The 54,363-nt window shown below is 63.0% G+C and carries 58 protein-coding genes and 2 tRNA genes (2 of these 60 only partly in view); 19 read left to right on the forward strand and 41 right to left on the reverse strand.

Features of this window, described 5'->3' with window-relative positions:
- Positions 1–11 carry the beginning of a peptide deformylase gene (def, locus tag FW760_RS11285; RefSeq protein ID WP_043864175.1) on the reverse strand. The gene continues 529 nt to the left of window position 1, outside the view, so only the first 11 of its 540 coding nucleotides appear in the window; its start codon is at positions 9–11; its stop codon lies off the left edge, out of view.
- The gene (locus FW760_RS11290; RefSeq protein WP_043864176.1) at positions 1–984 is read right to left on the reverse strand and encodes a YihY/virulence factor BrkB family protein; all 984 of its coding nucleotides are present in this window, start codon (positions 982–984) and stop codon (positions 1–3) included. Before FW760_RS11290 ends, def begins: the two co-directional genes overlap by 11 nt.
- Before the next feature lie 167 nt (positions 985–1,151).
- The gene (locus FW760_RS11295) at positions 1,152–1,343 is read right to left on the reverse strand and encodes a CsbD family protein (protein ID WP_043864177.1); all 192 of its coding nucleotides are present in this window, start codon (positions 1,341–1,343) and stop codon (positions 1,152–1,154) included.
- A 242-nt stretch (positions 1,344–1,585) separates the two neighbouring features.
- On the opposite strand from FW760_RS11295, the gene FW760_RS11300 reads away from it, so the two are divergent.
- Together FW760_RS11300 and FW760_RS11305 are read left to right on the forward strand one after the other, a co-directional pair.
- Positions 1,586–3,070, forward strand: a complete 1,485-nt coding sequence (locus FW760_RS11300; RefSeq protein ID WP_058541527.1) for a right-handed parallel beta-helix repeat-containing protein — start codon at positions 1,586–1,588, stop codon at positions 3,068–3,070.
- A gap of 132 nt (positions 3,071–3,202) precedes the next feature.
- Positions 3,203–3,586 (forward strand): hypothetical protein, encoded by a 384-nt coding sequence (locus FW760_RS11305; protein WP_043864179.1) that lies wholly within the window; start codon positions 3,203–3,205, stop codon positions 3,584–3,586.
- Here FW760_RS11305 and FW760_RS11310 read toward each other — a convergent pair whose 3' ends face one another.
- Positions 3,587–4,423: a CvfB family protein gene (locus FW760_RS11310; protein ID WP_043864180.1), complete on the reverse strand. Its 837-nt coding sequence runs from the start codon at positions 4,421–4,423 to the stop codon at positions 3,587–3,589.
- Positions 4,424–4,528: 105 nt separating this feature from the next.
- Between FW760_RS11310 and FW760_RS11315 the strand changes: the two genes are divergently transcribed.
- Positions 4,529–5,398 carry a DUF6279 family lipoprotein gene (locus tag FW760_RS11315; RefSeq protein ID WP_054914955.1) on the forward strand — a complete coding sequence of 290 codons (870 nt, stop codon included), beginning with the start codon at positions 4,529–4,531 and terminating at the stop codon, positions 5,396–5,398.
- 76 nt (positions 5,399–5,474) lie between these two features.
- On the opposite strand, the gene aceK is transcribed toward FW760_RS11315, so the two are convergent.
- Positions 5,475–7,196 (reverse strand): bifunctional isocitrate dehydrogenase kinase/phosphatase, encoded by a 1,722-nt coding sequence (aceK, locus tag FW760_RS11320; RefSeq protein ID WP_116053143.1) that lies wholly within the window; start codon positions 7,194–7,196, stop codon positions 5,475–5,477.
- A 245-nt stretch (positions 7,197–7,441) separates the two neighbouring features.
- On the opposite strand from aceK, the gene FW760_RS11325 reads away from it, so the two are divergent.
- Complete coding sequence (locus FW760_RS11325; RefSeq protein WP_054914956.1) at positions 7,442–8,347, forward strand: DMT family transporter; 906 nt, start codon at positions 7,442–7,444, stop codon at positions 8,345–8,347.
- Here FW760_RS11325 and FW760_RS11330 read toward each other — a convergent pair.
- From FW760_RS11330 to cysK, 3 genes are all read right to left on the reverse strand, one after another.
- Positions 8,329–9,228: a DMT family transporter gene (locus FW760_RS11330; RefSeq protein WP_054914957.1), complete on the reverse strand. Its 900-nt coding sequence runs from the start codon at positions 9,226–9,228 to the stop codon at positions 8,329–8,331. The two genes, FW760_RS11325 and FW760_RS11330, sit on opposite strands and share 19 nt — an antisense overlap.
- Before the next feature lie 372 nt (positions 9,229–9,600).
- Positions 9,601–10,536, reverse strand: a complete 936-nt coding sequence (locus FW760_RS11335) for an aspartyl/asparaginyl beta-hydroxylase domain-containing protein (RefSeq protein ID WP_043864185.1) — start codon at positions 10,534–10,536, stop codon at positions 9,601–9,603.
- Positions 10,537–10,707: 171 nt separating this feature from the next.
- Positions 10,708–11,682 carry a cysteine synthase A gene (cysK, locus tag FW760_RS11340; protein ID WP_043864186.1) on the reverse strand — a complete coding sequence of 325 codons (975 nt, stop codon included), beginning with the start codon at positions 11,680–11,682 and terminating at the stop codon, positions 10,708–10,710.
- Between the two features lie 130 nt (positions 11,683–11,812).
- Here cysK and FW760_RS11345 point away from each other — a divergent pair, with 130 nt between their 5' ends.
- From FW760_RS11345 to FW760_RS11355, 3 genes are all read left to right on the forward strand, one after another.
- Positions 11,813–12,886 carry a DUF748 domain-containing protein gene (locus FW760_RS11345; RefSeq protein ID WP_054914958.1) on the forward strand — a complete coding sequence of 358 codons (1,074 nt, stop codon included), beginning with the start codon at positions 11,813–11,815 and terminating at the stop codon, positions 12,884–12,886.
- A 178-nt stretch (positions 12,887–13,064) separates the two neighbouring features.
- Entirely contained in the window at positions 13,065–13,910 is an 846-nt protein-coding gene (locus FW760_RS11350; protein ID WP_043864188.1) for an AAA family ATPase, read from the forward strand.
- Positions 13,911–13,928: 18 nt separating this feature from the next.
- Positions 13,929–15,107 (forward strand): vWA domain-containing protein, encoded by a 1,179-nt coding sequence (locus tag FW760_RS11355; protein ID WP_043864189.1) that lies wholly within the window; start codon positions 13,929–13,931, stop codon positions 15,105–15,107.
- A gap of 40 nt (positions 15,108–15,147) precedes the next feature.
- On the opposite strand, the gene FW760_RS11360 is transcribed toward FW760_RS11355, so the two are convergent.
- The 6 genes from FW760_RS11360 to FW760_RS11385 are packed head-to-tail and all read right to left on the reverse strand — an operon-like array spanning position 15,148 to position 19,380.
- Positions 15,148–16,068: a 5-oxoprolinase subunit C family protein gene (locus tag FW760_RS11360; RefSeq protein WP_043864190.1), complete on the reverse strand. Its 921-nt coding sequence runs from the start codon at positions 16,066–16,068 to the stop codon at positions 15,148–15,150.
- Complete coding sequence (locus FW760_RS11365; RefSeq protein ID WP_116053140.1) at positions 16,065–16,760, reverse strand: 5-oxoprolinase subunit B family protein; 696 nt, start codon at positions 16,758–16,760, stop codon at positions 16,065–16,067. The genes FW760_RS11360 and FW760_RS11365 overlap by 4 nt, the downstream gene beginning before the upstream one ends.
- Positions 16,757–17,509 (reverse strand): 5-oxoprolinase subunit PxpA, encoded by a 753-nt coding sequence (locus FW760_RS11370; RefSeq protein WP_058541522.1) that lies wholly within the window; start codon positions 17,507–17,509, stop codon positions 16,757–16,759. Before FW760_RS11370 ends, FW760_RS11365 begins: the two co-directional genes overlap by 4 nt.
- Positions 17,510–17,553: 44 nt before the next feature.
- A complete protein-coding gene (locus FW760_RS11375; protein WP_054914961.1) occupies positions 17,554–18,075 on the reverse strand; it encodes a DUF2937 family protein in 522 nt (173 codons plus the stop codon).
- Positions 18,076–18,087: 12 nt separating this feature from the next.
- On the reverse strand, positions 18,088–18,864 hold the full coding sequence (locus tag FW760_RS11380) for a class II glutamine amidotransferase (RefSeq protein WP_043864194.1): 777 nt from the start codon (positions 18,862–18,864) through the stop codon (positions 18,088–18,090).
- Positions 18,865–18,888: 24 nt separating this feature from the next.
- Complete coding sequence (locus FW760_RS11385) at positions 18,889–19,380, reverse strand: MFS transporter (RefSeq protein ID WP_100634621.1); 492 nt, start codon at positions 19,378–19,380, stop codon at positions 18,889–18,891.
- Positions 19,381–19,464: 84 nt separating this feature from the next.
- Here FW760_RS11385 and FW760_RS11390 point away from each other — a divergent pair, with 84 nt between their 5' ends.
- Positions 19,465–21,516 (forward strand): S9 family peptidase, encoded by a 2,052-nt coding sequence (locus FW760_RS11390; RefSeq protein WP_116053134.1) that lies wholly within the window; start codon positions 19,465–19,467, stop codon positions 21,514–21,516.
- 136 nt (positions 21,517–21,652) lie between these two features.
- Positions 21,653–22,126 carry a cyclic nucleotide-binding domain-containing protein gene (locus FW760_RS11395; RefSeq protein ID WP_088514493.1) on the forward strand — a complete coding sequence of 158 codons (474 nt, stop codon included), beginning with the start codon at positions 21,653–21,655 and terminating at the stop codon, positions 22,124–22,126.
- Here FW760_RS11395 and FW760_RS11400 read toward each other — a convergent pair.
- A complete protein-coding gene (locus tag FW760_RS11400; RefSeq protein WP_043864198.1) occupies positions 22,123–22,401 on the reverse strand; it encodes a hypothetical protein in 279 nt (92 codons plus the stop codon). The genes FW760_RS11395 and FW760_RS11400 overlap by 4 nt on opposite strands.
- Before the next feature lie 126 nt (positions 22,402–22,527).
- On the opposite strand from FW760_RS11400, the gene FW760_RS11405 reads away from it, so the two are divergent.
- The 3 genes from FW760_RS11405 (at position 22,528) to FW760_RS11415 (ending at position 23,870) form a co-directional block, all read left to right on the forward strand.
- Entirely contained in the window at positions 22,528–22,902 is a 375-nt protein-coding gene (locus FW760_RS11405) for a YajD family HNH nuclease (RefSeq protein ID WP_043864199.1), read from the forward strand.
- 65 nt (positions 22,903–22,967) lie between these two features.
- Positions 22,968–23,438: an RNA methyltransferase gene (locus FW760_RS11410; protein ID WP_043864200.1), complete on the forward strand. Its 471-nt coding sequence runs from the start codon at positions 22,968–22,970 to the stop codon at positions 23,436–23,438.
- Between the two features lie 66 nt (positions 23,439–23,504).
- Complete coding sequence (locus FW760_RS11415) at positions 23,505–23,870, forward strand: YgaP family membrane protein (RefSeq protein ID WP_043864201.1); 366 nt, start codon at positions 23,505–23,507, stop codon at positions 23,868–23,870.
- Here FW760_RS11415 and FW760_RS11420 read toward each other — a convergent pair.
- Positions 23,867–25,087 (reverse strand): hypothetical protein, encoded by a 1,221-nt coding sequence (locus FW760_RS11420; protein WP_116053131.1) that lies wholly within the window; start codon positions 25,085–25,087, stop codon positions 23,867–23,869. The two genes, FW760_RS11415 and FW760_RS11420, sit on opposite strands and share 4 nt — an antisense overlap.
- A gap of 23 nt (positions 25,088–25,110) precedes the next feature.
- On the reverse strand, positions 25,111–25,557 hold the full coding sequence (locus tag FW760_RS11425) for a YcgN family cysteine cluster protein (protein WP_043864203.1): 447 nt from the start codon (positions 25,555–25,557) through the stop codon (positions 25,111–25,113).
- Positions 25,558–25,709: 152 nt separating this feature from the next.
- On the opposite strand from FW760_RS11425, the gene FW760_RS11430 reads away from it, so the two are divergent.
- Positions 25,710–26,303 (forward strand): nitroreductase family protein, encoded by a 594-nt coding sequence (locus FW760_RS11430; protein ID WP_043864204.1) that lies wholly within the window; start codon positions 25,710–25,712, stop codon positions 26,301–26,303.
- A 100-nt stretch (positions 26,304–26,403) separates the two neighbouring features.
- On the opposite strand, the gene FW760_RS11435 is transcribed toward FW760_RS11430, so the two are convergent.
- The 5 genes from FW760_RS11435 to FW760_RS11455 form a co-directional block, all read right to left on the reverse strand.
- The gene (locus tag FW760_RS11435) at positions 26,404–27,336 is read right to left on the reverse strand and encodes a D-2-hydroxyacid dehydrogenase (protein ID WP_043864205.1); all 933 of its coding nucleotides are present in this window, start codon (positions 27,334–27,336) and stop codon (positions 26,404–26,406) included.
- 78 nt (positions 27,337–27,414) lie between these two features.
- Positions 27,415–27,708 (reverse strand): YcgL domain-containing protein, encoded by a 294-nt coding sequence (locus tag FW760_RS11440; protein ID WP_043864206.1) that lies wholly within the window; start codon positions 27,706–27,708, stop codon positions 27,415–27,417.
- A complete protein-coding gene (rnd, locus tag FW760_RS11445) occupies positions 27,705–28,838 on the reverse strand; it encodes a ribonuclease D (RefSeq protein WP_043864207.1) in 1,134 nt (377 codons plus the stop codon). The genes FW760_RS11440 and rnd overlap by 4 nt, the downstream gene beginning before the upstream one ends.
- A gap of 97 nt (positions 28,839–28,935) precedes the next feature.
- The gene (locus FW760_RS11450) at positions 28,936–30,570 is read right to left on the reverse strand and encodes a phosphoethanolamine transferase (RefSeq protein ID WP_088514491.1); all 1,635 of its coding nucleotides are present in this window, start codon (positions 30,568–30,570) and stop codon (positions 28,936–28,938) included.
- Between the two features lie 200 nt (positions 30,571–30,770).
- Positions 30,771–31,136 (reverse strand): 5-carboxymethyl-2-hydroxymuconate Delta-isomerase, encoded by a 366-nt coding sequence (locus tag FW760_RS11455; protein WP_058541519.1) that lies wholly within the window; start codon positions 31,134–31,136, stop codon positions 30,771–30,773.
- 114 nt (positions 31,137–31,250) lie between these two features.
- Between FW760_RS11455 and FW760_RS11460 the strand changes: the two genes are divergently transcribed.
- Positions 31,251–31,478 carry a YdcH family protein gene (locus tag FW760_RS11460; RefSeq protein ID WP_043864210.1) on the forward strand — a complete coding sequence of 76 codons (228 nt, stop codon included), beginning with the start codon at positions 31,251–31,253 and terminating at the stop codon, positions 31,476–31,478.
- Between the two features lie 163 nt (positions 31,479–31,641).
- On the opposite strand, the gene FW760_RS11465 is transcribed toward FW760_RS11460, so the two are convergent.
- The 9 genes from FW760_RS11465 to dapA form a co-directional block, all read right to left on the reverse strand.
- A complete protein-coding gene (locus tag FW760_RS11465) occupies positions 31,642–31,833 on the reverse strand; it encodes a YhfL family protein (protein WP_043864211.1) in 192 nt (63 codons plus the stop codon).
- Positions 31,834–32,021: 188 nt separating this feature from the next.
- Positions 32,022–33,287, reverse strand: a complete 1,266-nt coding sequence (locus FW760_RS11470) for an aminotransferase class I/II-fold pyridoxal phosphate-dependent enzyme (RefSeq protein WP_116053128.1) — start codon at positions 33,285–33,287, stop codon at positions 32,022–32,024.
- Positions 33,288–33,367: 80 nt separating this feature from the next.
- Positions 33,368–34,585 (reverse strand): YcaO-like family protein, encoded by a 1,218-nt coding sequence (locus FW760_RS11475; RefSeq protein WP_054914966.1) that lies wholly within the window; start codon positions 34,583–34,585, stop codon positions 33,368–33,370.
- 64 nt (positions 34,586–34,649) lie between these two features.
- Entirely contained in the window at positions 34,650–34,775 is a 126-nt protein-coding gene (locus tag FW760_RS11480) for a hypothetical protein (RefSeq protein WP_254996984.1), read from the reverse strand.
- A gap of 249 nt (positions 34,776–35,024) precedes the next feature.
- Positions 35,025–35,114, reverse strand: a tRNA-Ser gene (locus tag FW760_RS11485).
- A gap of 92 nt (positions 35,115–35,206) precedes the next feature.
- Complete coding sequence (gene purC / locus FW760_RS11490) at positions 35,207–35,917, reverse strand: phosphoribosylaminoimidazolesuccinocarboxamide synthase (protein ID WP_010223163.1); 711 nt, start codon at positions 35,915–35,917, stop codon at positions 35,207–35,209.
- Between the two features lie 30 nt (positions 35,918–35,947).
- A complete protein-coding gene (locus FW760_RS11495; protein ID WP_043864220.1) occupies positions 35,948–36,706 on the reverse strand; it encodes an MBL fold metallo-hydrolase in 759 nt (252 codons plus the stop codon).
- Positions 36,707–37,822, reverse strand: a complete 1,116-nt coding sequence (bamC, locus tag FW760_RS11500; RefSeq protein WP_043864221.1) for an outer membrane protein assembly factor BamC — start codon at positions 37,820–37,822, stop codon at positions 36,707–36,709.
- A 17-nt stretch (positions 37,823–37,839) separates the two neighbouring features.
- Complete coding sequence (dapA, locus tag FW760_RS11505; RefSeq protein ID WP_043864222.1) at positions 37,840–38,718, reverse strand: 4-hydroxy-tetrahydrodipicolinate synthase; 879 nt, start codon at positions 38,716–38,718, stop codon at positions 37,840–37,842.
- 260 nt (positions 38,719–38,978) lie between these two features.
- On the opposite strand from dapA, the gene FW760_RS11510 reads away from it, so the two are divergent.
- Complete coding sequence (locus FW760_RS11510; RefSeq protein WP_043864223.1) at positions 38,979–39,539, forward strand: glycine cleavage system protein R; 561 nt, start codon at positions 38,979–38,981, stop codon at positions 39,537–39,539.
- A gap of 11 nt (positions 39,540–39,550) precedes the next feature.
- Positions 39,551–40,024 (forward strand): peroxiredoxin, encoded by a 474-nt coding sequence (locus tag FW760_RS11515; RefSeq protein WP_116053105.1) that lies wholly within the window; start codon positions 39,551–39,553, stop codon positions 40,022–40,024.
- Positions 40,025–40,054: 30 nt separating this feature from the next.
- Here the strand turns inward: FW760_RS11515 and FW760_RS11520 are convergent, their stop codons facing one another.
- The gene (locus FW760_RS11520) at positions 40,055–41,125 is read right to left on the reverse strand and encodes an AI-2E family transporter (protein WP_043864225.1); all 1,071 of its coding nucleotides are present in this window, start codon (positions 41,123–41,125) and stop codon (positions 40,055–40,057) included.
- A 23-nt stretch (positions 41,126–41,148) separates the two neighbouring features.
- Positions 41,149–41,388 carry a sulfurtransferase TusA family protein gene (locus tag FW760_RS11525; protein WP_043864226.1) on the reverse strand — a complete coding sequence of 80 codons (240 nt, stop codon included), beginning with the start codon at positions 41,386–41,388 and terminating at the stop codon, positions 41,149–41,151.
- Positions 41,389–41,516: 128 nt separating this feature from the next.
- Between FW760_RS11525 and FW760_RS11530 the strand changes: the two genes are divergently transcribed.
- Positions 41,517–42,950 carry a M48 family metalloprotease gene (locus tag FW760_RS11530; protein WP_043864227.1) on the forward strand — a complete coding sequence of 478 codons (1,434 nt, stop codon included), beginning with the start codon at positions 41,517–41,519 and terminating at the stop codon, positions 42,948–42,950.
- Between the two features lie 82 nt (positions 42,951–43,032).
- Here FW760_RS11530 and nadA read toward each other — a convergent pair whose 3' ends face one another.
- From nadA to FW760_RS11560, 6 genes are all read right to left on the reverse strand, one after another.
- Positions 43,033–44,091 carry a quinolinate synthase NadA gene (gene nadA / locus FW760_RS11535; RefSeq protein ID WP_043864228.1) on the reverse strand — a complete coding sequence of 353 codons (1,059 nt, stop codon included), beginning with the start codon at positions 44,089–44,091 and terminating at the stop codon, positions 43,033–43,035.
- A 209-nt stretch (positions 44,092–44,300) separates the two neighbouring features.
- Entirely contained in the window at positions 44,301–45,791 is a 1,491-nt protein-coding gene (locus FW760_RS11540) for a YdgA family protein (RefSeq protein ID WP_058541515.1), read from the reverse strand.
- 40 nt (positions 45,792–45,831) lie between these two features.
- Positions 45,832–46,701, reverse strand: coding sequence for an isocitrate lyase/PEP mutase family protein (locus FW760_RS11545; protein ID WP_043864299.1), 870 nt, complete (start codon positions 46,699–46,701; stop codon positions 45,832–45,834).
- Positions 46,702–46,919: 218 nt separating this feature from the next.
- Positions 46,920–47,738 (reverse strand): methyltransferase domain-containing protein, encoded by an 819-nt coding sequence (locus FW760_RS11550; RefSeq protein WP_043864230.1) that lies wholly within the window; start codon positions 47,736–47,738, stop codon positions 46,920–46,922.
- A 26-nt stretch (positions 47,739–47,764) separates the two neighbouring features.
- Complete coding sequence (locus tag FW760_RS11555) at positions 47,765–48,127, reverse strand: DUF1641 domain-containing protein (protein WP_058541513.1); 363 nt, start codon at positions 48,125–48,127, stop codon at positions 47,765–47,767.
- 26 nt (positions 48,128–48,153) lie between these two features.
- Complete coding sequence (locus FW760_RS11560; RefSeq protein WP_100634526.1) at positions 48,154–49,344, reverse strand: NAD(P)/FAD-dependent oxidoreductase; 1,191 nt, start codon at positions 49,342–49,344, stop codon at positions 48,154–48,156.
- Positions 49,345–50,399: 1,055 nt separating this feature from the next.
- On the opposite strand from FW760_RS11560, the gene mgtA reads away from it, so the two are divergent.
- On the forward strand, positions 50,400–53,111 hold the full coding sequence (gene mgtA / locus FW760_RS11565; protein WP_058541511.1) for a magnesium-translocating P-type ATPase: 2,712 nt from the start codon (positions 50,400–50,402) through the stop codon (positions 53,109–53,111).
- Positions 53,112–53,136: 25 nt separating this feature from the next.
- Positions 53,137–53,487 carry a DUF2493 domain-containing protein gene (locus tag FW760_RS11570; protein WP_043864234.1) on the forward strand — a complete coding sequence of 117 codons (351 nt, stop codon included), beginning with the start codon at positions 53,137–53,139 and terminating at the stop codon, positions 53,485–53,487.
- A gap of 158 nt (positions 53,488–53,645) precedes the next feature.
- On the opposite strand, the gene FW760_RS11575 is transcribed toward FW760_RS11570, so the two are convergent.
- Positions 53,646–53,721 (reverse strand) — tRNA-Lys (locus FW760_RS11575).
- A gap of 61 nt (positions 53,722–53,782) precedes the next feature.
- Positions 53,783–54,363, reverse strand: partial view of a 7-cyano-7-deazaguanine synthase QueC gene (gene queC, locus FW760_RS11580; protein ID WP_058541509.1) — the 3' portion only. The gene runs 94 nt beyond the window's last position; only the last 581 of its 675 coding nucleotides appear in the window; its start codon lies beyond the right edge, outside the window; it ends in the stop codon at positions 53,783–53,785.

A 54,363-nucleotide genomic window follows, 5' to 3' on the forward strand; every position in this document is an offset into this window, starting at 1 on the left:
TCACGAATCATGCGGGGCTCGGCTCACGGGTTCAGGCGCGGAATCGGACGGGATGGAGTGATCGCGCCCCAGCCCGGAAACATGCTTTTTATCATGTTCCGGCGCATCGTCGTCGGGCATTTCCTTCTCGCCAGGGTCCTTGCCTTCGGCCGACATGTGCTCGATCACCGCGTTCATCTCCGCCCCCAGCAGCAATACTGCGGCAGAAATATAGAAGTACAGCAACAGCACGATGATCGCACCGATGCTGCCGTACATCGCGTTGTAGTCGGCAAACGTCTTGACGTAGTAGCCAAACCCCAGCGACGCGATGATCCACACCACCACCGCCAGTACCGAGCCGGGGGTGATGAAGCGAAACTCCTGCTCCACATCGGGCATCACGTAATAGATCAATGCCACCGCCACCATCATCAGGATGATGATGGCCGGCCAGCGCAGAATGGTCCACAGCGTGACGATGAACTCCTGCATGCCTACCTGCGAGGCGATCCATTCCATCACCTGCGGGCCGAGCACCATCAAGGCGGCGGCGGCCAGCAGCATGCCGGCGATTCCGACGGTATACAGCACCGAGAGCGGGATGCGCTTCCACACCGGGCGCCCTTCCACCACGTCATAGGCGGCGTTCATCGCGCTCATCATCAGGCGCACGCCCGCCGACGCGGTCCACAGGGCGATCACGATACCTACCGAGAGCAGCCCGCCCTTGGATTGCTGCAACTGGTCGATCACCGGGTTGACCTGCTCCAGCGCCTGGGGCGGCAACACCAGTTCCGACTGCAGGCGCAGCCAGGTGAAGAAGTCGGGCAGATGCAGAAACCCGATCAGGGCGATCAGGAACAGCAGGAAGGGGAACAGCGAAAACAGCATCTGGTAGGCCAGGGCCGACGCATAGGTGGACATCTCGTCATCGAGAAACTCGCTTACCGTGCGCACCAGAACACGATGCAACGGCAGGCCGTGCAAGTTGGGGAAAATCATAGCGTCTCCTTTCGCCGCTCCACTGTCATAGGCAGTAATCCAAGCGTTGGGGGGGTGTTTTACCTGACGGTAGTCTAGTAGACCACGTCTGTGAGGTTACGATTGATTGCCACAGACAGCAGAACGGCCACCCGAAGATGGCCGTTATCGGCTACACGCGCAGCCGGTCAGGGCTTTTTCACAGCATCCTTGACCGCATCCTTGGCCTTGCCCACTGCCTGCTGGGTTTCGCCCTTGACTTCCTGGGCCTTGCCCTCGGCGCGCAGTTTATCGTTATCGGTCACCTTGCCCACGCCTTGCTTGATGTTGCCTACCGCTTCGTTGGCCAAGCCTTTTGCTTTGTCCGAAGTGCTGCTCATGGCATTTCTCCTGAAGGGGAACAGATAGCTGTCAGTGTCGACAGTCAGTGGACCCGCCCGCTTCTGCGAGAGTTTCAAATATTTTTGGGCGGTGTGTATTCCCACAATGGATAAACAGCGGGCGAATATCGCACCCAATCGTGCCTGGCCTGCGCCAGGGGCTGTCGGCTTTGCCTAGAATCGGGCACCAGCGCCCTGCAGCCCGGGCGCGATAAAAACAACAGACACAGCGATCACTACCCATGCGTATCTCCCCCTTGCTGACAGCCCTGCTGCTGGCCGTACCTGCCCATGCCCTGCACGCAGCACCTGCCGTACAGCCCGCCGCCCTGACCACCCTGGTGGTCGATCGCTATGCCGACGACGAACAGCCCGGCAGCCTGCGCTGGGCCATCGAGCGCAACAACCAGGCGCCCGGCACCTACCGGATCGAGATCCGCCCGGTCGGCCAGCCGCCCTACGTGATCAAGCCCGCTTCGGCCCTGCCGCCGATTCTCGGCCCGGTCAGCCTCGAAGGTGCGGCCTGGAAGCGCAGCGGCGAGTACATCGCCATCGACGGTTCGGCCTATATCGTCGGCAACGGCACGCGCGCATGCCCTGGCGCCGTGCCCGGACAGTTCGGCACCAATGTGCGCACCACCACCGGCCCGGGGCTGGTGATACGCGATACCCAGGGCGTGGAGATTTCCGGCCTGGATGTGCGTAATTTCTGCATCGGCATCCTGGTCAACCGCGCCAGCCACAACGTCATCCAGGACAACCGTATCACCGCCAACAAAGGTGGCGCCGGCATCATGCTGACCGGCGACGACGGCCAGGGCAATTCGACCGCCACCACCACGGTGAACAACAAGGTGCTGCGCAACCAGCTGGTGGACAACGGCGACGGCCTGGAGCTGACCCGCGGCGCGGCGTTCAACCTGGTGGCCGACAACCTGTTTCGCTCCACCCCGGCCAACGCGGAGCCCTCCCAGGGCATCGAGATCCTGTGGGGCAATGACAACACGGTGGTGCGCAACCGCTTCGAGGACTATTCCGACGGCCTGCAGATCAACTGGGGCCAGCGCAATTACCTGGGGGCCAACACCTTTACCGGCAACTCCATCGGCGTGAGCGTCAGCGGTGCGGGCAACATCCTCGATGGCAACCTGATCCACGGCAACCGCATCGGCGTGGCGCTGCGCCCGGAGCCGACCTCCACCAGCAACCGCCTGACCGCCAACCGCATCTGGAACAACAGCCAGGATATCCGGCGCTGCGAAGCGGGCGGTTCGTGCGTGCCCGATCAGCGCACCGGTGCCATCGTGTTTTCGGTGCCGGCGCTGGAGCATGCGATCTATGTGGGTTCGCGCGGCATCGGTGTCGACCCGTCGGGCACCAACCGGGCGATCATCTGCACCGACAAGGCCGCACCGCAGGGTTGCCAGCCGGTACCCAATCACGATCAGGCGGCCCCGCTGCTCAAGGCAGTCAAAGGTGATCGCTTGCTGGGCCAGGTGAGTGGCGAGCCCGACAGCCTGTTGCGGGTGGAGGTGTTCGGCAATGCTGACTCAAAGGCCGGTGAAGCGGAGCAGTATCTGGGCGAAGTGATGGTGGCGACGGATGCCAAGGGTCAGGCGCAGTTCGAGTATGTATTGCCGCAAGCAGATGGGCTGCAGGCGTTCACCGCGACGGTCACCCGGTCCGACGGGGCCACCTCGGAGTTGAGCAAGGCGCTGGCGCGCTGAGGACCGCGGGGCGGCCATTCGTCGGCAGGGATTGTCTGCAAATGGTCGGCCCTGTCAGCAGGCCCCGCTTTAGTTTTCAGCGCAATCCCAGCACAATGGCCGACCTTTCAAGCGTCACCCGTAGGAACCTGCATGAAACTCGACAAACCCACCGCCATCGCCCGTCGCAACCAGGCGCTGGAACGCCCTGTGCTCAACAGCGACAACACCCTGTTTGCCGTGCTCGATACCAAGCGCAGCCTGTGGTGGTTCGATGTGCCGGTGAAGCTGGTGCTGCCCAAGAGCGTGGCCGACTGGGTCAACCTGCTGCTCTACACCCCGGAGACCGACCAGTTGCAGCACCTCAAGGTGCCGGTCAACTTCCTGCGTGCGCACCTGGAGAAGATGGAAGTACGCAAGCCGGGCAAGCGTCGCTCGACCATCAGCCTGGCGCTGAGCGCCGACCGCGACTCGCTGCTGCAGGACTTGCGTCCGGGCGGCGAAAACCTGAGTTTTGCCGCCTTCGTGCAGGTCTGATCAGACCAGTTCGATGCGGTCGGCGTGAATCACGATGCGCCCGTCCTTGTACAGGGCGCCGATCGCTTTCTTGAAGTTGCCCTTGCTCACCCCGAACAGGTCGCTGATCACCTGCGGGTCGCTCTTGTCGCTGACCGGCAGCACGCCGTTGGCGGCCTTGAGCTTGTCGAGGATCTTGTCGTTCAGCGTGCTGGCCAGGGCCTGGCCGACCGGCTGCAGGCTCAGGGCGATCTTGCCGTCGCTGCGCAGCTCCTTGATGTAGCCCTTCTCCTGCTTGCCCGAACGCAAGAACTTGAACACTTCGTTCTTGTGGATCAGGCCCCAGTGCTTGTTGTTGATGATGGCCTTGAACCCCATCGGGGTTTCCTCGACCACCAGCAGGTCGACTTCCTGGCCCACGCTGTAGTTGGCCGGCAGCTTGTCGAGGTAGCGGTCCAGGCGCGCGGTGGCGGTGATGCGCCGGGTGCGCTTGTCGAGGTAAGCATGCACCACGCAGTACTCGCCCGCCTTCATCTGGCGTTTTTCTTCGGAGTACGGCATCAACAGGTCCTTGGGCAGGCCCCAGTCGAGGAAGATGCCGATGCTGTTGATTTCCACCACCTTGAGGCTGGCGAACTCGCCCACCTGCAGTTTGGTCTTCTCGGTAGTGGCGATCAGCTTGTCTTCGCTGTCGAGGTAGACGAAGACGTTGAGCCAGTCCTCGACCTCGGTGGGCGTGTCCTTGGGGATGTAACGGTTGGGCAGCAGGATCTCGCCGTCCGCCCCGCCGTCCAGGTACAGACCGAAATCCGTGTGCTTGACCACTTGCAAAGTGTTGTAACGCCCAACTAAAGCCATTTGCTGAAATCCTCGTTGCGAGGCTGGCATTCTACACGCTACGGGAACCGCCAGGCGCGCCGTTGTTCTATAAACACAAGCACGCCCCTGCAAGGATATGCACCCATGGATGCCTGCCTGTCCACGTTGTTTCGCTGCCTTTCGCTGCTGGTGCTGTCGACGCTGCTGCTGGTCGGCTGCAACCGCATGGACCTCGCCTACCGCAACCTCGATGTACTGGTGCCCTGGTCGCTGAGCGACTACCTGAGCATGAATCGCCAGCAGAAAGGCTGGCTGGACGAACGACTCAAGGCGCACCTGGCATGGCATTGTCGTACACAGCTGCCGGGCTATCTGACATGGCTGGGCGATATTCGACAGATGGTCGCGCACAACGAGGTCACCGACGCGCAGCTAAGGCTGCGCACCGAGCAGGCCAAGCAGGCCATCGCCGAGGTGGCCGACCAGATCATGCCGTCGGCCACGCAGCTGCTGCGCGGCATGGACGACGAACAGGTCAGCGACATGCGCGAGGCGTTTGCCGAAGACATTCGCGAGCGCGAGGCCAAGTACGTGAAGACGCCGCTGGCCAGGCAGATCGAGCAGCGCCAGCAACGCATGGAAAAACGCCTGACGCCATGGCTGGGCGAACTGAACCCGCAGCAGCGCCTGCGCGTGGCGCAGTGGTCACAGGCGTTGGGCGAACAGAACCGTCAGTGGATCGCCAACCGCGCACACTGGCAGGCGCAGTTCACTGCGGCGATGGAGCAACGGCGCAGCGAGGCATTCGAACCAAGGCTGGAACAACTGCTCAAGCAGCGCGAAAGCCTGTGGACGCCGGAGTACCGCATGGCCTACCAGCGTACCGAACAGGAGGCGCGCAGCCTGCTGGTGGACCTGATGGCGCAGAGCAGCGAGCAGCAACGTCAGCACCTGCAGGGCAGGCTGGCCAAGGTGCAGCAGGACTTCAGCAAGCTCAAGTGCCTGCAATCCTGAACCGATTCGCCGGCAAGGCCGGCTCCTACAGGCGCGACGCGCTTCCCCTTGGCGCCGGCAAGGCCGGCGAAGCTGCTCAGTTCTCCCGGCACTTGCGCCGGTACGGGAACACATCGATCACCTTCCCCTCCCGTATCGCCGCCTGCAGCCCCTTCCAGTAATCGGCGTCATACAACTCGCCATGCAGCTGGCTGAACAGGCGCCGCTGGCCGATGTCGGCAAACAGAAACGGCGGGAACTCCTCGGGGAACACGTCCAGCGGCCCTATCGAGTACCACGGCTCGCTGGCCATCTCGTCCTCGGGGAAACGCGGCGGCGGGATATAGCGGAAGTTGGCTTCGGTCAGAAAGCAGATCTCGTCGTAGTCATAGAACACCACCCGCCCATGCCGGGTAACGCCAAAGTTCTTCAGCAGCATGTCGCCGGGGAAGATGTTCGCCGCCGCCAATTGCTTGATCGCCAGCCCGTAGTCCTCCAGCGCCTCGCGCACCTGGGCCTCGTTGGCGTTTTCCAGGTACAGGTTCAGCGGGGTCATGCGCCGCTCGGTCCAGCAGTGGCGGATAAGCACCGTGTCGCCCTCCACCACCACGGTCGACGGCGCCACTTCCAGCAACTCGGCCAGGCACTCGGGCTCGAACTTGCCCAGCGGGAAGCGAAAGTCGGCGAACTCCTGGGTATCGGCCATGCGCCCCACGCGGTCGACGCTCTTTACCAGGCGGTACTTCTCGATGACCGTGGCGCGGTCGACACTCTTGGACGGCGAGAAGCGGTCCTTGATGATCTTGAACACGGTGTTGAAGCCCGGCAGGGTGAACACGCTCATGACCATGCCGCGCACGCCGGGGGCCATGATGAAGCGGTCATCGGTACTGGCCAGATGATTGATCAGCGCCCGGTAGAACTCGGACTTGCCGTGCTTGTAGAAACCGATGGAGGTGTACAGCTCGGCGATGTGCTTGCCCGGCAGGATGCGCTTGAGAAAGCCCACGAACTCGGCCGGCACCGGCACATCGACCATGAAGTACGAGCGAGTGAACGAGAAGATGATCGACACATCGGCTTCATCGGTGATCAGCGCATCGATTTCGATGCCGTGGCCTTCGTGGTGCAGCAGTGGAATCACCAGCGGCCACTGTTCATCGTGGGTGAACAGCCGGCCCACCAGGTAGGCCCCCTTGTTGCGGTAGAGCACCGAGGAAAACAGCTCCACCTGCAGTTGCGGGTCCTTGCACACCCAATCGGGCAGGTTCTCGCGCAACTGCGCCTCCAGGCGCGCCAGGTCGCCGGGCAGGTCGGCGAAGGGCACCGCGAAGGCGTAGTCGGCGAAGACCTGCGCGAGCATCTCGCCCAGCCCGCCCTGGGGGCGGTAGGTGCGGGTCTGCGCGGCGCGCTCATGGGCGCGCAGTGCCGGGCGCGTGGTATGGATGAACATGCAGCCGTCGCTGATCAGGTCATGGCTGAACAGGCTGCAGAAAATCGAGTTGTACCAGGTTTCGGAAAGCTCATCGTCCAGGCGCGGGTCGATCAGGTTGATGTAGGCGCTCTTGACCAGCGGCCAGAACGTCGCATCCAGCAGAACCTCGGGCTCGAAAGCGCCGGCCAGCCAGCCGCTGACCTCGCTGACCTTTTCCTCGTAGAGATTGATACGTGCCGCCGAGGCCGTCTGGATCTGCTGCCATTGCGCGAGCTCGAAGCGTTGGCGTGCCCCGTCGGTGATCTGGCGAAAGTGCTCACGGTAGCTGTCGAAGCCATCGAGAATCATCCGGGCGATGGCGGCGGCCGGCCATTGTTGGGGCATGGGTAAGACCTCTGCGGGAATTTCAAAGACCTGAGCTTAGCCAGTCACGCAAGGCTGCGATAGCCTACTTAGGAACCGTTTCGCGCCCTTCGCCGGCAAGGCCGGCTCCTACAGATACCGCCCCCACAGCAGGAGCCAGCGGTGCTGGCGAAAGCGCCCGAATTGACACCGCAAGAAAGCGAGAGAGCCCACCCGGGCTTTTACCGTAAACTCCCGCCCCTGCCCCTGTTACCCGGAGAACCCCCGTGAGCCCCATCGCCATCACCCGACTGTTGATTCTCGCTGCCGTGTGGGGGGCCAGTTTTCTGTTCATGCGCATCATTGCGCCGGTGCTGGGCACCCTGCCCACCGCCTTCTTTCGCGTCTCCATCGCCTGCGCCGGGTTGCTGGTGATTCTCGCCCTGCTGCGCGTGCGCTGGGACTTCCAGGGCAAACTCAAGGCCTGCCTGTTTCTGGGCATGATCAACTCGGGAATACCCGCAACGCTCTACTCGGTGGCCGCCCAGGTGCTGCCCGCCGGCTACTCGGCGATCTTCAACGCCACCACGCCGCTGATGGGCGTGCTGATCGGCGCGCTGTTCTTTCGCGAGGCCATGACCCTGCCCAAGCTGGGCGGCATCTTCCTGGGCCTGTTCGGGGTCGGCATTCTCAGTGGTGCGGGGCCGGTGGCCTTCGACGCCAGGCTCATGCAGGGCGCCCTCTCGTGTCTGGCGGCCACCACCTGCTATGGCTTCTCGGGGTATCTGGCGCGGCGCTGGCTCGACCAGCAGGGCGGCCTGGACAGTCGCCTGTCGGCGCTGGGCAGCATGATGGGTGCCACCTTGCTGTTGCTGCCGCTGTTCGGCTTCAGCGTGATCACCCAGCCACCTGCCAGCTGGGGCGGCTGGCAGGTGTGGTTGTCGCTGCTGGGGCTGGGCCTGTTGTGCACCGCCTTCGCCTACATCCTGTACTTTCGCCTGATCAGCGAAATCGGCCCGGTAAAATCCACCACCGTGACCTTCATGATCCCGGCCTTCGGCGTGCTGTGGGGCGCGTGGCTGCTGGACGAGCCCCTGTCGATGGCGCACCTGTATGGCGGGCTGCTGATTGCCGTGGCCTTGTGGCTGGTGCTCAAGCCGGCCCGCCAGGCCCGTCAGCTGGCCAGCGACTGATCCACCGTGTCAGGCTTGGTCGCGGGCTTGCGGAACACGAACAGCAGGCCCACCACGATCAAGCCCATGCCCAGCAGGCTCAAGGCCGCCAGGCGATTGCCGAAGATCAGGTAGTCCATCACCGCCGTCACCGCCGGCACCAGGTAGAACAGGCTGGTGACATTGACCAGGTTGCCCTTGGCGATCAGCCGGTACAGCAGCAAGGTCGCCAGCAACGACACCACCAGGCCCATCCACAGCACCGAGAACACAAAGCTGGCATTGGGGTTGACCGCCAGCGGCTGGAACGGTGCAAACAGCGCGCACATCAGCAGCCCCGCCAGGTACTGCAAGGGCAGCGTGCCCACCGGGTTGCTGGTGATGCGCTTCTGCATGATCGAGCCGAACGTCATGCTGGCCAGCGCCAGCAGCGCGAACAGCATGCCCGCCAGCGAGATGCCGCCCAGGCCGATGCCCTGGTACACCACCATCACCAGCCCGATCAGCCCCAGGCTCAGGCCGAACAGGCGGCTGAACGAACGCTTGCGCTCCATCAGCACCACCGTGAGGATCGGCTGCACGCCCATCACGGTGGCCATGATGCCGGGCGTCACCTTCAGGTCCAGCGCCAGCAGGTAGAAGATCTGGTAGGCACCGAGCAGCACGCAGCCGGTGGCGATGGCTTGCAGCAACGGGCCGCGACCGCGTGGCCAGTGCAGGCGCAGCAACGGGCCGAGCAGCAGCAGGCCGACAAAGGCAATCGCAAAGCGGATCAGCAGAAAGGCAAAGGGCGAGGCCTGCGCCAGGCCGAGCTTGGAGACGATGGCGCCGCTGCTCCAGAGCAGGACGAACAGGCTGGTGGTGGCCGCCGAGGCCACGGATTGTTTCGAGATAACTGACATGAAATGCCACCTGTATTCGGGCAAGTAAGCCGAACGGTCGAGCTGCGCGGTGCAGCCGGCCGTATTCAGTAGGGTTCAGGTGTGGTGGGGGCGCAGCCAGTGGCCGCTCAGCCCAGCACTACAACCACGCCGGGTGGTGCGACAACGCACGCCACGGGGCTACTGACAGGTGGTGGGTAGTGACTGATCATGACCGGCTGCTGGGACCCACGCACGACCACGACCGCGTCGGGCGCGGTAGCGAATACGGTGGTGGGGCGGGAAGCTGGCATGTGCAGGTCTTCGGTGAGGTGAACTGTGGGTGAATATAGCCACACTCGCGACACGGTGCAAGGCCCGCCCCGGCAGGGGCCAACCTTGCACCGTGTGTGGTCAGAACAGCCAGCGGTACAGCAGGTAAGCAACCAGCACCGCCAGCACCGGGCGCAGCACGCGGTAGGCCTTGGGGTTGGCGCGCTTGAAGGTCTTGACCCGGCTGCTGATCACGGTACTGAAGCGTTTGCTCCAGGCATACGCCTGGTTGATCCCGCCCACGCGCTCGTCGTCGGTGTTCTGCGGCGCGGTGGCCCGGCCCAGGAAGGCACTGACCTTGCGGTTGATGCGGGTCATCAGCGGGCTGGTCAGCGGTCGCTCGATATCGCAGAACAGGATCACCCGGGTGGTCTCGGTTTCGTTCTTCACCCAGTGCACGTAGGTTTCATCGAACATCACGTCTTCGCCATCGCGCCAGGCGTACACCTGGCCGTCGACATAGATGCGGCAGTCGTCCGAGTTCGGCGTGGACAGCCCCAGGTGATAGCGCAGCGAACCGCCGAACGGGTCGCGGTGCGGGTTCAGGTGGCTGCCGCCCGGCAGCAGGGCGAACATCGCGCCCTTGACGTTGGGGATGCTGTTGACCAGCTCGACGGTGCGGGGGCACAGCGCCTCGGCCGATGGCAGCGCCTTGTCGTACCACTTCAGGTAGAAGCGCTTCCAACCCTTCTTGAAGAACGAACCGAAGCCGGCATCGTTGTCTTTTTCGGCGGCTCGGATGTAGCCCTCGTCGAACAGGTGCATGGCCTCCTCGCGGATCACCTGCCAGTTGTCCTTGAGCACGTCCAGCTCGGGGAAGCGGCTACGGTCCAGATAGGGCTTGGAAGGCACCCCCGAAAACAGGTACATCAGGGCGTTATAGGGGGCGAACAGCGCCGAATGGTTGACGAACTGGCGCAACACGGGCAAACGCGCCTTGCCGCGCAGGTGCACGTACAGGGTGCTGCCGAAGAACAGCAGCAGTACACCTGCCTTGGCGACAAAGGAAAAGGTCATGCAACACTCCTTGAATTTCGATCAGGCCATCGCTGCCGGATAATCGGACATGATAAACCGATCCGGCCCCGGTAAAAACAACCGGGGCCGGACATTCAGTGTTGGCAATTGTGCAACAACGCAGTGCGCCGAACATTGAGGCGGATCAGCCTCGGTGGAGCCTGGCGGTGGTTACTGCTGGTTTTCCTGCTCGGTGAACAGGTCGCTGAAGAGCATGCTGGACAGGTAGCGCTCGCCCGAATCGGGCAGGATCACCACGATGGTCTTGCCCTGCATTTCCGGCTTTTCGGCCAGGCGTACCGCCACGGCCATCGCCGCGCCACAGGAGATACCGCACAGGATGCCTTCCTCCTGCATCAGGCGCAGGGCCATGGCCTTGGACTCCTCGTCGCTGGCCAGCTCGACCTGGTCGACCATCGACAGGTCCAGGTTGTTGGGTACGAAACCTGCGCCGATGCCCTGGATCTTGTGCGGGTTGGGCTTGATTTCCTGGCCGGCCAGGGCCTGGGTGATCACCGGAGACACCAGCGGCTCGACCGCCACCGACAGAATCGGCTTGCCCTGGGTGTTCTTGATGTAGCGCGACACACCGGTGATGGTGCCGCCGGTGCCCACGCCGGCAACCAGCACATCGACCCCGCCGTCGGTGTCGTTCCAGATTTCCGGACCGGTGGTCTTCTCGTGAATGGCCGGGTTGGCCGGGTTGTCGAACTGCGCCGGCATGAAGTAGGTGGCCGGGTCGCTGGCTACGATTTCGGCGGCCTTCTCGATCGCGCCCTTCATGCCCTTGGCAGGCTCGGTCAGCACCAGCTCGGCGCCCAGCGCCTTGAGTACCTTGCGCCGCTCGATGCTCATCGAGGCCGGCATGGTCAGCATCAGCTTGTAGCCGCGCGCAGCGGCCACGAAGGCCAGGCCTATACCGGTGTTGCCCGAGGTCGGCTCGACGATGGTCATGCCCGGTTTGAGCCGGCCGCTGCTTTCGGCGTCCCAGATCATGTTCGCGCCGATCCGGCACTTGACCGAATAGCCGGGGTTGCGCCCCTCGATCTTGGCCAGGATGGTCACGCCCCGCGGGGCGATGCGGTTGATCTGCACCAGCGGCGTGTTGCCGATGGAGTGCGCGTTGTCAGCGAAGATACGGCTCATGGCTTGGGTCCTTTTGGCACCGTGCGAAAACTTCAAGGGTATGCCTGCCCCTGCGGTGCGTCCACCCCGAACGAACCGATGCGCCCGTGCGGCGGTCAACCGATCATCCTCAATCACGGAACCCACGCCGATGAAACGCCGCTACCGCTGGCCCCTGTGGGGGCTGCTGGGCATTGCACTGTTGCTGCTGGCCCTGCACCTGACGCTGCCGATCCTGGTACGCAACTACTTGAACGAAAAGCTCGCCGACATGGGCGACTACCGCGGCCAGGTCACCGATGTCGACCTGGCCCTGTGGCGGGGTGCCTACAAGATCAACGGCCTGACCATCGTCAAGACCACGGGCAAGGTGCCGGTGCCGTTTCTGGAGGCGCCGCTGATCGACCTGTCGGTGAGCTGGCATTCACTGTGGTACGACCATGCCGTGGTGGCCGAAGTGACCTTCCTGCGCCCGAAACTGAACTTCGTCGATGGCGGCAACACACAGGCGTCGCAGACCGGTAAGGGCACCGACTGGCGCGCGCAGCTGAGCAAGCTGCTGCCGATCACCCTCAACGAGCTGCGCATAGACGACGGCACCCTGACCTTTCGCAACTTCAATTCCAAACCGCCGGTCAGCCTTGAAGCGACCCAGCTCAACGCCAGCGTCTACAACCTGACCAACGTGGTGGACGTCGAAGGCAAGCGCGACGCCCGCTTCGAGGGCAAGGCCCGGCTGCTGGGCGACGCGCGGGTGGAAAGCACGGCCACCTTCGACCCGCTGAGCAACTTCGAGGACTTCCAGTTCCGCCTGCGCGCCACCGGCATCCAGCTGCGCCAGATGAACGACTTTGCCAGCGCCTACGGCAAGTTCGACTTCAATGCCGGGCACGGCGACGTGGTGATCGAGGCCGAGGCGAACAAGGGCCAGCTCAAGGGCTACATCAAGCCGTTGTTGCGCGATGTCGAAGTGTTCAACTGGCAGCAGGACGTGGAGAACAAGGACAAGGGGTTTCTGCGCTCGATCTGGGAAGCCCTGGTGGGCGGTACCGAAACGGTGCTCAAGAACCAGCGCAAGAACCAGTTCGCCACGCGCGTGGAGCTTAGCGGCAGCGTGCATCACAGCGATATCAGCGCGTTCGAGGCGTTTTTGCAGATTCTGCGCAACGGCTTCGTGCAGGCATTCAATGCGCGGTATGAACAGGGGCCGCCGAAAGCTGACTGATCCATCGCGGTACTGGCCCTTTCGCTGGCAAGCCAGCGACTAGGCCAGGCCTGCCACCCCGGTTCCATGACCAATCATCCACAGACTGAATACCCCGTCCGCGTTCACAGCCACGCAAGCCCCGCGTTATAGTCGTCGCATGATAGTCACCGCATGACCATTTTTTGAGGATCGGTACATGAAGTTCGAAGGCACCAGCGCATACGTCGCCACAGATGACCTGAAACTGGCCGTCAACGCGGCGATCACCCTGGAGCGCCCGCTGCTGGTCAAGGGCGAACCCGGCACCGGCAAGACCATGCTCGCCGAGCAACTGGCCGAAGCCTTCGGTGCCAAGCTGATCACCTGGCACATCAAGTCCACCACCAAGGCCCACCAGGGCCTCTACGAGTACGATGCGGTCAGCCGCCTGCGCGACTCGCAGCTGGGCGTGGACAAGGTGCACGACGTGCGCAACTACCTGAAAAAGGGCAAGTTGTGGGAGGCCTTCGAAGCCGAGGAGCGGGTCATCCTGCTGATCGACGAAATCGACAAGGCCGACATCGAGTTCCCCAACGACCTGCTGCAGGAACTCGACAAGATGGAGTTCTACGTCTACGAGATCGACGAGACCATCAAGGCCAAACAGCGCCCGATCATCATCATTACCTCCAACAACGAGAAGGAACTGCCCGACGCCTTCCTGCGTCGCTGCTTCTTCCACTACATCGCCTTCCCCGATCGCGCCACGCTGCAGCAGATCGTCGACGTGCACTACCCCAACATCAAGCAGGACCTGGTCAGCGAAGCGCTGGACGTGTTCTTCGACGTGCGCAAGGTGCCGGGCCTGAAGAAAAAACCCTCCACCTCCGAGCTGGTCGACTGGCTCAAGCTGCTGATGGCCGACAACATCGGCGAAGCGGTATTGCGCGAGCGCGACCCGACCAAGGCCATCCCGCCGCTGGCCGGTGCGCTGGTCAAGAACGAGCAGGACGTGCAGTTGCTGGAGCGCCTGGCGTTCATGAGCCGGCGCGGCAACCGCTGAGCCAACGGGGTCATTGCCATGCTGCTGAACCTGTTCAATGAAATGCGCGCGGCCAAGGTGCCGGTGTCGGTACGCGAGTTGCTCGACCTGCTCAATGCCTTGAAGCAGCGGGTGATCTTCGCCGACATGGACGAGTTCTACTATTTGGCGCGCGCCATCCTGGTCAAGGACGAGCGCCACTTCGACAAGTTCGACCGGGCCTTCTCGGCCTACTTCAAGGGCCTTGAAAACCTCGACCACCACCTGGAGGCGCTGATCCCCGAAGACTGGCTGCGCAAGGAATTCGAGCGTTCCCTGACGGATGAAGAGCGTGCGCAAATCCAGTCCCTGGGCGGTCTGGACAAGCTGATCGAAGCGTTCAAGAAACGCCTGGAAGAACAGAAGGAACGCCATGCCGGCGGCAACAAGTGGATCGGTACCGGCGGTACCAGCCCGTTCGGCTCGGGCGGCTTCAACCCCGAGGGCATTCGCGTGGGCGATGCCGGCAAGCGCCAGGGCAAGGCGGTCAAGGTATGGGACCAGCGCGAGTACAAGAACCTTGACGACGGGGTGGAACTGGGTACGCGCAACATCAAGCTGGCCTTGCGCCGGCTGCGCAAGTTCGCCCGTCAGGGCGCGGCCGAAGAGCTGGATATCGACGGCACCATCGACCACACCGCGCGCGATGCCGGGCTGCTCAACATCCAGATGCGTCCGGAGCGGCGCAACAGCGTGAAGTTGCTGCTGCTGTTCGACATCGGCGGTTCGATGGACGCCCACGTGAAGATCTGCGAAGAGCTGTTTTCGGCCTGCAAGACCGAGTTCAAGCACCTGGAGTACTACTACTTCCACAACTTCGTGTACGAGTCGGTGTGGAAGAACAACCTGCGCCGCACCTCCGAGCGCACCTCGACCATGGACCTGCTGCACAAGTACGGCGCCGACTACAAGGTGGTGTTCGTTGGCGATGCGGCCATGGCGCCCTACGAGATCACCCAGCCCGGTGGCAGCGTGGAGCACTGGAACGAGGAAGCCGGGTATGTGTGGATGCGCCGCTTCATGGAGAAGTACAAGAAGCTGATCTGGATAAACCCCTACCCCAAGGACACCTGGGGCTATACCGCTTCGACCAACATCGTGCGCGAGCTGGTCGAGGACCGGATGTTCCCGCTGACCTTGCGCGGGCTGGAGGAAGGGATGCGGTTTCTCTCCAAGTAGCGGTGAACCCTTCGCCGGCCTTGCCGGCGAAGAGGCCCTGTCAATCGGCAAACCTCTGCAGATAAACCTGCTGCTCTCGCCATGCCATCTCCTGCACCACGGCCCGCAACCGCACCACACGCCCCGGCAGCAACTGCGCCAGGCCGGCCAGCGCCAGCGGGGTCAGCGCCCCCAGTCGCGGATAGCCGCCAATCGTCTGCCGATCATTGAGCAACACGATCGGCTGCCCATCCGGCGGTACCTGCACCGCGCCCAGCGGTATCCCCTCCGAGATCATCGGCTGCCCCTGATACTGCAACGCCGGGCCCAGCAGGCGCATGCCCATGCGGTCGGCGCGGGTGTCCAGGGTCCAGTCGCGGTTGAAGGCATCGAACAGGCTCTGCCCGGCAAACTCGCCGATCTGCGCCCCCATCACCAGGTCCAGCACGGTGCAGGTACCAGGCACGGGTCGAAGCCCTTCGGGCACCTCACGCACACCCGGCGCGTTGCCGGCGTAGCCCAGGCACTCGCCTCGGGCCAATGCTCTGCCCAGTCCCGTCAGCCCGCCCAGCTCCTCGCGCACCACCGTAGCGCAACTGCCCAGCACCTGCGGCGCAGCGAATCCCCCTGGCGCCGCCAGGTAGGCCCGCACACCCTGCAGCGGCTGGGTGAACTGCAGGCGCTGCCCCTTGGCCATCACGAAACTGCGCCACGGCGCCAGCGGCTGGTCGTCGAGCCGTGCGCCCAGGTCAGCACCGGCCAGTGCCAGGCAGCACGCCTGCTCGGCCACCAGCGTCAGCCCGCCCAGGGTGATCTCCACCACCGCCGCCTGCGGTGCATTGCCCAGCAGCCAGTTGGCCCAGCGCATCGATACCCAGTCCAGACCACCGCCCTGGGTCACGCCCAGGTGGCGCACGCCAAAGCGCCCGGCATCCTGCAACAGGCACAGCGGCGTGCTGGCCTCGATCAGCAAGCGGCTCACGGCGACACCTGCAGGGGCGTGTCGTCGCCGCCGAGTGCAAGGAATTCGGCACGGTCCACCGCCACGAAGCGCACCCGGTCGCCCGGCTGCAGCATGCTGTAGCCCTCGCGCTGGCGATCGAACAGGCGGCTGGGGGTACGCCCGATCAGGTTCCAGCCCCCGGGCGACACCGCCGGGTAGGCCGCCGTCTGGCGCTCGGCGATGCCCACACTGCCGGCTGCCACGCGCTTGCGCGGGGTGGCCAGGCGCGGCGCGGCCAGCGCCTCCTCGACCAGCCCCATGAACGCGAAACCCGGGGCGAAGCCCAGGGCGAACACCTGGTACTCGCGCGCGCTGTGGCGGCGGATCACCCCCGACACGGAATCGCCGCTGCGCTGCGCCAGCAAGGCCAGCTCGGGCCCGACGCTGGGGTCGTACCACACCGCAATGTCGTGGCGCTGCCCTGCCCCGCCCTCGTCGGGGCGAAGACCTTCGAGCGCCTGCGCGATACGCTCGCGGGCCTGGGTGGGCGACAGGTCGAAATGCACCATCACGGTGGTGTACGACGGCACCAGATCGATCAGCTGCGCCGCAAAGGCTGCGCGCAGACGCTGGGTGGCAGCGAGCATCCAGGGCATGTTGGACTCATCGATCGCATCGAACAGGCGCACCATCAGGCAATCGACAGCAACCACCTCGACGCGCCACTTCATGGCGCCGCCTGCGCATCGAGAGCCTGACGAATCTGCCGCACCGCAGCCACCGAGCTGGCATTGTCGCCATGCACACACAGCGTATGGGCCTGCAGGCGCAGTGCGCTGCCATCACTGGCAACCAGCGGCTCGCCCCGTGCCAGGCGCAGGGCCTGCTCGACGATCAGGGCCGGGTCGTGGTGCACGGCACCGGGCAGGCGCCGCGACAGCAGGCGTCCGGCGGGGTCGTAGGCACGGTCGGCAAAGGCCTCGAACCACAACGTGACGCCATATTCGTCACCCAGTGCCTGGGCCGCGCGATTGTCGGCCGTGGCCATCAGCATCAGCGGCAGGCTGCGGTCGTAGGCGGCCACCGCCTCGATCACCGCACGCAGCTTGCCCGGCTCGGCCATCATGTCGTTGTACAGCGCGCCGTGGGGTTTGACGTAGGCCACCTGGGTCTTCTGGGTACGGCAGATACCGTCCAGCGCGCCGATCTGGTAATGCAGCAGGTCGCGAATCTCTTCATTGCTGCAGGCCATCGAGCGGCGCCCGAAACCGGCCAGGTCCTGGTACGCCGGGTGCGCCCCCACCAGCACGCCCCCGGCCACGGCCAGCGCCACGGTGGCGCGCATGATGCCCGGGTCGCCAGCATGAAAACCGCAGGCGATGTTGGCGCAATCGATAAAGGGCATCACTTCGGCATCCAGCCCCATGCTCCAGCTGCCGAAACTTTCACCCATGTCGCAATTGAGTAGCAGGCGGCTCACGCGCGTTGCTCCTGTGTCGGGTGGGGGGGCGGCCCGGAGGCCGTCTAGCGCCAGCTCGGCTCCACCGGCTTGCGCCGACCGCCGAGGATCGCCCAGCCGATCAGCATCAGCAGGCTCTCGATCACCAGTGCCAGCAGCATGGCGCTGGCCAGGCCCCAGGCCATCGCCTCGGGCGCCAGCAGGATCTGGTAGCTGTAGCCCTTGAGGGTTTCCTCGCGCAAGGCCGGGTCGGCCGCCACCAGTACGTGCCAGGTGCGCACCAGCCACGGGCGCTGCAGGGTCTGCCACTCTTCTTCGAGCAGGCGATTGCGCGCCACCAGGCTGTCGATGCTGTCGGCATCGCTGTTGAACACCGGGTCGTCGCTGGCACGGTAGTGACGTACCAGCGCCTGCAGGTCGCCATTGAAAAAGCGCTGCGCGGTCTGGTTGAAGCCCTTGAGGCCCTCGCGCGATTCGAGCAGGTGCGCCTCGACCCGCTGGGTGTAATCGTTGATCAGCCCGGGGATCTGCACACCGACCAGCAGGCCGAAGGTAAACAACAGCAAACGCAGGTAACTTCTGAACATGAAGGCTGATCCTTAGCTGGCCTGACCCTGGGCAATGCATTCACCGCGCCGCCACAGGCCCCACTGGCCAGGCTCGTAGCGGTGCCAGATCTCGTCCTCGGTCAAGGCCTCGGTGGCAATGACGGTGACCACGTCGTTGGGCGTGGTCTCGGCCTGGAAGTCGACAATCATGTCCACGTCCTTGAGCCGCGCCGGGCCGAACGGTGCGCGCCGGGTGATGTGTACCAGCTTGGTCGAACAGAAGCAGAACAGCCAGTCGCCATCGCTGAGCAGGCAGTTGAACACGCCCTTGCCACGGAACTCGGCGCAGGCCTGCACCAGCACCGGGATCAGCTCTTCGACCTCGACCGGTTCGGGGAATGCCTCGCGGATGCGGTTGAGCAGGTCGCAGAAGGCGGCCTCGCTGTCGGTATCGCCCACCGGGCGGTAGAAGGTGCGTTGCCCCTGGAAGTCGCCCAGCTGGCCGTTGTGTGCGAAGCACCAGTTGCGCCCCCACAGTTCGCGCACGAACGGGTGGGTGTTGGACAGGCACACCTTGCCAACGTTGGCCTGGCGAATGTGGCCGATGACCACCTCGCTCTTGATCGGATAACGCTGCACCAGGTTGGCGACTTCCGACTCGCAGCTGGCCGCCGGGTCCTGGAACAGGCGCAGGCCACGGCCTTCATAGAAGCCGATGCCCCAGCCGTCACGGTGCGGCCCGGTACGTCCGCCACGCTGCATCAGCCCGGTGAAGCTGAACACGATATCGGTAGGGACATTGGCGCTCATGCCCAGTAATTCACACATGCAGGGGTCGCTCCAGGGCGGATCTTACAAACGCGGTTCGAGGCGCTCGCGGCTGCCGCCGGCGGGTGCTTCAGGGGGTTCGCTGCGGTAGCGGTCACGGCTGTCGGCGGCGAACGGCTGGTCGTCCAGCGGCTCGTCGGCATCGCGCCTGGCGGCGGCTTCGGCAGCGGCGCGGCGGGCCTTGGCACGGCGCTCCAGCGGCCAGCGCAGCAGCACGAACACGGCATACAGGATGAACGCGATCATGCCGTACATGGCCAGGTCGGACGCGGCGCGCAGCACGTTGTTGCCGACCTTGAAGGCCAGGTCCAGGGCAGTGATGGCAATGGCCGGGGCGAACTTCTCCTTCACCGGGTCGATGATGGTCGGGGTCAGCAGCAGCACTGCCATGATCACCCGCAGCGGCTCGCGCAACCAGCGCCACATCCACGCGGTCAGGCGAAAGCCCACCAGCAGGCAACCCAGGGCGGCCAGGGCATAGAGTCCCCAGGCGAGCAGATAATCGTTCTCGGTCATGGCGTCCGTGGCAAGCTAGGCAAATAGATGCTTATGATAACGACTTTTCAGCGCGCAGGCGCGCCCCAGCAAAGAGAACCCCGCATGTCCGCAGCTGCCAACGCCCCCCAAGCCCCGATCGCCCGCCAGGATGCCGGCACCGATCCCTATGCCTGGTTGCAGGCCCGGGACACCCCCGAGGTGCTGGCCTACCTGAACGCGGAAAACGCCTATCAGGAGGCGCAACTGGCCGACCAGGCCGGGTTGCGCGAGCAGCTGTTCGAAGAGATCCGTGGCCGCATTCTCGAAACAGACCTGTCGCTGGCCTCGCCCTGGGGCCCCTACCTTTACTACACCCGCACCACCGCCGGCGACGAGTACCCGCGTCATTACCGCTGCCCACGCCCGGCCGACGACTCGCCGACGGTCGATGAAAGCCGCGAAGAGCTGCTGCTGGACCCCAACCTGCTGGCCGCCGGTGGCTTCCTCAGCCTGGGCGCCTTCAACATCAGCCCCGACCACCAGCGCCTGGCCTACAGCCTGGATACCAGCGGCGACGAGGTCTACACCCTGTACGTCAAGGACCTGGCCAGCGGCGCGGTCGAACAGCTGCCGTTCGAAGACTGCGACGGCAGCATGACCTGGGCCAACGACAGCCAGACGCTGTTCTTCGCCGAACTGGACGACACCCACCGCCCGCACCGGCTGATGCGTCATCGCCTGGGCACCCAGGGGGCGGTGCAGGTGTTCGAGGAGGCCGACGGTCGCTTCTTCCTGCACTGCTACCGCGCCAGCTCCGAGCGCCAGCTGATCCTGCTGCTCAACAGCAAGACCACCAGCGAGGCCTGGGTACTGGATGCGCACACCCCGGAACAGGCGTTCACCTGCCTGGCACCACGGGTCGAAGGCCATGAGTACTACCCTGACCATGGCCAGTTGAACGGCCACTGGCACTGGTTCATCCGCAGCAACCAGCAAGGCATCAATTTCGCCCTGTTCCACGGCCCGGCCGACACCCTGCCAACCCACGAGCAGTGGCAGGTACTGGTGCCGCACCGCGACACCGTGATGCTCGAGGGGCTGACCCTGAACGCCAGCGCCCTGACCCTGAGCCTGCGCGAGGGCGGCCTGCCGATCATCGAGGTGCGCCCCCACGGCCTGCCCGCCTACCGCGTCGAGCTGCCGGATGCAGCCTACAGCCTGTACGTGCAGGACAGCCTGGAGTTCGACAGCCCACGCATCCGCCTGCGCTACGAGGCACTGAACCGCCCTGCGCAGGTACGCCAGCTGACGCTTGCCGATGGTCAGCAGCAGGTGCTCAAGCAGACCCCGGTGCTCGGCCCGTTCGACCCCGACGCCTACGTCAGCCAGCGCCTGTGGGCCACCGCCGGCGACGGCACGCAGGTACCGATCAGCCTGGTTCAGCGCCGTGAGGACCTCGGCAAGCCGGTGCCGCTGTACCTGTACGGCTACGGTGCCTACGGCGAAAGCCTGGACCCGTGGTTTTCCCATGCGCGCCTGAGCCTGCTGGAGCGCGGCGTGGCCTTCGCCATTGCCCACGTGCGCGGCGGCGGCGAACTGGGCGAGGCCTGGTACCGGGCCGGCAAGCAGGAGCACAAGCCCAACACCTTCAGCGACTTCATCGCCTGCGCCGAACACCTGATCGCCACCGGCGTGACCGATGCCGAGCACCTGGCGATCAGTGGCGGCAGTGCCGGCGGGCTGCTGATCGGCGCGGTGCTCAACCTGCGTCCCGAGCTGTTCAAGGCGGCGATTGCCGAGGTGCCGTTCGTCGACGTGCTCAACACCATGCTCGACCCCGATCTGCCGCTGACCGTCACCGAGTATGACGAGTGGGGCAACCCGCAGGAGCCCGAGGTGTATGCGCGCATCAAGGCGTATGCGCCCTACGAGAACGTGAAGGCCCAGGCCTACCCTGCCCTGCTGGTGGTGGCCGGTTACAATGACAGCCGCGTGCAGTACTGGGAGGCGGCCAAGTGGGTGGCCAAGCTGCGCGTGCACAAGACCGATGACAACCTGCTGCTGCTCAAGACCGAGCTGGGCGCCGGGCATGGCGGCATGAGCGGGCGCTACCAGGGGCTCAAGGACGTGGCACTGGAGTACGCGTTCGTATTTAAAGTGCTGGGCCTGGTGTAATTCAGGATTTCTGTTGTCTGAATCAGCAATTCGCCGGTAACGCCGGCTCCTGCAAGCTATGCACTGGCCATTGCAGGAGCCGGCCTTGACGGCGAAAACCAGACACCACAAACCTCCAAGAAAAAGACCAACCGCGATGCCCGACCCGACCTCCCTGAACAACGAAATTCGCGACATGCTCATGGACTGCGGCCTGTTCGACCAACTGCTGCCGCCTGACTTTCAGACCGCTGCCGGCTACTTCAGCATCAGCACCATCGCCCAGGGCGAGGAAATCTTCCACGAAGGCGATGCCGGCACCTTCATGTGCATCATCCACTCGGGCCAGGTATCGGTACGCAAGACCGACCCCGACGAGCATCAGGTGGAGATCGCCACCCTGCGCAAGGGCCGCGCCTTTGGCGAGATGGCCGTTCTGGACGGCGAACGCCGATCGGCCAGCTGCGTGGCCGCCAGCGACTGTCAACTGCTCAACCTGGGCAAGGACTCACTGGAAAAAATGCTCAACGAAACGCCCAAGGTGGCCGCCAAGATCATCCGCGCCCTGGCCGTGGCACTGTCGCGTCGCCTGCGCATGCTCGACGGCCAGCGTCTCTCGCAGCAGGTCTAGCCCTCGCGCGGTTTGTCCTTGCCGGCATCCGGCGCAAGCCCTGGCAGCGGCTGGTCCTTCGGCGGGCTGGGCAAGGGAATCGGCGGCAACAGCGGCGCACCCGACGAGCCCTGCCCTGCACGGGGGATGGTCGACGGGGCCACCTGCGGGTAAGGGGTGGGCGTGGGCGTACCCGGTGCACCCGGTACCGGTGCGAGGGTGCGTGGCTGCAGGTCCGCAGCCTGGGCCTGGCCGAGCCAGGCAATCAACAGCAGGGCAATGCTCGCATGGCGCATGGGGCGGGCTCCTGGAGAGTGCTGCCTACAGGCTACGCGCAAGCGCTGCGGTTTGCCTGTCCGAAATGCCCGTCATGGCGCTAAACTTCACGGCATAACCGTAACAAGCCCGAGAAAGGTACAACCATGAGTTCGGCAACCTCTTCCGCCGCCGCCACCGCGCGGCTGGACCGCATCCTCGCCGATGCCAAGCGCGACAAGGAAATGGGCTACCGCGACAAGGCCCTGCGCATGTACCCCCACGTGTGCGGCCGCTGCGCCCGCGAATTCGCCGGCAAGCGCCTGAGCGAACTGACCGTGCACCACCGCGACCACAACCACGACAACAACCCCCAGGACGGTTCGAACTGGGAACTGCTGTGCCTGTACTGCCACGACAACGAGCACTCGCGCTACACCGACCAGCAGTACTTCAGCGAAGGCTCCACCGCCAGCCCAAGCATCGCCAAGGCCACCCATAACCCGTTCGCCGGGCTGGCCGGGCTGCTCAAGAAAGACTGACCCTGCGCCCCACCCGTGCCGGCAAGCCCGTATAATCGCGTCTTTTTTCTCAAGGGCCCCGGCACGTGGCGAACAAACGGTACAGCTGCATTGGTCTGTTCAACCCCAAATCAGCGGAGAACGTCGGTTCGGTGATGCGTGCGGCGGGTTGCTATGGCGTGAACTCGGTGTTCTACACCGGCAAGCGCTACGAGCGCGCCCGCGACTTCGTCACCGACACCAAGCGGGTGCACTATGACATCCCGCTGATCGGCATCGACGACCTGCAGAAGATCATCCCGCTGGGCTGCACACCGGTTGCCGTCGAACTGGTCGAGGGCGCCCGCCCGCTGCCCGAATACACTCACCCCGACCGCGCGATCTACATCTTCGGCCCTGAAGACGGCTCTCTGGATGCCGACGTGCGCGCCTGGTGCGAAGAGACCATCTACATCCCGACCAATGGCTGCATGAACCTCGCTGCCACCGTCAACGTGGTGCTCTACGACCGCATGGCCAAGGGCCTGAACACCCGCTCCGGGCCCAAATTCAAGTAATCCGCGGGAACGTCCTGGCGGCCCTGGCGGTCTGCTGACTATCCATGCCCCCACAGGAGTACGACCATGTCCCAGAACAAGACCCTGACCCTGGCCACACCGTTTCAGAGCAAGACCGAACACAACGTGCAAGGCTGGGAGCGCGCTGGCTCCCTGGCCACAGGTGTGGTGATGGTCGGCAAGGGGCTGCGTCGCGGCGGTTTCTTCGGCCTGATCCAGATCGCCATCGGCGGCGTGGCGCTGGCCCGGGGCATCACCGGACACAGTTCGGCCAAGAGCCTGATCGAGCGCGGGCGCCGCGACCTGGATCAGATCCGCAGCAAGATCGAACGCACCGGTGAAGAGCTCAGCGTGCTGAAGGCCAATGCGCAAGCGGCCACCCACAGCGCCACGGTCACCGGCAACGACTCGCTCAAAAGCCCCAAGGCCTAACGCAACAGCTTGGTGTCCAGCACCTCGGAACCACGTCCCAGCACGTTTTCACTGAGCTGGATGAACTCCGCGGTGCTGACGCTGTTGAGGCGCATCAGGCCCTGGGTCACGTCGTCCAGCGAACGCTGGTTATGCGTGTGCAGGCGGATCTCGCGGTCCAGCGCCTGCAGCAGCAACACCGCACGAGCTACCCCGGCATCGGTGATCTGCTCGCCGCGCAGCGTGGTGACCTTTTCACCTTGCCTGGCCAGCCGGGCCTGCACCGCCTGGTAGCGGTCCTCGGTGATGCCGCCGGCACGGCGCAGCAGTTCGATGCCGTAGTATTCGGCCAGCCCCTCGCCAATCCAGTCACTGCGCTCCTGGTCGTTGACCTGGGCGAACACCCGCACCAGTTCGCGCAACAACGGGCTGCTGCCGTTCTCGTTGACCAATGGGCGATTGCTGTTGAGGTAGATCGAGTGGTAGCCGGCCCGGGTGCCGCGCCACAACTGGTCGCGGGCGCCCACCAGCAGCAGCTTGGGCGGGTTGCGCGGGAACACGCTCTGCAGCTGTGGCCACACGAACGTCAGCAGGGTCAGGGTGTCCATGCGCCGCAAGCCCTGGCCCTGGGGCCCGGCGACGGTGACCTCGGTCTCGCCCAGACGGGTGCGCCGGCTGCCCAGGTTGCCGGCGAGCATCCAGCCGGTAGGCCGGTCGAACAAGCGCGAAGGGTTGTCGAGGCGGAAACGCTGCTTGCCAATCCGCGGCCAGGGCGTTTCGACACTCTTCCAGTCGCCCGGCAACTCGAACACCAGGCGCGCGACCAGCTCGGTGCCGTCCTGCTGGTCGAGGCGTGCGGCAGGCACCAGGTCATCGCCCCGGAACAAGGCCCATTGCGCAGTGATGCGGCTGTCGTAGCCGGCGTTCTTCAGGGCATGGTTAAGCTGTACCCGGTAGCTCAGGCTGGACACTCCCGCCCCCGGCTGCCACAGGCCACGGCGTGCTCCGGCCTGCAACTGCCAGGCGCCATCGGCCTTGAAATCGCTGTAGACGGCTTCCTTGCCCAAGTCGAAATCCAGGCTGCGCACCGCTGCGCCGTCGGCCAGGGTCAGGCGCACCTCGGCCTGCCCGCTCTGGGGCAGCAGGCGCACGTGGTAATCCAGATCGACCTTCTTCGCCCAGGCGCCATGGCTCGCCAGCAACAGCGCAGCCCCCAGCAAACAGCGACGTATCTCCATTCACATCCCCTTGCGCCGCAGCCTCAGCCGGCGCGGAAAATCAGATAGTCTTCCCAATCGTCTTCGGCCACGCTGTCTTCACTGAGCATGCGGCCAGACCACGAAATGCGTTGCTTGTGCACCTGCTCGCGATCGCCACTGACCAGGTGATGCCAGCTGGGCAGGTCCTTGCCCTCGCTGACCAACCGATAGCCACAGGTGGGCGGCAGCCACTTGAACTGGTCGGCCTTGCCCGGGGTGAGCTGGATGCAGTCGGGTACCGAGGCAAAGCGGTTGGGGTAATCGCTGCACTGGCAGGTCTTGAGGTCGAGCAGCTTGCAGGCAATGCTGGTGTAGTAGACGCTGTTGTCGTCTTCGTCCTCGAGCTTTTGCAGGCAGCACAGGCCGCACCCATCGCACAGCGACTCCCACTCCTGGCGATCGAGCTGATCGAGGGGCTTGCTGATCCAGAAGGGTTGGGTGGCAGGCATGGTGCGTTTTGTCCTGTTTCAATTCAAGTGCGCGCGCGTGGCGGCGCCAGTCTAGGGCGTGTGGCCGGGCTTTGCCAGACCGCTTGTCAGGGCTGGCGCCACGCAGTAGTTTGACAGGCTGTGTGTTTTCCCACCCCGTCAGGAACCCCTCCATGAGTGCCAACCCTCGCGTTGCCGACTATGCCATTGCCGAGCAGTTCATCCAGCGCTGGTCGCCCCGGGCGTTTACCGCCGAACCGATTGCCGAAGACACCCTGCTGAGCTTCTTCGAAGCGGCGCGCTGGGCCCCCTCGGCTTACAACTCGCAGCCGTGGCGCTTTCTGTTCGCGCGCCGTGACACGCCGAACTGGGAGCGCTTCCTGGGCCTGCTCAACGAATTCAACCGCAGCTGGGCCCAGCACGCCTCGGCGCTGGTGCTGGTGATTTCCAAGACCACCTTTACCGCCCCTGGCGCCAGCGAAGAAACCCCGGCGCTGTGGCACACCTTCGACACCGGCTCGGCCTGGGGCCACCTGGCGTTGCAGGCCAGCATCAGTGGCTGGCATACCCACGGCATGGCCGGGTTCGACCAGGCGCTGGCGCGCAAGGAGCTGAAGATTCCGGACGGCTATGAACTGCATGCGATGGTCGCCATCGGCAAGCTGGGCGACAAGGCCAGCCTGGCCGAGTACCTGCAGGCCCGTGAAGTGCCAAGCCCGCGCAAGCCGTTGAGCGAGCTGGCGGCCGAGGGTGATTTCAGCCTGTAGGGCTGAAGTTCGCGGCGCCCCGTTCGCCGGCAAGGCCGGCTCCTGCAGGCATCTCCTGTAGGCGCCGGCCTTGCCAACGACGGCTGCGACGCGGTTTCAGTCAGTAGCCCCGCTCGAAATCCACCTCGCCACGCAACGCCTGCCCCGCCTCGTATGCCCGCAGATTCTCCACGAACAAACGCACCATCGCCGTCGGCGAGGTCGGCGCCGAGCTGTGCCCGGTCAACAGCAGGCCCCAGGCGGTCCAGAACGGATGACGCTGCGGCAGCGGCTCCTGGCGGCATACATCGATCACCGCGCCCGCCAGGTGCCCCAGCTTCAGCGCCTCGACCAGGTCGGCATCGACCACCGACACCCCACGCCCGGCATTGATGAACAGCGCCTGGGGGTTGAACCTGGCGAACAGCGCGGCGTTGTACAGGTCGTGGGTGGCAGGCGTGTCAGGCAGCAGGTTGACCACATAATCCACCTCGCCCACCAACCGCCCCAGCTCATCCAGGCCGGCCACCTCGACAAACGGCGCCTGTACGCGGGCCTGGCTGGCCACGCCATACAAGGTGACACCGAAGGGCAGCAGGAACTCGGCAACCTGCTGGCCGATGTCACCGGTGCCCACGATCAGCACGCGCCGCCCTTCCAGGCTGCGCCCCAGGCGCCCGTCCCACTTGCGTTCCACCTGGCTGAGCACGCGCGCGAGCACCTCGCGCTCATGGCCGAGCATGTAGGTGAGCACGTACTCGGCCATCACCTGGCCAAAGATGCCCACCGCCCGCGTCAGGCGATAGCCACGCGGCAAGCCGTCGACCAGCAGCGGGGTGATGCCGGCCCAGGTCGACTGCACCCAGGCAGGGCCGTGGCCCTGACGCAGCAGGGTGGCCAGCAGATCGGGCTGGCCGAGCCACACCGGGCACTCTGCTGCCAGCTTCGACAGTTCGGCAGAGTCGCCGCTGGTCACTACCTCGAGGTCCGGTGCCATCTCGCGCAGCAGGCGAGCGTAAAGGGCATGATCCTGTTCAACGATCAGAACGCGCATGTTTTGGATAACCTTGGCATAAACCACGGCGCTGGCCCGCTCACTGCGCGGGCCGCGCCATGCAAGACAGAAAAAAGCTCAGACCGGATCGTTGCGCCGCAACAGCTCTTCGGGAAGATGCTCGATGTACTCGTCTTCAAGTGGCGGCATCTGCAGGTGGTAGCCCTGCTTCTCCAGATTGGCCAGCACCTGGGTGATGTCTTCGCGGGCCAGTTGGCGTTCGGGGGTCAACACCAGGTCGAAGGCATGCACCGGCTTGCCAAAGGCCGGCAGCAGCCCCTCGGGCACGCGCTCCAGGCCATCGGCCTTGAGCACGTAGAGGTACATTTCATTCTTGCGCGGGCTCTTGTAGATCGAGCAGATACGTTTCATGGCTGGTCTCCGGTGCCGGCCAGGCAATCGAGCAGCGCCTGGCCCATCCGCTCGCGGCGCCAGCCGCGCAACGAATCAGGCAGTTGATAGGGCCCGTTGGGGTAGCCGCTCTTGAGCAGCGCCTCGAGGGTTTTCTTGCGCAGCATCAGTTCGGGCGCGATGCCCAGGCGCTCGCCTTCGGCCTGGCCGATGGCACGCAGCTGCTTGAGCAGCGCCGAAGCCTCGATCGGCAAGGGCTCGGGCAGGGCCGGCGGCCACTCGCTGGGCGGCACGCTGGCGGCCTTCTTGATCAGCTCGAGCAGGAACTCGCCATCCTGGCGAATGGTGCGCGGGTGCATGTCTTCGATCTTGGCCAGGGCCGACAGATTGTCGGGCTGGGTACGGGCCAGAGGCCACAGCGATTGCTCGCGCAGCACCCGGTTGCGCGGCAGGTTGCGCGCACGCGCCTCGCGTTCGCGCCAGGCGCACAGCTCGCGCAGTACCGCCAGTTGCGCACGCGACAGCTTCCAGGCCAGCTTGGCATCACGGTACAGCTCGTAGGGGTCGGTTTCGCGGCGCAGTTGGGCCACCAGCTCGGCGCCGTCTTCCAGCACCCAGGCATTCTTGTCTTCGGACAGCTGCGGGCGCAGGCGCTCGTAGACTTCGGCCAGGTGCACGGCATCTTCGGCGGCGTAGCTGACCTGGGTTTCCGACAGCGGGCGCTGCAGCCAGTCCGAACGGGTCTCGCCCTTGGGCAGCTCGATGCCGAGTACTTCCTGCACCAGTCGCGAGTAGCCCATGGAGAACCCGAGATTCAGGTAGCCGGCGGCCAGTTGGGTGTCGAACAGCGGCGCCGGCAGGCTGCCGGTCAGGCGCATCAGCACTTCGAGATCTTCGCTGCAGGCATGCAGCACCTTGGTCACGGCGCTGTCTTCGAGCAGCTCGGCCAGCGGCTGCCAGTCGCCGATCAGCAACGGATCGATCAGAAAGGCACGCTGCCCGTCGCCGACCTGGATCAAACCGGCGATGGGGTAAAACGTGTCAACCCGCATGAATTCGGTATCAAGCGCTACATAAGGCAACTGCCGCCACTGTCGGCAGTGCTCGGCCAGGCTGCGGTCGTCGCAAATCCAGTGAATATCGATGGCCACAAGGCTCTCCCACGAACAATGGCGCGCAGTATATACGGCGCAGGCCACCGCCGGGAAACCGCTCGACCGCCGTTCCCTCGCCAGCCTGCGCACGCGGTCAGTGTGTAGCGACCACCGGACGGCAACTGGCGAACATGTCCAGTTGCGGGTCGTACACCGAGGTGTGCACCCGCAGCAGGCCGAGCATCGAATGGAACAGGTTGTCCTGACTCAGCGGCTGGTTGCGCGAGCGCTGCAGACAGTCGGTATCGACGGCGTAGTCCTTGCGATAGCCATCGGAAAACCACGCCAGCATCGGTATGTGCTTCTGCTGCTCGGGAGCGAGCATGTAGGGCGTGCCGTGCAGGAACAGGTTGTACTCACCCAGCGACTCGCCATGGTCGGACAGGTACAGCATGGCGGTGTCGACCTTGTCCTGGCGGCTGCGCAGGACGTCGATCAGCGTGGCCAGCACGTGGTCGGTGTACACCAGAGTGTTGTCGTAGCCATTGATGATGCTCTGGCGGTCGCACTTGTCCAGGGCATTGCTGCGGCACACCGGGGTGAAACGCTCGTAGGCCTTGGGGTAGCGCTTGAAGTACTCCGGCCCGTGGCTGCCCATCTGGTGCAGTACCAGCACGGTGTCCTGCTGCAGGTTGTCGAGCATCGCCTCCAGCCCCTTCAACAGGATTTCGTCGTGGCATTCGCTGTCGGCGCACAGGGCCGGGTCCTTGAGGTTGCTGACATCCTCGAACGCCACGCGATCGCAGGTGCCCTTGCAGCCGGACTGGTTGTCGCGCCAGTGCACCGCGATGCCGGCACGCTGCAGCACGTCGAGCAGGCCCTCCTGGTTCCTGGCCTTGCTGGCGTCATACTGCTTGCGGGTGAAGGTGGAGAACATGCAGGGTACCGACACCGCCGTTTCGGTACCGCACGAATGCACGTCGCTGAAGGCCACCAGCCCCGCCTCCTTGCTCAGCTGAGGCGTGGTATCGCGGTCGTAACCGAGCAGGCCGAAGTTCTGTGCGCGGGCGCTCTCGCCCACCACCAGCACGGTCAACGACTTGCGGGCCTGGGGCGTTACCGCCAGCGGGCGCACGGCATCTTCGCCAATGCGGCGCAACGGTACATGCGCGCTGCCTAGCTGCTCGCTGACATAGGCTACTGCGGCGCCGACATAGTTGCTGGGCACGACCATCAGGTGCAGTTCATGGTGATTGCGAAACAACGAGGAAAGCCCCTGGTAATTGAGCAATGCCACCGCGCCCAGTACTGTTGCGCTGGCCGTACCGACCACCAACTTGCTCAACAACTCGCGGGGGAAGGTACGATAAAGAATCGGGGTTTTATATAAAAGAATACTCGGCACTACGCCCAGTAACAGGATATAGCCGGCCAACGTGAACGAGAGCAGATCACGCACTTCGGTAGCATTGGTTTCCATGGTATTGCGCAACATGCCCACATCGATCAGCACGCCGTAGCGGTTCATGAAGTAGGCCACCCCCGCGCTGACAAGGAACAACCCCGTCAGCACCGGCTTGAGCACGGGCCGGAAGGCCACCAGGGTCAGCACCAAGTTGAACGCGCAGAACACCAGCACGGCAAACGCCAGGCGCAGCACCAGGCCCGGGGCATCCCCCGGCACGATACTGAAAACATGCTGCCACAGCACCGCGTTGAAACCGATCAACAGGTACAGGCTGGCAATCAACGTTACCCATTCGGCACGCAGGGGCTTTAACTTGAACATGGCGCTTCGCTTCTTGAAAGTCCGGGACGATGTCATTGCAACATCAATTAAAAACAAGGCGGACTGTAGGCAGGGTGCCATCAATTTTTCGTGAAAAAGACGCCAACAAATAATTGCACTTTATTGAACGAAGGGCAGAACACTTCTTGTTCAGCCTTTATTCAGGAACAGGGCCTTGTCGCCCTGCCCCCGAACAGCGGTCAGGCGGGCAACAGCACCTTGGCGTAGCTGTCGCGGTCCATGTCGACAAGCTCGACGCTCAACTGAAGCTCGCGACCGCTCACCTCGACCACCGCATCCTTGAGCACCTCGAGCAGGCTGCCCGAGAGCTGCTTCTTGACCTCCGGGGAGCGGCCGCTGAGCAGCGACAGCCGCACACAGACAAATGCCCGCTCGACCGGGGCCACGCCCACACGAAAATGTTCGAAGGCGCGCGCGCGACTCTTGATATCCAGTTCCTGGGCGAACTGACCACTGCCGACCAGCGCGTGATTCAGGCGCAGAAGAACCTTGTCGACTTCAAGCTCGCGCAGGTTGGCGCTGTATTCCAGGTGCAGATGGGGCATGACTCGGGCGTCCGTCGGGGGAAATGATTCGACAGACTACCCCATCTGCGGGGGGCGGCAAACGCGTCTATCCTGAAGGTTCATGCCCACCAACCTATCAGCAGAGGTGAAGAGATGCCGGTCAAACACGATTTGCTTGCAGACCTGAATCTGACCAGGGAAGCCTTCGACGAAAAAAAGAAAACCGACCCGCGGCTCAGTACGTTGCACGAGAAGTACAACGCGATCGACGCCCAAGTGGTCGAGGCAGAAAGCGGCAGCGCCACGGACGATCAGGTGACGGAACTGCGCAAGAAACGGCTGCTGACCAAGGATGAGATCGTCGACCATCTCAAAGCCTAGGCGTTGTACCGCTTGCCATGCTGGATAAATCTTAGTTGACCACAACAGTTAATATCATTTTGATATCAACTTTTTGCCAGGTAATTGGCAAGCCAAAAAAAACCCCGACACTTGGCGTGTCGGGGTTTCTTGATCAGGCCGCAATGGCCTGATCACGCCAAACTTACTGCTGCTGCGGCAGTTTGTCGATTGGACCGCAGCCACCAATAACCTTGGAGATGGAAACCGAAGGGTGGAACAGGTAATCGTACGAGCAGTTCTTTGGCTGGTTGTACACTTGGCCAGTGCAACCGGACAGCAGGGCAACACCCGAAACAACAGCGATTGCGACCGATGCCTTGATAAACTTTTTCATTCTAAATCCCTTAAATTACGATTCGCCGTCTTACTGATGGCGCGGCGATTGTAGGGAGGTCAGCACAATAAATCAAAAGATTTGTTACACCTTTCAAAGCCTTATGGAACGTTCGTGCTAGTTGCCCGGGCAGGGCCTGCGAATCGACTTCGACGGTCATTCTGATTTTCGGCTCAGATTCTCGAGCTTCACACCGGCGACACTTCGCCTGCTGCCGAGGCTTCGGTGAGCATGGCAAGGCGCAGTGCGCGCCTGATGTCTGCATTGATATCGTCGGTGTCTTCCAGCCCCACAGAGATCCGGACCAACCCGCGAGGTACGCCCATTCGCTCCAGGTCGGTGCCGCCTGCTCGGGCAAAACTACCGTAGTGATAACACAGGGATTCAATGTTCCCGAAGGTGGTACCTGTTCGTATCAATTGCAGTTGACTAACAAAGATTGTGCCCGCTTCCTGCGAAGGCAACACAATGGCAATAAGACCTGTATGCAATGACGGATCAATGCCGTTGGCCTGTGCGCTCCTGGTCGACCATACGGCACGCCATTGCAACGTGGGAAACTCCTGATTCAACATGGCAATGACAGCAAGTGCATTGTCGGCATGCTTTTTCAATCTGAGCGCAAGTGTTCTCAAACCACGCACCGTAAGCCAGGCCGAAAACGGGTCGAGGATCAGCCCGGCACTTTCCCTGTGAGACTTCAATGCCTTGAACAGATCCGGGTCATTGGTACTTACCATCCCGCCCATTACATCGCCGTGCCCATTGATATGCTTGGTGGTGGAATACAAGGTCACTGCCGCCCCCAGCGACAACGGCTTCTGGCAAAGTGGCGTTAGAAAGGTATTGTCGACAACCAGAAGAACGGCGTTCTTCATGCAAAGTTTCGCCAGTTCCGCAATATTGATGTCCAGAAAAGCCGGGTTGGTGGGTGCCTCGATAAAGATCATTCTGGTGTCGGGCCGCAGGGCCGCCTGAAACGCCGCCGTTTCGTACGCTTCAATGACCGACAGCGTCATGCCACGCTGACGTGTTTCATGCTCAAGCTGTTCGATCACTTCATAGAACAGGCCGCGGGGCACGATGACGTGGTCACCTGCGCCCAGCAGCGCACGGAAGACCAACAGGCAGGCGGTCATTCCGCTGTTGACTGCCAGACTGTAGGCGCAGTGTTCGATGGCACGAAACTTCGCCTCCAGGACGGAAACGGTGGGGTTGGCGTAGCGCTGGTAGGCAAAGTTTTCCCCCTCTGCATTGCCGAGCATGTCCCTCCCCGCTTCAACGGAGTCCAACAGTGCCGCGGAATTGCAGATCAGTGCGGGCACTGGAAACTGATCCAGGCCCGCCTCATGTTGCCCCAGGTGGATCGCGCGGGTAGCAGCGCCGAGTGGCGAAGACAGCAGATAATCACGGCGCTGCCGTTCACGCGGGCTCACGTTTTTGGTTGGGCTCATGAATGGCCTGATTCCGAAAGAGAGGGCTGATCCAGCCCGTTGATGATGACCTGCCCCTGGCGACCTGAGGGTGGTGCCGTTTACTCGTACTTGTAGCAAGGCACCACTTTTCCACCCAGCGAGACGATGGAGAACCTTTCCATTTTCGGCATGACGGCACAGGCCAGGCTCACTTGGGCCGCGCTGCAATGCAGCTCCTTTACCCAGATGGGATGATCCGCCTTGAAGCACTCGTGCTTCAGGTGCAGCAAATGTTGATCCAGTGGCATTCTGTCCGGGTCGCGTGGCATGGGGGCAGATGTCATCCTGGCGCGCTGCGTCGAATCAAACGCCAGGCGCAGGCACCGCAGCAGCCGTGGGTGCCGTGCCAGGTTGTTCCTTGAACCTGTCCATTCCCGGGTGACCTCTTCCAGGCCTTCGGCGACTTTGTATTGCTGCACCAGCTCCTTGATGGCGCGTGCTGCGGCGTGGCTCGGGTACAGCGAACAGCCACCGCCAACCACATGCACATCGGCGATTGTCTTGTCTGGGCAATAGGCAATGAAAACGGGATAGGGTATCTGGCTGGTGGCGTCGAACACTTCGATCGAGGCCCCGATGGCACCTTGCGCATCGCGCAAGGTTTGCAGCAATGCTTGCGGCATCGAGGCGTGAGCGATCTTTCTTATGGGTGTTTTGCACTCGTAAAAGAAGTGCTGTGCAATAAAGCGGCCGATACCGTGGCGCTCTATGACTTCGCTCGCGGCATGTATCGCCGCCTCGGCGAACCCGTAGCCTGCTGCCACACCCGTACCACAGGAATATCGGCGCGCAGCGCCATAGTCGGTATCATCGCCAGCGATGGCTTCATTGGCATACTGATGATTGATCAGGAATGACGGGTAGTGCAGATCAGCGCCGCCTGATGCTTCATGCGCCGCAAAGTGGATGACAGCCATCTGTGCAGTCTTCGAATGACGAAGCATCTGCACCGGCAGTACGTCCTGCAGGGCCGGTTGGGAAACAACCGAATCAAAACACTGCAAGGCGCTATGGGAGCGTAGTTGAAGTGGCCCCATGCTATGTTCATACGCTTCATACTTGGCGCCGATGCGCGCCTCTGCTTCATACCCTTTTCCGCAGCCGACAGACTCCATGTCACGGCTGTCAAAGGGGAATTCAAGCGTGGCCACAGTGCTGGACAGCGGGCTACCGTAACGGTTCAGGGTTACCTGTATTCCTTCGTTGATAAAGTGCTGATCTATCACACTTTCTGCATCTTGCAATGACAACGTTCGTTCGGGAGCAATCATGTTCATCGGCTGGAATTTCCATATACGCTGAAAGAAAAATGAGGCGCAGCAAGCGCCTCATTCATTTTCATCACTCAGCCAGTACAGCAGCTTCTTCTGGCGTGAACTCTTCTTCCAGCTTGACGCTATCCACTTCGTCTTCAGCAGGTTGGTCGACCTTGAACTCGTTGATATACATGCAGCAGTACTTACCCATGGAAATATCCTTTTCATGATGGATTCATGTGCGCACTTGTTTTCAGGTGCAGGTCGAGAGTAATACCGGCCACTTTCACTGCCCATAGGAAAAGTCCTGACTCCAGGCGTGAATACGTGGTTTATGGGGTGTTACTTGAGTGCCAGAATGCGCCGAAACAGGGAACAGTGTTTCCTACGCACAATTGCTGTGCGCACGCGAAAAGCAAAAAGCCCCTGAAACCGTAGGTTTCAGGGGCTCTTGCATGTATGGCGGAGAGATAGGGATTTGAACCCTAGGTACTGTTGCCAGTACAACGGATTTCGAATCCGTCCCGTTCGGCCACTCCGGCATCTCTCCAGTGGCGCGCATGATACCAGCAGTTTCCCCAAACGCAAAGCTTCTTGTGAAAAAAATTCGCGTGGTATCAGGCGCTTGCGTCAGTCACGCGCTTACAGCGGCACGCCCAGACGCTTGGCAACTTCTTCGTAGGCTTCGATCACGTCGCCCAGACCCTGACGGAAGCGGTCCTTGTCCATCTTCTTGCGGGTTTCCTTGTCCCACAGGCGGCAACCATCCGGGCTGAACTCGTCACCCAGCACGATCTCGCCATGGAACACGCCGAATTCGAGCTTGAAGTCCACCAGCAGCAGACCAGCGTCGTCGAACAGCTTGCTCAGCACTTCGTTGACCTTCAACGACAGCGCCTTCATTTTCACCAGCTGCTCGGCGGTGCCCCAGCCGAACGCAACCACGTGGGATTCGTTGATGAACGGGTCGCCCTTCTCGTCGTTCTTGAGGAACAGCTCGAACGTCGACGGCTCCAGCTTGATACCCTCCTCCACGCCCAGGCGCTTGACCAGGCTGCCGGCTGCGTAGTTGCGCACCACGCACTCGACCGGAATCATGTCGAGCTTCTTGACCAGGCATTCGTTGTCGCCCAGCAGCTTGTCGAACTGGGTTGGAATGCCGGCTTCTTCAAGCTTCTGCATGATGAAGGCGTTGAACTTGTTGTTCACCATGCCCTTGCGGTCGAGCTGTTCGATACGCTTGCCGTCGAACGCCGAGGTGTCGTTGCGAAACAGCAGGATCAAGCGGTCGGCGTCGTCGGTCTTGTACACCGACTTGGCTTTGCCGCGGTAGAGTTCTTCACGTTTTTCCATGATGGGCTCCGCTTGCTAAATTGAAATGGGCTAGGCGATTTCGCGCCAGTCGAGCCCGTAATCCTGATTCGCCACTTGCAGCCAGTCCGGGTCACACCCGAGGGCGTCGACGAAACATTGCCGGGCCAGCTGTGGCAGGTTGTTCTTGCTGCTGAGGTGGGCCAGCACCAGGTGCTGCAGGTTCTGCCAGCCCAACTCCGACACCAGGCGCGCGGCCTGGTGGTTGTTCAAATGTCCGTAGTCGCCACCCACGCGCTGCTTGAGGAACATCGGGTAATGCCCGCGGCCCAGCATGTCGCGACAATGGTTGGCTTCGATCAGCAAGGCGTCCAGGCCCTGATAGCTGTCGAGCAGGGCCGCGTCGTACGAGCCCAGGTCGGTCAGCACGCCAAACCGGCGGCGGCCATCGCTGAACACATACTGCAAGGGCTCCAGCGCATCGTGGCTGACGCCAACGGCGGCAATGCTCAATGCACCCAGCTGCAGGGTATCGCCAGCTGCCAGGAAGCCGCTGGGCTCCACGGGCTTGCGCATCCCGCGCAAGGTGCCACGACTGAGGTACACCGGCACATTGTAGCGCCGCGCCAGCAAACCCACCCCATGCACGTGGTCGGCATGCTCGTGGGTCACCAGCACCGCGCTCAACTGCGCCGCCGACACGCCGAGCAGCGCCAGACGCCGCTCGGTTTCGCGCAGGGAGAACCCGCAATCGACCAGTACGCAGGTACTGCCACTGACAATCAGCGTGCCATTTCCCTGGCTGCCACTTCCGAGTACGGCGAAGCGCACTTAACCCAGGTTGTCCTGGATGACGCTCAGCACGCGACGGGCCACATCGGCCGGGGCCACGGTGTTGATGTTCTTCTCGACCGTCACCTGCACGCTGTCACCCACCTTGCTCAGGCGTACCTGATAGCGCTCGGCGCGGGCTTCACGCTCTTCCTTGCTCGGCGCGCTGCCGAACAGGCGGCTGAAGAAACCAGGCTCCTGGTCCTTGGCCTCGGCTTTTTCGGCAAGGTTGATGTAGTACAGGCCCAGGCTGCGGTTGATATCCTCAACCCGCCATTCGCCCTGTTCCAGGGCACGGCCGACGCTGGACCAGGCGCGATCGAGGTCGGCGCCCAGGTTCAGTACCGGGTTGCCGCTGCCGTCTTCGCTCAGGCTGACACGGCTCGGGGTATCGAAGTCACGGGCCGCCAGCAGCGATACCGAACCGCCCTTCTCGGCGCTGCGGGTCATGCTGGCAAGCATTTCGTCGACCAGTGCAGCGTCCACACCGGTGTTCTCGGCGCGTGCCGGGAAGTCCTGTTCGGCGGTGCTGCCGGCAGCACGCTCGACGGTCACCACATAGACTTCACTGGTATTGCGCTGTACGCCCGGCTCGATGCGAACCCGGGCACGGATTTCATTGTTGCTGCTGCCTGCAACACCGCCCAGGCGCTGGGCCATGGACGCCGACAACTCGTCGAAACGCTGCCAGGTGGTGCTGAACTCGCCGGTCTGCGGGCGCTCTTCGGCGATGCGGAAGCCGTTGTCCTCGAAGAACTGGTGGGCCACCGGCCACACCTCGGCCGGGGCGCGCTGGGCCAGGACCCAACGCGAAGCGCCGCTCTTCTGCAGGCTGAAATCGCTGATGTCGGCACCTGCCGCCAACGGCTGTGGACGCGGCACTTCGAACTCGCCCTTGACGTTGTCGTCGGCGACGTTGCGCGGAATCGGCAGCAGCGGGTCAAGACGCTTGACGTTGCTGACATCCGGCGGCAGCTGCATCGGCGGCTTTTGAGTGGCCTCCAGATAATCGCTGCCCCGGTCACGGAAGTAACCCTCTTCGCCCCAGAGCCAGCCACAACCACTGGTGCTGGAGATGATCAAGGCAAGGGCGGAAAGACCAGCCAATCGCTTCATGCGGTGTACGTCCTCAATTAAAACTTCAGGCCGCACTGGCGCATGGCCTGGCGTACCGTATCGTGACAGGATTCGCTCAGCCAGGTCAGCGGCAGGCGGATGCCTTTGTGCATCAGGCCCATTTCGACCAAAGCCCACTTCACCGGAATCGGGTTGGCTTCGACGAACAGGTCCTTGTGCAGGGGCATCAGTTTTTCGTTGATGGCGCGGGCCTCGTCGGCCTTGCCTTCGAGTGCGGCGTTGCACAGGTCGGCCATTTCGCGCGGGGCGACGTTGGCGGTCACCGAGATGTTGCCTTTACCGCCCAGCAGGATCAGTTCGACGGCGGTCGGATCATCGCCGGACAGCACGATGAAATCCTTGCTCACGCCATCCAGGATAGCCTTGGCACGCTTGAGGTCGCCGGTGGCTTCCTTGATGCCGATGATGTTCGGCACGCTCGAGAGACGGATCACGGTCTCGGCCTGCATGTCACAGGCGGTACGGCCGGGCACGTTGTAGAGGATCTGCGGGATGTCGACGGCTTCGGCAATGTGCTTGAAGTGCTGGTACAGGCCTTCCTGGGTCGGCTTGTTGTAGTAAGGCACCACCAGCAGGCAGGCGTCGGCACCGGCGTCCTTGGCATTGCGGGTCAGGTGCACCGCTTCGCTGGTGGAGTTGGCACCCGTACCGGCGATCACCGGAATACGGCCGTTGACCTGCTTGACCACGGCCTTGATGACTTCGATGTGCTCATTGACATCCAGGGTCGCCGATTCGCCGGTGGTACCGACCGCAACGATGGCGTGGGTGCCGTTTTCCAGGTGGAAGTCCACGAGTTTGCTGAGGCTGTCCCAGTCAAGACGCCCTTGTGCATCCATGGGTGTGACCAATGCCACCATACTGCCCGCAATCATGAAGCTGCTCCTGCCGGAAAAAGAGAGCGGTAATGGTACTGGCGCCACAGGGCTTGCACAAGCGAAGCAGGCGGCAGGAGCATTCCCCTCGGCGACCATTTTCGCTACCCTTCTCTCTTTGATCGGTACACAGCGGCCCGCCGGGCTGCCGACAACGCGCCCCGACAGTGCCCGAGCCCTCGATCCTGAGCCACGGAACCACGCCGACAAGCCTATTTGCCCCGTCACGTACCGACCGCTCATCGCTTTAGGAATGCTGCATGTCCACCCCCACCGTTCGCGAACAATTCCTTGTCATCAGTGCCCTGGGCGCCAACCCCATGGAACTGACCAACATTCTGTGCCGGGCCAGCAACGACAATCGCTGCTCGGTCGTCACCTCGCGCCTGACCCGCCACGGCGAGTGCAGCGCACTGGTGCTGCAGGTCACCGGTAGCTGGGACGCCCTGGCGCGTTTCGAAGCGGCGCTGCCGACCCTGGCCAAGAAGCACACCTTCACCGTGAATGTGGTGCGTAGCGCCGAACTCGAAGTGCGCCCGCTGTCGCTGCCCTACGTCGCCTATGTCAGTGCCGCGTACCGCCCCGACATCATCAACGAGCTGTGCCAGTTCTTCATCGACCACAACGTCGAGCTGGAGAACCTGACCTGCGACACCTATCAGGCACCACAGACCGGCGGCACCATGCTCAACGCCACGTTCACCGTGACCCTGCCGGCCGGCACCCAGATCAGTTGGCTGCGTGACCAGTTCCTGGACTTCTCCGACGCCCTGAACCTGGATGCGCTGATCGAACCGTGGCGCCCACAGAACCCCATGTAAGGAAACCCGCAATGGCCGTAGCACTCGACCAACCCGTCGCCGATTTCGAGGCGCAAGCCACCGGCGCCAAGACCGTCAGCCTGAGCGGCCTGAAGGGTCGCCAAGTGGTGATCTACTTCTACCCCAAGGACAGCACCCCGGGCTGCACCACCGAAGGCCAGGGCTTTCGCGACCAGTACGCGGCGTTCCAGGCGGCCAACACCGAGGTGTTCGGCGTATCGCGTGACGGGCTCAAGTCCCACGAGAACTTCAAGGCCAAGCAGGGCTTCCCGTTCGAGCTGATCAGCGACAAAGACGAAGCCCTGTGCCAGCTGTTCGACGTGATCAAGCTCAAGAAGCTGTACGGCAAGGAATACATGGGGGTGGACCGCAGCACCTTCCTGATCGACAGCGAGGGTGTGCTGCGCAAGGAATGGCGCGGCGTGAAGGTGCCCGGGCATGTGGAAGCGGTGCTGGCGCAGGCGCAAGCATTGAACAACGGCTGAAGCGCTTCGCCGGCGAAGCGTGCGCCGCGGCTAAAGCAGCGGCGCCACCACCGGCTCACGCCGCGGCCAGGCGTCGAGCACCGCCTTGAACAGCGTAGCCAGCGGGATCGCGAAGAAGATCCCCCAGAAGCCCCACAATCCGCCAAACAGCAGTACTGCGCAGATGATCGCCACCGGGTGCAGGCTGACCGCTTCGGAGAACAGCAGCGGCACCAGCACGTTGCCGTCCAGCGCCTGGATGATCGCGTACACCGCCATCAGGTAGATGAACTGGTCGCCCCAGCCCCACTGGAACAGGGCAATCAGGGTCACCGGTACGGTTACCACCACCGCCCCCACATACGGCACCACCACCGACAACCCCACCAGCAGCGCAAGCAGCGCCGCATAGTTCAGGCCCAGTGCGATGAACGCGATGTAGGTGGCCACGCCGCAGATCAGGATCTCGATGCCCTTGCCGCGAATGTAGTTGGCGATCTGGCGGTTCATCTCCTCGGCCACGCGGGTCATCAGGGCCCGCTCGCGCGGCAGGTAGCCGCTGACCCAGCGCGCGATCTGCTCGCGGTCCTTGAGAAAGAAGAACACCAGGATCGGCACCAGCACCAGGTAGATCATGATGTTGACCAGCAACGGCAGGCTCGACAGCGAGAAGGTCAGCGCCCATTGACCGAACTTGCCGATCTCGCCGCGCATCGCCTCGATGGCCTGCAGCACCTGCTCATCCGAGACCAGATGCGGGTAGCGCTCCGGCAGCAGCAACAGCAGCGACTGCCACTTGCCAAGCATGCCCGGCAGTTCGTTGAACAGGGTGATCAACTGGTGCCAGAGCAACGGCACCAGCACCAGCAGGAACACCGCCAGCGCGCTCAGGAACAGCAGGAACACCAGCCCCACCGCCACCTTGCTGGGCACCCGCAGGCGCTCCAGCGCATTGACCAGGCCCTGCATCAGGAACGCCAGCACCATGCCCGCCAGCACCGGCGCCAGCATGCCGCCCAGGGTCAGTATCGCGGTGAACCCCAGAAACAGCAGGACCGCCAGCACCACCGCTTCTTCATCCGAGAAATAGCGGTGCAGCCAGCCACGAAGCACTTTGAACATCGGTGATCCTTAAAAAAAAGGGTTCAGGCTTTCTTGAGCCAGTAGGTGTAGACCCCGGCGTCGGCCTGCTCATGCAGCAGCGTATGACCGGCCAGGCGGGCAAAAGTGCGGAAGTCGCGCTGCGAGCCGGCATCGGTGGCCACCACCTTGAGTACTGCACCACTGCCCAGGCGGTTGAGCTCCATCTTGGCCTTGAGCAACGGCAAGGGGCAATTCAGGCCGCTGGCATCCAGTTCGGCGTCGCAGGGTACGGCATCGGTCATCGGGCTTCTCCAGGCAGGTGCATGCCCACGGCAGGTAGCGGCATGCACAGACCTCGTAGGATACCGCCACTGGTCGTCAACGTGTGAGCCGGCTACAGTAAGGTTCTTTGTCGACCCGAGCTTCGTGCATGAATTTTCTGCGCCCTACCCTGCTGACGCTGGCTTGCCTGCTGGCTCTACCGAGCCATGCCGACGACCTGCCGTCACTCGGCGACGCCAGCTCGGCCATCGTTTCCCCGCAACAGGAACACCAACTGGGCCGCGCCTGGTTGAGCCTGCTGCGCGGCAACGTGCGCCAGTTGTCGGACCCCCAGCTCAAGGACTACGTCGAAACCAGCGTCTACCGCCTTGCCGAAACCAGCCAGCTGCAGGACCGGCGCCTGGAGTTCATCCTGATCGACAGCAAGGAACTCAACGCCTTCGCCGCCCCCGGCGGGATCGTGGGGGTCAACGGCGGCCTGTTCCTGAACGCCCAGACCGAGGGCGAGTACGCCTCGGTGCTGGCCCACGAACTGGCGCACTTGTCGCAACGCCACTTCGCCCGCGGCGTGGAAGCCCAGCAACGCATGCAACTGCCGATGATGGGCGCCCTGCTGGTGGGCATCATTGCCGCCGCTGCCGGGGCTGGCGATGCCGGCATCGCCGCGATTGCCGGCACCCAGGCCGCCGCGATCCAGGAACAACGGCGCTTCTCGCGCCAGAACGAACAGGAGGCCGACCGCATCGGCATCCTCAACCTGGAAAAGGCCGGCTACGATCCGCGCAACATGCCGACCATGTTCGAACGGCTGATGCGCCAGTACCAGTACAGCGCCAAGCCACCGGAATTTCTGCTGACTCACCCGGTTACCGAGTCGCGGGTCGCCGACACCCGCAACCGTGCCGAACAGGCCCCCAAGGGCGGTGTGGACGACAGCCTGCGCTACCAGTTGATTCGTGCACGCCTGCAACTGACCTACGAAGGCACGCCGGGCCTGGGTGCCAAGCGCTTCCGCGCCCTGCTGGACGAAAACCCCAACCTGGATGCGGCGCGTTACGGCCTGGCACTGGCGCAGATCAAGGGCGGCCAGCTCAACGAGGCCCGCGAGAGCCTCAAGCCCTTGCTCGCCAAGGCACCCAACGACATCACCTACAACCTTGCGCAGATCGATCTGGACGTCACCAACAACCGCCTGGCCGATGCCCAGCAACGGGTGGAGAAGATGCGAGCCCTGTACCCGGGCAACTACCCGCTGCAGCAGTCACGCATCGACCTGCTGCTCAAGCAGAACCGCCCGGCCGAGGCAGAGAAGGCACTGGATGCGCTGCTCAAGAATCGGCCACAAGACCCGGATGTCTGGTATGAGGTGGCGGAGGTTCGCGGCCTGTCGGGCAACACAATCGGCCTGCACCAGGCTCGCGCCGAGTACTTTGCTCTGGTGGGCGACTTCGACCAGGCCTTGCAGCAGCTCGACTACGCCAAGCAGCGGGCGGGCAACAACTTTGTGCTGTCGTCGAAGATCGATGCCCGTCAGCGCGAGCTGATGGAACAGCAGCGGATGGTCAAGGACATGATGCGCTGACACGCATCAAGGTAGCGCGCACACCATATCGCGGGTCAGCCCCGCCCCCTTGTGGGAGCGGGCTCGACCCGCGATGCTGCTTTCAGGCGTTGCCGGAGAGCTTGAGCCGCGCCGCCTGGGTGAAGTCCAGCATGCGCTTGAGTGGCTTGAGTGCCTGCGGGATAAGCGCCGGCTCGACGAAGATCTCGTTGCTGCCCTCGCGCAGGCACTGCAAGGTGCGCTCAAGCGTGTTCATCGCCATCCACGGGCAGTGAGCGCAACTGCGGCACGCCGCGCCGTTGCCGGCAGTGGGCGCCTCGACGAAGACTTTGTCCGGGCACAGCTGCTGCATCTTGTAGAAAATGCCGCGGTCGGTGGCCACGATGAAGGTCTTGTTCGGCATGCGCTGCGCAGCCGCAATCAGCTGGCTGGTGGAACCCACCGCATCGGCCAGGTCGATCACCGCCTCTGGCGACTCGGGGTGCACCAGGATCGCCGCATCCGGGTACAGCGCCTTCATGTCCAGCAACTGACGCGACTTGAACTCCTCGTGAACGATGCAGGCACCGTCCCACAGCAGCATGTCGGCGCCGGTGTTCTTCTGGATGTAACGGCCCAGGTGCTGGTCAGGCCCCCAGATGATGGTCTCGCCGTTGTCCATCAGGCTTTCGACGATCTCCAGCGCACAGCTGGAGGTCACCACCCAGTCGGCCCGTGCCTTGACCGCCGCCGACGTGTTGGCATACACCACCACGGTGCGCTCGGGGTGCTTGTCGCAGAACGCCGAAAAGTCCTCCACCGGGCAACCCAGGTCGAGCGAGCAGGTGGCCTCCAGGGTCGGCATCAGCACGCGCTTTTCGGGGTTGAGGATCTTCGCCGTCTCACCCATGAAGCGTACACCGGCCACCACCACGGTCTTGGCCGGATGCTGGTTGCCGAAACGGGCCATCTCCAGCGAGTCGGACACGCAACCGCCGGTCTCCTCGGCCAGGGCCTGGATCACCGGATCACAGTAGAAGTGGGCCACCAGCACGGCGTCCTGAGCCTTGAGCTCGGCGGCGATGGCGGCACGGTAGTCAGCCTCTTGCTCGGGCGTCAGCGGCTTGGGCTGCTTGGCGTCGAGGTGGGCCTGGACCAGAAGGCGTTCGGAAATCTGGGTCATGTTCGCAAGACCTGCAGGCGCTAGTGCGCGTAAGTCGAGTGTATCACCGAGCCCTGGCAAATCGGATAACGGTTCAGCCTGTACGACAGAACCAAAGACCCTCTGCGGCCTCGGGTTTTATGGGTTGCCGAAGGCTACAGATAATCGAATGAATTCTAAAGGGTTTTTTGCCAAACCAGGCTGGCGGGGCAAGCCCGCCAGCCCAGCGGTCAGTTGCCTGCCGGTTGCAGGCCGCCGAGGCTGGACATCACCAGCGCGGCGAACTCTTCAACGGTCATCTTCTGCCCGTTGAAGGCCACCTGGCCATCGGCATAGTGCAGGTTGGCAATGATGTCATTGCCCTTGAGCGTGGCCAGCTTGGAATACAAGGCCATCTGCCCGACCATCTCGCCGGCCATTGCGGCCTGCTTGACCTGCGCCTCGTCCTGCCCTTCCAGGCTGGCCTGCAAGGCTGCCAGGTCACCGATCATCGGCTTGGACAGCGACAAGCTGCTCTGCAGTTTCTCGATCATCTGGCGCACCAGCTGATCGGAAGGCAGGTCGGCCGACGTCGGCTTGGCCAGGTCCAGGGTGAGGTTGAAGCGACTTTCACCGTTGGCGGTCTTGAAGGAAAGGTCCTCCACGGCCACCTGAGGCTTGCCCGCCAGCAACTGCATCATCTGCACCTGCATCAGCGCCTGCTCTTCGGCATTCAGCTCCAGCTCGGGCGGTTGGCCGGCAGCGGCCGTCTCCTGCAACTGGGGCATGTGCTTCTCATAGATCGCCATGATCGCCTGCAGCGCAGGGATATCGAAGCGGTTGACCGCCACCACCAGTTGCCCGCCGCCCACGGCCTTGCCGTCATAGGTGATGGCGTCGACCTTGTAGGCGGCCCTGGCATCGACCTTGTCGCCGTTGACCTTGTAGGTGTTGCGTTGCTCCACACCCTTGACGGTCAGCGGTACCTGGCGATCGCCAAAGGTGAAGGCGCTGTCGTCCAGGGTCACGTCGGCCTGGCCTTCATAGAAGTCGTAGGGCGTCAGGGTGAGGTCTGCAACCAGTTTCAGGCCCTTGAGGTCGAACTTGAGCGGCGGCGTCTCGCTATCGACCATCGACACCTGCAAGGTGCCCATGCTGCCGTCGAGCTTGAGGCGCTTGCCTTCGAAGTCACCGCTCATGCCCAGGTCGAAGCCGGAGAACTTCACCGACGAACCGTCCTTGGCGATGTCCAGCGGCATCAGCCTCAACGTGCCGTCATACGACTGGTCATAGCCCAGGCTGAACTCGCCCTGCACCGGCGAGACATCACCGCTGGCCGCATACCACTCGGCTGTGGTGGCATCCTTCTCGATCGAGGTGCTGGATGCCGCCATCACCGGCATCAGCTTGAATGCCTTGACCCGCTGCCAGGGAAACGGCCCGTGCTCGATGCGATCGACCAGGGTCAGTTCCAGGTTGCTCGGCTCATCGCCCAGCTCCAGGTTCTGCACGGTGAACCTGTAACGCGCGACACTGCTGAACAGGTGTTGCTCCAGCGATACCAGCTCAAGCCGCGCCGTGGCACCCAGGCCCTTGAACGACTTTTGCATCTGCAGATTGGACTGTGCGGTAGCGTGCTCCAGCACGCCAGGCAACTGCTTGCCCGTATACCACGCCCCGGCCGTGCATACGGCCGCTACGGCGACGGCAAGCCCGCACACCACTCCCAGTGTTTTCTTCATGAATTGATCCGTTTGCTATCCATATTGAGGTGAAGCGATGTTACTCGTTGACGTCCATGAACTCCCGCGCCCAGACGATGTAGTCGCCGGGTACGGTGTAGGTATGGGTGAGTTCGGTGGCACTGAGGTCCGAGGCGCTGCTGGTGATGCGGCGCTGCTCGCGCAGGCAGTCGTAGGTGGCCTTGATCGCGGCGAAGTAGGCGCCATGGCCATCCACGGCGATACGCACGCCCAGCTCGGCCAGACGCGTGTCGTCGTGCAGCTGCGGGTTGCCGTAGGTCACCAGCATCAGCGGCACGCTGACGTGGCGGGCAATCTCTTCGAGATGATCGAAATCGCGGATGCCGACCATGCACACGCCGTCGGCGCCAGCATTCTGGTACGCGACCACGCGGGCAATGACTTCTTCGACCGGGATCAGCGCGGCATTGGTGCGCGCGATGATCGACAGCTCCTGGTCGACGCGAGCCTCCAGGGCAGCGCGGATCTTGCCCACGCCTTCATCGATGCTGATCAGGTCGGTGGACTTGCGCCCGAACTGGGCAGGCAGCAGGGTGTCTTCGATGGTCAGCGCAGCCACGCCGGCGCGCTCGAGCTCGGTGACGGTGCGCATCACGTTCAGCGCGTTGCCGTAGCCGTGGTCGGCGTCGGCGATCACCGGCAGCTGTGCGACACGCCCGATGCGCGTGGCCTGCTCGGCAAATTCACTCAAGGTGATCAGGGCAAAGTCCGGAGCCGCCAGCACCTGTAACGAAGCCACCGAGCCGCCCAGGATGCCGACTTCGAAGCCGAGGTCGGCGGCGATTCGCGCAGACATCGGGTCGAACACGGAAGCCGTGTGATAGCAGACCGGGGAGGCCAGGAGTTTACGAAAGGCACGGCGCAAATCTTGGTGGGAGGCTCTAGGCATGATCATTCCAGTTTCTTCATCTTCATTCTGGAGGAGAACATACCATTCCTGCCCGACACTCCGACAGTCGCCAGACCCGAACCCAAACAAAAATAAGCGAACAGAAAACGAAAACGCCCCCCCTCCAGAAGCCCTGCACGCGCTGCCCCCTCCTCATTCTGAGGGAGAGACCAGTCGCGGCTTGCAGGGCTGTCGAGAGTGACCGCCCAAGGGCAATCTCAGACCGAGGCCACGATGAAGGTGCGCTTGAACGGGAACAGCGTGCGCCCGTCGTCCTCACGCGGGTAGTGCGCTTCCAGAAGCCTGAGGTACTTGCGCAGAAAGGCCTCACGGTCCTCGTCATCCAGGGAGCTGAGCACCGGGCGCAGTGCCGAAACCTTGACCCAGTCGAACACCGGCGACTGGCCTTCGACCACCTGCAGATGCTCGGTTTCCCAGATATCCAGCTTGCTGGTAAGCGGCGCCAGCAACCGGTAGTAGCAGTCCAGGGACAGGACATTGCGCGCCGACATGAACTTGCGCAGCTCCAGCGTGCCGATCACCCGGCCCGCAGGCCCGCATTCGCTCAGGGCCCTGAGCATCAGGTGGTACCAGGGTGCATCCCGCCAGTTGGGCATGTGCAGCGCCAGGTAGCCGCCGGCGTGCAGATTGCCGAGCAGCCGCGGCAGCAGGTTTTCGTGGTCCTCCATGAAATGCAGCACGGCAGCGGCGAACAGCAGGCTTGCCGGCTGCTTGGGCTCCCACTGGCCTATGTCGCTGTTCAGCCATTGGGCATTGACCGGCAGGGCTCGGGCCTCGGCGAGCATTTCCGCCGAGCTGTCGACGCCGAACAACTGTGCCTCCGGCCAGCGTTCGGCCAGCAGCCGGGTGGCGATTCCGGTACCACAGCCCAGATCATAGATGGACGCTGGTGCCTGCAACGGCAGGTGATCGAGCAGCTCGATCACCGGACGCTCCCTCAAACGCGAAAACTGCTGATAGCCTTGCGGGTCCCAGGTCGTACTCCCGCGCAGACCCTGTTGCTGTTTTACAAGCATTGCCACGTTCCTCTCGCTCCATGCGATCAATATTGCCGTCCAAGATTGTTCAACACCCTCAACATCAGCGCGATACCACGTCGCGTTTGCGGCTCGCGCAGCAGTTGCACCAGGCCCAGCAGGCTTGGTGGCTGGGTATCGCTGCTCTGCGCCTGCGCCATGCGCAGCGCGTTGCCCACGGTCCAGGTCAGGGCTGTCACGTCCTCGAACCCATGGGCCAGCTTGTCCACCATCGCGGTGTCGAGCAGGTCGACCAGGTCGGACCCCAGCGACAGCAAGTCGATGATGTTGTCCATGCGACCACTGACCAGCAGCGGTTCGAGTTTTTTCATCAGGGCATCAACGCCCGGGTGAGCAAGGTGTTCCACGGTAGGCTCGAAGGTTTCCATATCGACGTACTCCTGCACCGCTCGACTCAGATCATTCCACGGGCAACCGCCCAGTAGAGGCCCCGGTTGAATCCATTGCGCAACAGGCCGCCCAGCTTGGTCGGCGGGGTGGGCACCACATCCTGCTGGTAGTTGTAGGTCAGTGGCATGCCGGCGTTGAGGCCCATCTGCGCAACGGCCTGGACCTTCCCGTCGTAGACGGCGCAGGGGGTGCCCAGGCGGATCTCGCCGGCGATGTTGTTGGCCACCACCGGTGCCTGGTTATGGCAGGCACCGCCCGCCTTGCTGATGGGCAGGTCCATGGTGTCGCCGATCACGTAGACGTTCTCCAGGCCGTAGACCTGCAGGGTCTCGTGGTTGGTCGGCAGCCAGCCCTCGTTGTTGGGGGCCTGGGACGCACCGCTCTGTATCACCGCGTCCACTGCACGAATGGGTGGGGTCGCCATCAGGATGTCGAACGGCTGCGCCTGGCCTTCGGCCGAATAGGCAATACGTTGATCCGGGTCCACGCGGTCCAGGGTGAAGCCACGCTGAAACCTGATGTTCTTCTGTTCAAAAAGGGTGGGCAACAGTTCTCCGGTTGGCCGCTGCATGAACAGACAGTTTCTGAGCAATTGCGCAGTGGTCGGATAGGTATAAACAATTTCAATGTTATTGCGAACACCGCGACGGCGCAGCAAGTCATCCAGCATCAAGGTAGTTTCCACCGGCGCAATACCGCACTGATGCGGAACATTGGGCGTCTGTGGGAAAGAAACGGATATGAAGATGCGCCCTTTTTCAATCGTCATCAGACGTTGCGCCAATTGTCGCGCCGCCTTGTATTGATAGAAATGATCCCCCGCCTCCTGCAGCCCCTCGATGCGCTCGGGAGCGGGTACGCAGCCCGTCGCGATCACCAGAAAGTCATAGCCCACGCGCCTTCCAGAGCGGGTGTGCAGGGTTTGTCCGGGGAAGTCGAAGCGGGTCACCTCCTCCACCTGGAAGTCGATTTCAGGTCGCAACAGCGAACGCTCGGGCCGTTTCAGGTCTTCCTGGAAATAGCTGTTGAAGGCAACGTACATGAAGGCAGGTTTGTAATAATGATCCGGCGAATTCGACAGCAGTTTGACCGTGACCTGGTGTTTGAGTATTTCCGGGTACAGTTGTCTGACCAATTGATTGGCGAGCATCGTGCCGCCTACACCTCCCCCCACGACGACAATAGTTTTAGACATAGCCTCACTCCCTGGCTGGTTTTGAATCCATGCCAAGTACCATAGCAATTATAAAAAAATGCCATATACAGAATCGCTATAGCAAAACAGACATTAATTGCTGATTCAAAAAAATATTACCCTTCCACCGGTGAAACTCTGCCCACTTAGCATTATTCCTTGGCACAGGCAGACTCTCCTCTGCCGCTGGCTGCTTTGTGTGAAATTTTATTAACGTTTCAATTTTCACGCCTGATTGCTGTTGACTTCGCTCCCCCTCCTGAGTAAATTGCGCGGGCCGGAAATCCGGCCTTTTTTCAACTCACCAAAGAAGCCAATGGACATAGTATCTAGACGCTGTCTGGTCATTGCCGCTGCGCAACGCCAGGCACTTAACCCTGAAAATGACGGGACTCGACTCCGCGGTCGGGTAAGCTGCGCTAGGGCTTGATGCTCCAACGTGGCTTGCCTCCCCGGTTCGTCCGGTCGCGAGGCACACGTTATGTACTTCACTTCTTCTGCAATACCGGGCGTACGCGCCTTCACTTCAGCCCTGCGGGCCAGGCTTCTGCGCGCGCCCAGGCTGCCCGTGCGTGCGCCAAGCCTCCCCTGCGACTCCCCTGCCAGCAGCGCCTTGCGGGCCCGTTGGCGCGTCTGCTCCACAAGCGGCCAACGCCAGCAGCGCTGGAGCCTGGACGACAGTCAGGACCCACCGAGTCGGGGTGCCGCCCTGTTTCTGCAGCACGCCTGATCCAGGTTTGCATGCATTCGGGGTCCGTACTTCCCCTTGAATAAACGGCAACTTTGCGCTTATTAAAAAACGAATTTCCTAGTTGGAAAATTCGCCGGCACTTTATTGCCTTCGCATTAATAAAAATCTGTGGAGCACATTATGGAAGAGGCCAGTAGTCGGTTCGCTGCCTGTGCACGTTCATTCAACAGGCAGCGAACGTCACCGCTAAAGATCCCACTCTTCGAATCGATCGCCTGCCCGCGACTCGACATACTTTCACTCGCCTATGATTAGTTGAGTTGTCGGTGTGTCGTGCCGCGAGCAGGCGGCAGGAGCACAGACCATGACTGTAAAAAACCCAACACCCCGCCACACCCACCCCACCCGTGACAGCAACAAGCTGTCGATGCGCGCCGCGCGCGAGGCCCAGAACGGCCTGGCCGTTACCCTGGCCAACGTCAACTCCAGCCCCGCCGGGCTCACCGAAGAAGAAGCCCAGGGCCGCCTGCAACGGGACGGCCACAACGAAGTGGCCCATGACCGTCCGCCCCATGCACTGGTGCAGTTGCTGCACGCTTTCAACAACCCCTTCATCTATGTGCTGATGACCTTGACGGGTATCAGTTTCTTCACCGACTTCTGGCTGCCGCTGCAGGCCGGCGAAGAAACCGACCTGACCGGCGTGATCATCGTGCTGGTGATGGTGTTGGCGAGCGGCGTGATGCGTTTCTGGCAGGAACACCGATCGGCCAAGGCCGCCGAAGCCCTGAAGGCGATGGTGCGCACCACCGCAGCCGTGCTGCGGCGCGAGCAGCTAGGGGCCCAGGCGCGGGTTCGAGAACTACCCATGCGCGAACTGGTGGTGGGCGACATCATCCAGCTGTCTGCCGGCGACATGATCCCCGCAGACATTCGCCTGATCGAGTCCCGCGACCTGTTCATCAGCCAGGCAGTACTGACCGGCGAAGCCTTGCCAGTGGAAAAGTACGACACCCTGGGTGCGGTGCAGGAAAAATCCGCCAAGGCCCAGGCCGCCGACCAACAGGACCTGCTGGACCTTCCCAACATCTGCTTCATGGGCACCAACGTGGTCAGCGGGACCGCCACGGCCGTGGTGGTCGCCACCGGGGCTCGGACCTATTTCGGCTCACTGGCCCGCTCCATCGTCGGCTCCCGCGCGCAGACCGCCTTCGACCGCGGGGTCAACAGCGTGAGCTGGCTGCTGATCCGCTTCATGCTGGTGATGGTGCCCATCGTGCTGCTGATCAACGGCTTCACCAAGGGGGACTGGGCCGAAGCCTTCATGTTCGCCCTGGCGGTAGCGGTTGGCCTGACCCCGGAAATGCTGCCGATGATCGTCAGCGCCAACCTGGCCAAGGGTGCGGCCGCCATGGCCAGGCGCAAGGTAGTGGTCAAGCGCCTGAACGCGATCCAGAACTTCGGCGCCATGGACGTACTGTGCACCGACAAGACCGGCACCCTGACCCAGGACCGCATCATCCTCGAACACCATGTCGATGTCGGCGGCAACCGCTGCGACGAGGTGCTGCAACTGGCCTGGCTCAACAGCCACCACCAGAGCGGCATGAAAAACCTCATGGACCGCGCCGTGGTCAGTTTCGCCGAGGACAATCCGCAGTTCACCCCTCCGGCAGCCTGGCGCAAGGTCGATGAACTGCCCTTCGACTTCGTACGTCGGCGCCTGTCGGTGATCCTGGCCGATGCCAGTGGTGGTCACCTGCTGGTGTGCAAGGGCGCCGTGGAAGAGATGCTGGAGACCGCCAGCCGGGTCCGCCAGCAGGGCACTGCCGTAAGCCTGGATGCCGAGCGCCGTTCGGCCCTGCTCAAACTCGCCGAGGCCTATAACCGCGACGGCTTTCGCGTGCTGCTGGTGGGTACCCGCCAAATAGCCGCAGGCGAGACGCAGACCCAGTACAGCGCCAGTGATGAGCGCGAGCTGATCATCGAAGGCTTGCTGACCTTCCTCGACCCGCCCAAGGAAAGCGCCGGCCCGGCCATCGCCGCACTGCGCGACAACGGCGTGACGGTCAAGGTACTCACCGGCGACAACCCCACCGTTACCGCCAAGATCTGCCGGGAAGTGGGCCTGGAGGCAGGCGAGCCGCTACTGGGCCGCGACATCGAGCACATGGACGATGAGGTGCTCGCGCGCCGGGTCGAAGAGCGCACGGTGTTCGCCAAGCTCACGCCACTGCAGAAGTCCCGCGTACTCAAGGCCCTTCAAGCCAACGGCCACACCGTCGGGTTTCTGGGTGACGGGATCAACGACGCCCCTGCCTTGCGCGACGCCGACGTCGGCATCTCGGTGGACAGCGGCACCGACATTGCCAAGGAGTCGGCAGACATCATCCTGCTGGAAAAGAGCCTGATGGTACTGGAGGAAGGGGTGATCAAGGGTCGCGAGACCTTCGGCAACATCATGAAGTACCTGAACATGACCGCCAGCTCCAACTTCGGCAACGTGTTCTCGGTGCTGGTCGCCAGTGCCTTCATCCCCTTCCTGCCGATGCTGGCGATTCACCTGTTGCTGCAGAACCTGATGTACGACTTCTCCCAGCTGGCGCTGCCATGGGACAAGATGGACAAGGAGTACCTGGCCAAGCCACGCAAATGGGATGCCCGGAACATCGGGCGGTTCATGCTGTGGATAGGGCCAACCTCATCCATTTTCGACATCACCACCTTCGCGCTGATGTGGTACGTGTTCGCCGCCAACAGCGTGGAAATGGCCAGCCTGTTCCAGTCGGGCTGGTTCATCGAAGGGCTGCTGTCCCAGACCCTGGTGGTGCACATGCTGCGCACCCGCAAGATCCCGTTCATCCAGAGCACTGCAGCCTTGCCGGTAATGCTGGCGACGGGGCTGGTGATGGCGCTGGGAATCTACGTGCCCTTCTCGCCGCTGGGCAGCATGGTCGGCCTGGTTCCGCTGCCGTGGGAATACTTCCCTTGGCTGGTGGGCACACTGCTCAGCTACTGCGTGGTCGCCCAGACCATGAAGACCTTGTACATCCGCCGCTTCAAGCAGTGGTTCTGAAGAACGTGGCTCAGGGAGAACGCCTATGCGCGTACTGATTTGCGCCGGCCGCCATTACGCCGACAGCCGGGTGTGCCGGCAGGTTCTGGAAGCTTTCCAGCGCCTGCACCCGGTGCAGGTGGTCATCCACGGTGGCAGTCAGTTTCTCGGTGCACATATCGAGGACTGGGCCCGGGAAAACGCAGCCCACATCGTGCGCTACCCACCCAACTGGCAGCACCACGGCAAACAGGCCGAACGCCTGCGCAACCGCTTCATGCTGGCCGATAGCCGACCGGACATCGTGCTCGCGCTGCCCGGCGGGGCAGACACCGAAGAACTGCTCGAGCAGGCCCGAAGCCAGGGCCTGCAGACACTCTCGGCAGGCAACCCGTAAACCGGTGACCCCCTCCCGCGCCAGCTCGCACCCAGCCGAGCTGGCGCGAACGCAATCTCCAGGTCAACCCGCAGATCACGGTTCAGTTGCTGAACAGGGAGGGAAATTCAACAGACGAAAAAAAACCCGCTTTCTCATGGAAAGCGGGTTTTTCGAAATGGTGGGTCGTGTAGGATTCGAACCTACGACCAATTGGTTAAAAGCCAACTGCTCTACCAACTGAGCTAACGACCCGTTGCGTGGGGCGTATAATACTGATTTCCTTAAGGAAATCAACACCCCACCGTAAAAAAAATCAAAAATATCGGGTTGGGTCGGTCACGCCGGCTGCCCGGAAGCCATCTGCACGCAGGCGGCAGCTGTCGCACTTGCCACAGGCACGGCCTTGGTCGTCAGCCTGATAGCACGACACAGTGAGGCTGTAGTCGACACCACGCGCCATGCCCGCCTGAACGATCTGCGCCTTGCTCAGGTTCTGCAACGGTGCCTGGATGCGAAAGCCCTGCCCCTCGACACCGGCCTTGGTGGCCAGGTTGGCCATGCGCTCGAATGCCTCGACGAACTCGGGACGGCAATCCGGATAGCCCGAGTAATCCACCGCGTTCACGCCGATGAAGATATCCCGCGCCTGCAACACCTCGGCCCAGCCCAGCGCCAACGACAGGAACACGGTATTGCGCGCCGGTACGTAGGTCACTGGAATGCCTTCACCCGGCGTCTCGGGTACATCGATGCTGCTGTCGGTCAGCGCCGAACCACCAATACCATCCAGGCTCAGGCCGATCACCTTGTGCTCGACTGCACCCAGGTCACGGGCAACTCGCGCAGCGGCGTCCAGTTCGGCGCGATGACGCTGGCCGTAGTCGAAACTCATGG

It is taken from the genome of Pseudomonas sp. 1176_21 (assembly GCF_052850635.1).

Excerpts from the sequence above, each read along its gene's own strand:
- FW760_RS11435 (WP_043864205.1), bottom strand. The coding sequence starts at position 27,336 with ATGCGCGTTCTGATCGTTGAACAGGATCATGCCCTTTACGCTCGCCTG.
- FW760_RS11300 (WP_058541527.1), top strand. The coding sequence starts at position 1,586 with ATGCGTATCTCCCCCTTGCTGACAGCCCTGCTGCTGGCCGTACCTGCC.
- dapA (WP_043864222.1), bottom strand. The coding sequence starts at position 38,718 with ATGATTGCGGGCAGTATGGTGGCATTGGTCACACCCATGGATGCACAA.
- FW760_RS11380 (WP_043864194.1), bottom strand. The coding sequence starts at position 18,864 with ATGTGTGAATTACTGGGCATGAGCGCCAATGTCCCTACCGATATCGTG.
- FW760_RS11555 (WP_058541513.1), bottom strand. The coding sequence starts at position 48,127 with ATGGAAACCTTCGAGCCTACCGTGGAACACCTTGCTCACCCGGGCGTT.
- FW760_RS11515 (WP_116053105.1), top strand. The coding sequence starts at position 39,551 with ATGGCCGTAGCACTCGACCAACCCGTCGCCGATTTCGAGGCGCAAGCC.
- FW760_RS11400 (WP_043864198.1), bottom strand. The coding sequence starts at position 22,401 with ATGCGCCATGCGAGCATTGCCCTGCTGTTGATTGCCTGGCTCGGCCAG.
- FW760_RS11385 (WP_100634621.1), bottom strand. The coding sequence starts at position 19,380 with ATGACCGAGAACGATTATCTGCTCGCCTGGGGACTCTATGCCCTGGCC.
- FW760_RS11520 (WP_043864225.1), bottom strand. The coding sequence starts at position 41,125 with ATGTTCAAAGTGCTTCGTGGCTGGCTGCACCGCTATTTCTCGGATGAA.
- FW760_RS11295 (WP_043864177.1), bottom strand. The coding sequence starts at position 1,343 with ATGAGCAGCACTTCGGACAAAGCAAAAGGCTTGGCCAACGAAGCGGTA.
- FW760_RS11335 (WP_043864185.1), bottom strand. The coding sequence starts at position 10,536 with ATGACCTTTTCCTTTGTCGCCAAGGCAGGTGTACTGCTGCTGTTCTTC.
- FW760_RS11560 (WP_100634526.1), bottom strand. The coding sequence starts at position 49,344 with ATGTCTAAAACTATTGTCGTCGTGGGGGGAGGTGTAGGCGGCACGATG.
- FW760_RS11465 (WP_043864211.1), bottom strand. The coding sequence starts at position 31,833 with ATGAAAAAGTTTATCAAGGCATCGGTCGCAATCGCTGTTGTTTCGGGT.
- FW760_RS11440 (WP_043864206.1), bottom strand. The coding sequence starts at position 27,708 with ATGAAACGTATCTGCTCGATCTACAAGAGCCCGCGCAAGAATGAAATG.
- aceK (WP_116053143.1), bottom strand. The coding sequence starts at position 7,196 with ATGCCCCAACAATGGCCGGCCGCCGCCATCGCCCGGATGATTCTCGAT.
- FW760_RS11530 (WP_043864227.1), top strand. The coding sequence starts at position 41,517 with ATGAATTTTCTGCGCCCTACCCTGCTGACGCTGGCTTGCCTGCTGGCT.
- FW760_RS11545 (WP_043864299.1), bottom strand. The coding sequence starts at position 46,701 with ATGCCTAGAGCCTCCCACCAAGATTTGCGCCGTGCCTTTCGTAAACTC.
- FW760_RS11420 (WP_116053131.1), bottom strand. The coding sequence starts at position 25,087 with ATGGAGATACGTCGCTGTTTGCTGGGGGCTGCGCTGTTGCTGGCGAGC.
- FW760_RS11450 (WP_088514491.1), bottom strand. The coding sequence starts at position 30,570 with ATGTTCAAGTTAAAGCCCCTGCGTGCCGAATGGGTAACGTTGATTGCC.
- FW760_RS11350 (WP_043864188.1), top strand. The coding sequence starts at position 13,065 with ATGAAGTTCGAAGGCACCAGCGCATACGTCGCCACAGATGACCTGAAA.
- FW760_RS11365 (WP_116053140.1), bottom strand. The coding sequence starts at position 16,760 with ATGAAGTGGCGCGTCGAGGTGGTTGCTGTCGATTGCCTGATGGTGCGC.
- FW760_RS11525 (WP_043864226.1), bottom strand. The coding sequence starts at position 41,388 with ATGACCGATGCCGTACCCTGCGACGCCGAACTGGATGCCAGCGGCCTG.
- FW760_RS11355 (WP_043864189.1), top strand. The coding sequence starts at position 13,929 with ATGCTGCTGAACCTGTTCAATGAAATGCGCGCGGCCAAGGTGCCGGTG.
- FW760_RS11405 (WP_043864199.1), top strand. The coding sequence starts at position 22,528 with ATGAGTTCGGCAACCTCTTCCGCCGCCGCCACCGCGCGGCTGGACCGC.
- cysK (WP_043864186.1), bottom strand. The coding sequence starts at position 11,682 with ATGAGCCGTATCTTCGCTGACAACGCGCACTCCATCGGCAACACGCCG.
- mgtA (WP_058541511.1), top strand. The coding sequence starts at position 50,400 with ATGACTGTAAAAAACCCAACACCCCGCCACACCCACCCCACCCGTGAC.
- FW760_RS11430 (WP_043864204.1), top strand. The coding sequence starts at position 25,710 with ATGAGTGCCAACCCTCGCGTTGCCGACTATGCCATTGCCGAGCAGTTC.
- FW760_RS11480 (WP_254996984.1), bottom strand. The coding sequence starts at position 34,775 with ATGGGTAAGTACTGCTGCATGTATATCAACGAGTTCAAGGTCGACCAA.
- FW760_RS11310 (WP_043864180.1), bottom strand. The coding sequence starts at position 4,423 with ATGGCTTTAGTTGGGCGTTACAACACTTTGCAAGTGGTCAAGCACACG.
- FW760_RS11510 (WP_043864223.1), top strand. The coding sequence starts at position 38,979 with ATGTCCACCCCCACCGTTCGCGAACAATTCCTTGTCATCAGTGCCCTG.
- FW760_RS11390 (WP_116053134.1), top strand. The coding sequence starts at position 19,465 with ATGTCCGCAGCTGCCAACGCCCCCCAAGCCCCGATCGCCCGCCAGGAT.
- FW760_RS11415 (WP_043864201.1), top strand. The coding sequence starts at position 23,505 with ATGTCCCAGAACAAGACCCTGACCCTGGCCACACCGTTTCAGAGCAAG.
- FW760_RS11425 (WP_043864203.1), bottom strand. The coding sequence starts at position 25,557 with ATGCCTGCCACCCAACCCTTCTGGATCAGCAAGCCCCTCGATCAGCTC.
- FW760_RS11290 (WP_043864176.1), bottom strand. The coding sequence starts at position 984 with ATGATTTTCCCCAACTTGCACGGCCTGCCGTTGCATCGTGTTCTGGTG.
- FW760_RS11540 (WP_058541515.1), bottom strand. The coding sequence starts at position 45,791 with ATGAAGAAAACACTGGGAGTGGTGTGCGGGCTTGCCGTCGCCGTAGCG.
- FW760_RS11470 (WP_116053128.1), bottom strand. The coding sequence starts at position 33,287 with ATGAGCCCAACCAAAAACGTGAGCCCGCGTGAACGGCAGCGCCGTGAT.
- bamC (WP_043864221.1), bottom strand. The coding sequence starts at position 37,822 with ATGAAGCGATTGGCTGGTCTTTCCGCCCTTGCCTTGATCATCTCCAGC.
- FW760_RS11455 (WP_058541519.1), bottom strand. The coding sequence starts at position 31,136 with ATGCCCCATCTGCACCTGGAATACAGCGCCAACCTGCGCGAGCTTGAA.
- nadA (WP_043864228.1), bottom strand. The coding sequence starts at position 44,091 with ATGACCCAGATTTCCGAACGCCTTCTGGTCCAGGCCCACCTCGACGCC.
- FW760_RS11475 (WP_054914966.1), bottom strand. The coding sequence starts at position 34,585 with ATGAACATGATTGCTCCCGAACGAACGTTGTCATTGCAAGATGCAGAA.
- FW760_RS11570 (WP_043864234.1), top strand. The coding sequence starts at position 53,137 with ATGCGCGTACTGATTTGCGCCGGCCGCCATTACGCCGACAGCCGGGTG.
- FW760_RS11330 (WP_054914957.1), bottom strand. The coding sequence starts at position 9,228 with ATGTCAGTTATCTCGAAACAATCCGTGGCCTCGGCGGCCACCACCAGC.
- purC (WP_010223163.1), bottom strand. The coding sequence starts at position 35,917 with ATGGAAAAACGTGAAGAACTCTACCGCGGCAAAGCCAAGTCGGTGTAC.
- FW760_RS11305 (WP_043864179.1), top strand. The coding sequence starts at position 3,203 with ATGAAACTCGACAAACCCACCGCCATCGCCCGTCGCAACCAGGCGCTG.
- FW760_RS11315 (WP_054914955.1), top strand. The coding sequence starts at position 4,529 with ATGGATGCCTGCCTGTCCACGTTGTTTCGCTGCCTTTCGCTGCTGGTG.
- FW760_RS11345 (WP_054914958.1), top strand. The coding sequence starts at position 11,813 with ATGAAACGCCGCTACCGCTGGCCCCTGTGGGGGCTGCTGGGCATTGCA.
- FW760_RS11550 (WP_043864230.1), bottom strand. The coding sequence starts at position 47,738 with ATGCTTGTAAAACAGCAACAGGGTCTGCGCGGGAGTACGACCTGGGAC.
- FW760_RS11460 (WP_043864210.1), top strand. The coding sequence starts at position 31,251 with ATGCCGGTCAAACACGATTTGCTTGCAGACCTGAATCTGACCAGGGAA.
- FW760_RS11395 (WP_088514493.1), top strand. The coding sequence starts at position 21,653 with ATGCCCGACCCGACCTCCCTGAACAACGAAATTCGCGACATGCTCATG.
- FW760_RS11375 (WP_054914961.1), bottom strand. The coding sequence starts at position 18,075 with ATGTTCAGAAGTTACCTGCGTTTGCTGTTGTTTACCTTCGGCCTGCTG.